Raw genomic sequence first — 51,216 nt, forward strand, 5'->3', positions numbered from 1 at the left:
TCGCTGACCGGCAACGCGGCAGCTGTCATAACGGGCATACTACAAACTACCGTATTAATTCACAGACGGACCACTAGCGAAGGATCAGCATGCGAGCAACCGTGATGTATGAGGCCGGCGACGTGCGTGTCGAGGACGTGCCCGACCCGACGTTGAAGGAACCCACCGACGCCGTCGTGCGTGTCACGCGTGCATGCATCTGTGGCAGCGATCTGTGGCCATATCAGTCCATGCCTCACACCGACCACGGGCGACGAATGGGTCATGAGTTCATCGGCATCGTCGAAGATGTCGGCGCGGACGTCTCGTCCCTCAACCGCGGCGATCTGGTGGTGGCGCCGTTCGTCTGGGCCGACAACACCTGCGACTTCTGCCAGGAGGGGTTGCAGACATCGTGCCGGCACGGCGGCGGATGGGGCGCCCCCGGCGTCGACGCCGGGCAGGGGGAGGCCGTGCGTGTCCCGCAGGCTCAGGGCACTTTGGTGAAGCTGCCCGTGGCAGCGGATTCGGCGCTCATGCCGTCACTGCTGACCTTGTCCGACGTGTTTTGCACCGGCCACCACGGCGTGGTGACCGCTCATGTCGGGCCCGGATCAGCGGTCACCGTGATCGGTGACGGCGCGGTGGGATTGTGTGCGGTGCTGGCCGCCAAGCGGTTGGGCGCCGAGCAGATCATCCTGAACGGCCGTCACACCGACCGCACCGATCTCGGGCGGGAGTTCGGTGCCACCGACGTCGTGGCCGAGCGCGGGGACGAGGCCGTCGCGAAGATCCGCGAACTGACCGGCGGCGACGGCACACCGGCGGTGATCGAATGCGTCGGCACCGAATCGTCGCTCGCCACCGCGCTGGACGTGGTCCGGGACGGCGGACGGGTCAGCCGGTTGGGAGTGTCCCAATACACCCAGGTGCCAATGGGTTTCGGCACCTTCTTCCGCAACGTCACCCTCACCGGCGGTGTCGCGCCCGCTCGCGCCTATATCGAGGAACTCATGCCCGACGTCCTCGACGGCACCATCGAGCCGGGGCGCGTCTTCGATCGCACGATCGGACTCGAGGAGACCCCGGCCGGCTACCGCGCCATGGCCGACCGCGAGGCACTCAAGGTGCTGATCGAGCCGTGACGCCGGTATGCGACATCAGGCGGCGCGATGCTCGACGTCCTCCGCGCGTCCACCCGGAACCACGGTGATCTGTCGAACCGCGGGCGCCGTCTCGGTAGCGGCATCGCGGTAGCTCTGCAGATACCTGTCCACCTCATCGCGGCGCAACGGGGTGGAAAAGATGCTGACGTTGTGGGCCGAGGCGCCAGGCTCGCGGCCGTCAGCCAGGCGGCGGGCGCCGGCCCGGAAACCGGCCACAGCACCGGTGACACTCACGATCAACGCGGCGGCGGCGACGGTCGCCAGGCTGCTGCCGAGGGACAGGGCCGCCACGAAGGTCCCGAGTGACACAAACGCGAACAGCAGTAGGACGTACGCGACGGATGTGGCCGGAATGCGGCGGAAAACCTGAAACATGACATCACCTCGTGAAAAAAGCGGTCTTTATTTAGAAACGATACGCGTAGCGTAGCGATACTACGTATAGCGTAGCGCACGGCGCGGCTGGGATATTCCCTGAAGGTGGTCGAGGTCAGGCAGGAGAAGGGGAGCAATGGCACAAGGGCGGGTGGAGGCCGGCATCGCTGAGTCCACATTGCACTTACTGCGGGCCGCGGGCCCCCGTGCGGTGACAGTCGAGGCGGTCGCCGCCCACTCGGGGATCGCCAAGACAACGATCTACCGCCGGCATCCCAACCGGCGCGACATGTTGGCCGGGGCGCTGTCGCGACTGGCCGCACCAAGCCCGCTGGACGCCGACGCGGCAGCGCCCGACCGGCTCCGGTGGCTCATCGCACAGGCCGTCGGGACCATCGAAAACGGGATCGGTCTCGGCGGCCTGGCGGCCCTGCTCACCGCCGACGACCCCGAATTCACCACGTTGTTTCGCCGCATCCTCGTCGAACAACGGGCGGCGCTGGCCGGCGTGATCGACGCCGCGAAGGCCGACGGTTCGATGCGCGACGACATCGACGCCGCAACGCTGATCGACGCCGTGGTTGGCGCCTATATCGCCGAATACGCCCGCACCGGGGCCGTCGAAGCGGGGTGGGAAGAGCGGTTGTTCGATCTGTTCTGGCCTACCGTGCGTGCGGATCACCGGCCAGCATCACCTCGACATCCGCCAACCGGTCCGGATCGCCGATGATGTCGATGACCTGTATCCGGCCGTCGGTAATGCCAAGGCGCAGTAGAGTTTTCAGCGCGCCCGCCGGAGCGATCACGATGCCGGCGGCCCCGTCGAGCACGGCGACCTCGCCGCCACGGGCGACCGCGGCGAACATCTTGGACTCGTCGACGAACGCGCGCGCGCCGCGCAGTTCGGTGGGAATGTGCTCGCCGACCAGAATGCGGTCGACGCGACGCACCACGTCGGGGTCGAGGATTCTCAGCAGCGTGTCCAAGTCACCGTGTTGTGACGCGGCCAAGAATGCCCGCGCCATCTCGAGATGCTGCGCCGTCGGACGCGCGGACGACGGCGCACCGTGAACGCGCTCCCGGGCCCGGCTCGCCAGCTTCTTGGCGGCGGCCGGAGTGCGGTCCAGTAGTACGGCGATGTCGTCGAAAGGCACGGCGAAGGCATCGTGCAAGACGAATGCCACGCGCTGGGCGGGGGAGAGCCGGTCGAGCACCACGAGCATGGCCCGACCCACCGACTCGGCCATCGCCACCTGATCGTCGGCCGCCGGCACGGTGTCCTCCGCAAGCAGGGCATCGCCGCCGAGCACCTCGGCACGCCGCTTGCCCTCGCGGAGCCGGTCGAGGCACTCACGCGCGGTCACCGTGGTGAACCATGCGGTCGGATTGTCGACCCCGTCGATGCCGCGCCGGCTCACCTTCAGCCAGGCAGCCTGCACCGCGTCGTCAGCGTCGTGCACCGAACCGAGCAGGCGGAAGGCGACCGCGCGCAGATGCATGCGGTCTGCTTGGAATCGGTCGGCCAAGACTTCCAGGGCCTGTCCCTCATTCATCGCGTCACCTTTCGGGCTTGGCAAGCGTCATCAAGGTGAACCACCACCGCGCAACTACCGAACACAGGAGACGACAATGACCCTACAACTCGGCCCGATCGCCACCGTGATCGTTGCGATCACCATCGCGGCCAATGCGGCAATGACGCTCGCCGACCTTGCCGGGGCCCGTTTCGTGCTGGCCAACTCGGCGGAGGTCGGCGTGCCGCGGACCTGGGTGTCGCCACTGGGCCTGCTCAAAGGCGCGGGCGCGGCCGGATTGCTCCTCGGCGTGGTGGCGTTCCCACCGATCGGTCTCGCCGCGGCCGTCGGGCTGACCGCGTTCTTCATCGGCGCCGTCGTCACGCACTTTCGCGCCCGGGTGTTCTACAACATCGCGTTTCCGGCGGCGTTCCTGCTGCTTGCGGTGCTGTCGCTGGCGGCCTTCGCCACGGTGTGACCCAGCCGCGGGGCGGACCCGCCCGAAGGCCCCATCCCGCAACGCGGAATGGGGCCCCGGAAACGTTTGCTGGAACAGTCAGGCGCTACGGCGGATGCCGCGTTTGAGCAAGAGCTCACGTTCGGACTCGCTCAGCCCGCCCCAGATGCCATACGGCTCACCGACGGCCAGGGCATGAGTACGGCATTGAGTGATCACCGGGCAGCTGCGGCACATCTCCTTGGCCCGCATCTCCCGCTGCGCGCGAGCGCGTCCGCGCTCACCGTCGGGGTGGAAAAATACCGACGAATCGACACCACGGCAAAGTCCCTGCATTTGCCAATCCCAGATATCCGCGTTCGGACCGGGAAGCTGCTGCGGTTGCGGCATATGGAAAACCCCTCTCTGCTCGCCCATTTCATCGATATGGGCGGGTGTGAGTCGGTGGAATCGATCTGAGCTCGGGTCGCCGATGACCGCTCGTGCACACAAACTAGGGGGGCTCAATAAAGCGCGTCAATAGCCGTCGACTGTGCGAAACCACATAACCGCAGGTCCAGAATTTACATCACGTTCATCGTGTTGATGCTTCGGCTGAGGTGCCGGTGACGACGATTGAGCCGCGTCGCTCACGTTTGTGCTGTTCGTGCTGGCAGGCGCAACAATTTCGACGTGGACCGCGCTTCGGAAAGTTGACGCGCCATTAACATGTCGGCCATCAATTGTTAACTAATGGCGTTCGTAAAAATTAAATTACGCGGCGGCGGGTGTCGGGTTGCCCGCGAGTATGCAATACCCGCGGTATTGATAGCGTCGCCATCCGATGACCGCAATCGCCGACCCCGCCACAGTGCTGGCCGAGACCGCCTTTGGCTCCGACCCGGGCCGATGGCCGCTGCCCCACGCGACCACGGCCCACGAGCGCTGGCTGCGCGCCGTCGCCGCCGGCGGTCAGGGACGGTACGGCTGCGCCCTCACCGAACTCGCGGTGATCGTCCGAAGCCCGGAGGGCGGCCCGCTGGTATCGCTGGCGCACAGCACGCGGGCGTCGTTTCTGCGCCAACTCGGCGGGCACGCCCGCGCCCGCGGTGCCGACGGTCTGGCCTGGGCGCACCGCGGTGACGATGCCGAGGCCGCTGCCGACGCGCTCGTCGGTCTTGCCGCCGACGCGCTGGGGGTCGGCCGGTTCGGCGTCTCGGCCCGGCTGCTCGAGCGGGCCCGGGCCATCGACACCACCCAACCCCGCCAGCGGATCCGGCTGTCGTGGGTGAGCGCCGAGTTGGCGATGGCCCGCGGTCACGGCGCCGAGGCCGTCGAACATGCTCGCCGCGGTGTCGCGGTCGCCGCCGAGTACTGCTCGACGCGCCACGCGGTGAAGTCCGATGTGGTGCTCGCCGCGGCGCTGTGCAGTGCCGGTGAACTCGACGCCGCGCGGCAGGTGGCCGATGCAGCGCTGTCGGCCACCGAGGCGTCCGGGCTGGTCCCGTTGCGCTGGGCGTTGGCCTGTCTGTTGGCCGACATCGGCAGCACTGCGCACGACGCTGCCCAAATCAGCCGGATTCGCGACCTCAGCGCCGATACAGTGCGTCGCAGAGGTGGAGTATGGTCCGGCGCCTGATCTGGCACTGGCCGGATCCCACCTCATCGATCGTTATTGTTTAGCTCGACCATGCCGCCGAGAGTTCGGTGCAACGTAACGCTGGAGAGATCGCCCACGATGACAAGTTCGGGAGACCGTCTCGACATTGTCGTTGCTGAGGCAGTGGCTGGTGATCGGAACGCGCTCCAGGAAGTGCTGGAGATCATTCGGCCGATCGTCGTCCGTTACGTGCGGGCGAGGATCGGAGCAACCGAGCGCAGTGGTCTCTCAGCTGATGACGTTGCGCAGGAGGTGTGCTTGGCCGCCATTACGGCGCTGCCGCGCTACAAAGATCAGGGACGCCCGTTCCTGGCCTTTGTCTATGGCATCGCTGCGCACAAGGTTGCTGACGCGCATCGCGCGGCGGCCCGCAACCGTGCCGAGCCCACGGACGTGGTGCCCGAGCGGTTCTCTCTCGACGCCGGGCCCGAGCAGTCCGCTCTGGACGCCGAGTCCTCGCAACGAATGGCGCGGCTGCTGTCGGTACTGCCCGAGAAGCAGCGCGAGATCCTGATCCTTCGCGTCGTGGTCGGCATGAGCGCCGAGGAGACCGCAGAAGCCGTCGGCAGTACCGCGGGTGCGGTGCGTGTCGCCCAGCATCGCGCACTCGCGCGGCTGAAGACCGAGATCATGGCGACGGGACGTGACCATGCCTGACTTCGGCCGCTGGACGTCAAACGGTGGTGATCCGTCACTCAATGAGATCAACCGGTCCGAACGTTTCATCGAGGCGCTCTCACTTGAGCGTCAGGTCTATGCCACCGACCGTGAGGAAGCCGAACTGGCCGTCCTGCTGGCCGGTTGGCGAGACGAGGCGCGGCGCGCGCCGATGTCGGGCATCGCGACACCACGTGAGGCGGTGGCCGCCCTCAACAAGGCCACCGCGCACGGTCGGGTGCGGTTCCCCATGGCATTGGTCGGCTCGATGGCGGCCGCGGTGTTGTGCCTCGGCGGGTTCGGTGCCGCGGTGTACGGCTCCGGCCCGGGCGACGCGCTCTACGGGGTGCGCGGCATGTTCTTCGGCTCCGAGCCGGTGAAGCGCGATGTCGGCATCGACCTGGCCTCCAGTGAGCTCAAGCAGGTGCAGCAACTGATCGATGAAGGTCAGTGGGAACAGGCCCAGCAGAAGCTGCAGACCATCACCACCACCGTGGCCACCGTCGACGACGAGCAGCGCAAGCAAGAACTGGTCGACCAGTGGCAGCAGCTGTCGGTCAAGGTGGAAAACCGCGACCCCAACGCGACCGTGCCACCCGATGCGCCGCCGGTGGTGCTGCCAGAGGTGACGGTGACGACGACGCCGTCGTCCCCGGCCGAGAGCACGTCAGGGGAGTCCCCGACGTCCGGCACCGAGTCGACGTCTGAGCCCACGACGCCGGCGACGACGTCGAGTTCGCCGAGTGCCGGTCCGTCGGAATCCGCCACGTCTTCTCCGGCACCGTCGGAGACTGCGACGTCGCAATCCGCCACCGCGCCGCCATCCTCGACCGCGGTCCCGTCGCCGTCGAGTTCGATCCCGAGCAGCGCTGCGCCGACGACGAGTGCCCCGTCCTCGCAAACCTCAGCGCCCCCGGCGACGACACGCACGTCGTCTGCGCCCACGTCCTCGCCGGCACCGGCGGCCCAGCTGCCGCCGGCGACCACGTCGACGGTCACGCTTGAGGTGGCGCCGACGTCCGTGCCATCGGCACCGCGCGCCGCGAATCCACCGGAGAACGGTGGTGGTGCGAATCACGAAAGCCCGGCGGGCGGGCATCAAGAAGAGGGTGCGGCGGCGCCGGGAGTCGAGGTGCCCCTGGTGCCGGGTCTAGGCGGTTCTCAGCGGTAGCCGTCGGTGCGGTAGCCGTCGGTGTCCGAGGTGGCCTCGTTGAGGGACGCGTCGGCGTAGCCGCGGCAGTAGTCCCATGTCACGTAGGCATCGGGTTCGGGATCGTAGGCCGGCTCGTGCGGGCGGACCGTGCCGTCGACGAGCAGCTGCAGCAGGTTGGCCCGCAGCATGTCCCAGTCGTGGTAGTGGTCCTGCTGGCATTCGTCGCAGCAGACTACGAGGCCGCGGATTCCCTTGTGCGCCAACAACGCTTCGTAGACCGCGAGATCGGCGAGATCTGCCTCGACAGCCGTTCGTTCCTGGGGGTCCAGGGGCTGGCCCGGCTCGATGGCGTCCAGCGCAGCCGAAGGATCGCAGGGATCATCGGCAAACGGATCGGGCGGCAAACCAGGGGGGAGGTGGTCACGCACGTGTCCCACACTACGCAGCCGTCCATGCATCGCGCCAGCCGTCCTGATCTGCGCCGCGATGTGTCCCTGAGGTGCGGGGAGCGGCAACATCACTGTCAATATCCGAGCCGATAGAATTGCTTCATACGCCCCACGCCTGCCACTGGAGGCCCCACCCATGTCGATCGCTGAAAGCAGCGTTCCCATCGCCGTACCGGTGCCGACCGGCGGCGACGATCCCACCAAGATCGCGATGCTCGGCCTCACCTTTGATGACGTTCTGCTGCTGCCTGCTGCTTCCGACGTGGTCCCGGCCACCGCCGATACCTCCAGCCAGCTGACCCGCAACATCCGGCTGCGGGTACCCCTGGTGAGTTCCGCGATGGACACCGTCACCGAATCGCGGATGGCCATCGCGATGGCGCGTGCCGGCGGCATGGGTGTGCTGCACCGCAACCTTCCGGCCGCCGAGCAGGCCGCCCAGGTGGAGACCGTGAAGCGCTCGGAGGCCGGCATGGTCACCGACCCGGTCACCTGCTCGCCGTCGGACACGCTGGGCGAGGTCGACGCGATGTGCGCCCGGTTCCGGATCTCGGGTCTCCCCGTGGTGGATGCCGACGGGCAACTTGTCGGGATCATCACCAACCGCGACATGCGCTTCGAGGTCGACGAGAACAAGCCTGTCGCCGAGGTGATGACCAAGGCGCCGCTGATCACCGCCCAGGAGGGCGTGTCCGCGGAAGCTGCGCTGGGCCTGCTGCGTCGCCACAAGATCGAGAAGCTGCCGATCGTGGACGGCCACGGCAAGCTCACCGGCCTGATCACGGTCAAGGACTTCGTCAAGACCGAGCAGTTCCCGCTGGCCACCAAGGACCGCGATGGCCGGCTGCTGGTCGGCGCCGCAGTCGGTGTCGGCGACGACGCCTGGGCGCGCGCCATGAACCTCGTCGACGCCGGTGTCGACGTGCTGATCGTCGACACCGCCCACGCCCACAACCGCGGGGTGCTCGACATGGTGGCCCGGTTGAAGAAGACCGTGGGTGACCGGGTCGAGGTGGTCGGCGGCAACGTCGCCACCCGCGCCGCGGCCGCCGCGCTGGTGGCCGCCGGTGCGGACGCGGTCAAGGTCGGTGTGGGTCCGGGCTCGATCTGCACCACTCGCGTGGTCGCCGGTGTCGGCGCCCCACAGATCACCGCGATCCTCGAAGCTGTTGCGGCGTGCAAGCCCTACGGTGTCCCGGTGATCGCCGACGGCGGCCTGCAGTACTCCGGTGACATCGCCAAGGCGCTGGCGGCAGGAGCCTCGACGGCCATGCTGGGATCGCTGTTGGCCGGCACCGCCGAATCACCGGGTGAGCTGATCTTCGTCAACGGCAAGCAGTTCAAGAGCTACCGCGGCATGGGCTCACTCGGCGCGATGCAGGGCCGTGGCGGCGGCAAGTCCTATTCCAAGGACCGCTACTTCCAGGACGACGTGCTGTCCGAGGACAAGCTCGTGCCCGAGGGCATCGAGGGCCGGGTGCCGTTCCGTGGCCCGCTGGGCACCGTGATCCATCAGCTCACCGGCGGTTTGCGCGCGGCCATGGGCTACACCGGCTCGGGCACCATCGAGCAGTTGCAGCAGGCGCAGTTCGTCCAGATCACGGCGGCGGGTTTGAAGGAGAGCCACCCGCACGACATCACCATGACTGTCGAGGCCCCCAACTACTACACCCGCTGAATCGGTGGGGCAGGAGAAAATAGTCAGTCATGCGCGACATGGTTGAAATCGGCATGGGCAGGACCGCCCGTCGCACCTACGAGCTCGACGACGTCACGATCGTGCCGTCGCGGCGCACCCGCTCGTCCAAGGACGTCTCGACGGCCTGGCAGCTCGATGCCTACCGCTTCGAAGTTCCTGTCGTCGCTCATCCCACCGATGCGCTGGTGTCGGTGGAGTTCGCGATCGAGATGGGTCGGCTCGGCGGGCTCGGGGTGCTCAACGGCGAGGGCCTGATCGGCCGGCACGCCGACGTCGAGGAGAAGATCGCTCAGGTACTCGAGGTCGCCGCGAAGGCCGACGACGATTCGGCCTCCATCCGGCTGTTGCAGGAATTGCATTCGGCGCCACTGGATCCCGAGCTGCTCGGGGCGGCGGTGGCCCGCATCCGCGAGGCCGGGGTGACCACCGCGGTGCGTGTCAGCCCGCAGAACGCCCAGGCGCTGACCCCGACGCTGGTGGCGGCCGGCATCGACCTGCTGGTCATCCAGGGCACGATCATCTCCGCCGAGCGGGTTGCATCCGACGGGGAGCCGCTGAATCTCAAGACCTTCATCTCCGAGCTCGACATCCCGGTCGTCGCCGGTGGCGTGCTCGACCATCGCACCGCGCTGCACCTGATGCGCACCGGGGCGGCCGGCGTGATCGTCGGCTACGGGTCGACCTCGGGGGTGACGACCAGCGACGAGGTGCTCGGCATCAGCGTGCCGATGGCCACCGCGATCGCCGACGCGGCCGCCGCGCGTCGCGAATACCTCGACGAGACCGGTGGCCGGTACGTGCACGTGCTGGCTGACGGCGATATCCACACCTCGGGCGAACTGGCCAAGGCGATCGCCTGTGGTGCCGACGCCGTGGTGCTGGGCACGCCCTTGGCGGTGGCCGCCGAAGCGCAGGGCGGTGGCTGGTTCTGGCCGGCGGCTGCCGCGCACCCGTCGTTGCCGCGCGGGGCGCTGCTACAGGTTGCCGTCGACGAGCGGCCCGGGCTGGAGCAGGTGCTCAACGGACCGTCAGACGATCCGTTCGGGTCGTTGAACCTCGTCGGCGGCCTGCGCCGGTCGATGGCCAAGGCCGGGTACTGCGATCTCAAGGAATTCCAGAAGGTCGGCCTGTCGGTCGGTTCTTGATCTTGCTGCCGGCCGGGCTCTCGTCGCCGTTTTCCACCGCAGGGCGGTGATCCGGCGCGGAGGGCAGCCCTCACGTCGAAAGCCAGGGCCAGGAAAACGGGCTTTCCTTTACAAGTTAGGCCCTCCTGTCTAGAAGTTACCTGCCGGTAGCGTCATACTGAGAGCATGCAGCCTGACTACGACGTCTTGGTGATCGGTTCGGGATTCGGCGGCAGCGTCAGCGCGCTGCGGCTCACCGAGAAGGGCTATCGGGTCGGTGTACTCGAAGCCGGCCGACGCTTCGCCGACGCCGACTTCGCCAAGACCTCCTGGGACCTGCGCAAGTTCCTGTGGGCGCCGAAACTCGGCATGTACGGCATCCAGCGCATCCATCTGCTGCGCAACTGCATGATCCTGGCCGGCGCCGGGGTGGGCGGCGGCTCCCTGAACTACGCCAACACCCTGTACGTGCCTCCTGCGCCGTTCTTCAACGACCCGCAGTGGAAGGGCATCACCGACTGGCGCGAAGAACTGATGCCGCACTACGACCAGGCCCAGCGGATGCTCGGCGTGGTCACCAACCCGACCTTCACCGACGCCGACCGGGTGATGAAAGAGGTCGCCGATGACATGGGCTGTGGCGACACGTTCGTACCCACCCCGGTCGGGGTGTTCTTCGGGCCGGACGGGCAGAAGACGCCCGGCAAAGTCGTGCCCGATCCGTTCTTCGGTGGTGCCGGGCCGTCTCGCACCGGTTGCCTGGAGTGCGGTGAGTGTATGACCGGTTGCCGCCACGGGGCCAAGAACACGCTCGTCAAGAACTACCTCGGACTCGCGGAATCGGCTGGGGCCCAAGTGCATCCGATGACCACGGTGACCAGCTTCGGGCAGCGCACCGACGGCCTGTGGGAAGTCACCACCGTCCGCACCGGCAGCAAGCTGCGCCGTAAGCGCAAGACGTTCACCGCGACGCATCTGATCCTGGCTGCGGGCACGTACAACACTCAGAAGCTGCTGTTCAAGATGCGTGACACCGGGAAGCTTCCGAAGTTGTCGGCTCGCCTCGGTGTGCTCACCCGGACCAACTCCGAGTCGATCGTCGGCGCGGGCAGGCTGACGGTGGCACCGGATCTGGACCTGACCCACGGTGTGGCGATCACGTCGTCGATCCACCCGACTGCCGATACCCACGTCGAGCCGGTGCGGTACGGCAAGGGGTCCAATGCCATGGGCCTGCTGCAGACCTTGATGACTGACGGCGCCGGGCCCAAAGGCACCGATGTACCGCGCTGGCGGCAGTTCTTCGAGCAGGCCGGCGAGAATCCCCGCGAACTCGTGCGTCTGCTCAACCCCAAGCAGTGGAGCGAGCGGACCGTGATCGCGCTGGTGATGCAGCACCTGGACAACTCGATCACCACGTTCACCAAGCGGGGCCCGTTGGGCGCCCGCATCATGTCGTCCAAACAGGGGCACGGTGAACCCAACCCGACCTGGATCCCGGTCGGCAACGAGGTGACCCGGCGGATCGCCAAGAAGATCGACGGCGTGGCCGGCGGCACCTGGGGCGAGCTGTTCAACATCCCGCTGACCGCCCACTTCCTGGGCGGCGCGGCCATCGGCGAGGACGCCGAGCACGGCGTCATCGACCCGTATCAGCGCGTGTACAACTACCCGACGCTCTACGTGATGGACGGTGCGGCGATCTCGGCGAACCTCGGCGTCAACCCGTCGCTGTCGATCACTGCCCAAGCCGAACGGGCGGCGTCATTGTGGCCGAACAAGGGGCACAAAGACGACCGACCGGGGCAGAATGAGCCGTACCGCAAACTGGCGCCGATCGCGCCCGAGCATCCCGTGGTGCCGGCCGAAGCGCCCGCCGGATTGCGGCGGCTGCCCATCGAGCCGGTCAACTCGGGCGGTTGACGTCCGGCCCGCGTCCCTGGGCAGCCCGGGACTGAAGGAGTGGGCGATGCGCGAGGCTTTCCGTGACGAGCTGGCGACACTGTGCAACCAGCTGGCCGAGATGTGTGGACTTGCCGTCGATGCGATGCAACGCGCGAACCAGGCCCTGCTCGAGGCCGACCTCACGCTGGCCGAGCAGGTGATCGCCGACCACGAACACATCGCCGACTACAACCGCCGCATCGAAGAGTCAGCGTTTCGGCTGCTGGTGCTGCAGCAGCCGGTGGCCAGTGAGCTGCGCACGGTCGTCGGCTCGATGCACATCGCCGCCGATCTCGACCGGATGGGCGCGCTCGCGGTCCATGTCGCGGACATCTCGCGGCTCCGTCATCCCGGTTGCGCGCTACCGAACGAGGTGCGCTCGAGCTTCGCCGACATGGGAGCCCAGGCCGTGCGGTTGGCGCGCACCGCCCAGGAGGTACTGATCTCACGCGATACCGACGCCGCCGCACGCCTGCGCGATGAGGACGACGCGGTGGACGCCGAGCACCGGCACCTGTTCACCCTGCTGTTGGACCGGCATTGGGACGACGGGGTGTGCTCGGCCGTCGATGTGGCGTTGCTGGGCCGCTACTACGAACGATTCGCCGACCATGCCGTCGAGATCGGCAAGCGGGTCATCTTCGAGGCCACGGGCGGGCGCCCGCTGCACAAGAAGCTGGCCTGATCACGTCACTGCCCGGTGGCGGGGCTGGAGTCCAGTAGCGCGCTGAACAGCCGGGTGAGGGTCTCGACGTCGATCGCTCCCGGTTGCAGCACTTCCTCGGTGGCGATGCCCGCGATGATGGTCACCACCAATTGCGCCAGAGCCGACAGCTGCTTGCCGGGCAATGCGGTGCCGGCCTGTTCGACGATGCCCAGCGCCTGATCGGCGGCGGTTCGACGGCGGGCCACCAGGCGCTCGCGCAGCTGGGGATCACGGATGGCGCGCAGCCAGTACTCCATGAGCACGATCTGGTACTCGGTCTGGTCGTGTATCGACTCCAGCGTGGAGCGGCTCAAGGCTGCCGCGATGGCGGCCGTGTCGCCGTGGCCGCTGTCGAGCGCGGTCGCGATCAACGCTCCGCGGCTCTCGAACTGCCGGTCCAGCAGCGCCAGGAACAGCTCATCCTTGGATTCGAAGTTCGAGTAGACCGCGCCCTTGGTGAAGCCCGCGGCGTGACCGATCGCGTCGATGGTGGCACCGGCGAACCCCTCGGCCGCGAACACCTTCAAGGCGGCATCCAGGATCCGATCACGGACCTCGTCGCGGGTGGGGCGGGTGCGTGCAGGTTTGACAGGCGGCATGAGTAACAGAATACTCGCTAGTATCGTATGGATACCAGTGAGTATCGAAAGGCTTTCCATGGACGACAAGGACGAGGAGCACGTCGCGCCGCAGATCACTGCGGCGGGGTTGGGCGTCGACGGTGAACACGGCCCGTTGTTCTCCGACGTCGACCTCGAGCTGACGCCGGGCTTCCACGCCATCCAGATGCCCGGCGGCTGGGGTCAGACCGCCCTGTTGCTCACCCTGGCCGGCCGGCTCAAGCCCACCCACGGCACCGTGACCGTGTGCGGTGAGACGCAACCCCGGGCGATCCGGCGGCATTGCGCCATCGCCGCCTTCGCTGACATCGACGACCTCGAAGACTCGGTCACCGTGCAGACGGTCCTCGCCGAGCAGCGCCGCTGGCTGGCGCCGTGGTACCGGCGCGTGCCGCGCGACGCCGGTGAAGCCGAACTGCGCGAGGTGTTCGGAGAACTTACGCCGCCGGCGGCCGACACCTACATCAGTGAACTGTCCGATCTCGACCTGTTTCTGGTGAAGGTCACCCTGGCACTGTTCTCGAACCGCCCGATCTTGGTGGTGGGTGATCTCGAACAGGTCCGGGACAACGTCCGACGGGCCCTTGCGGTCGAGCGACTGGGAGCCATCGCCACGCAACGCAGTGTCGTTGTGGGCGTGACGAATCCGCTCGGCAACGACGCCCCCGACCACGATCTGCACGATCACCGCATCCTGACCGGAAAGAACTGACATGCCGACTACACCCGCTGGTCTCGCCTTCGGCACCCCGGCTGCCGGTCTCGCCTTCGGCACCCCGGCCGCTGGTCTCGCCTTCGGCTCGGAGATCAAACGCTTCAAACGCAGCCGCATGACCCGCGCCGCGATCGTGGTGCTGATGCTGCTGCCGCTGGTATACGGCGCCTTGTACTTGTGGGCCTACTGGGATCCCTTCGGCCAGGTGGACAAGATGCCCGTGGCGTTGGTCAATTCCGATCGGGGCGCGGAGGTTTCGGGCCAGCACCTCAACGCCGGGGCCGAGATCGCCAAGAGCCTGACCGACGACGCGAGCTTGAACTGGCACGTCGTGGATGCGGATGAGGCACGCACCGGAGTCGAGCACGGCAAGTACTACTTCATGCTCGAACTGCCGCCGGACTTCAGCGAGGCGATCGCCTCGCCACTGACCGGAAAACCCAAACAGGCCAACCTGATTGCGGTCTACAACGACGCCAACAACTACATCTCGTCGAACATCGGCCGTACCGCTGTCGACCAGGTCCTCAACGCTGTATCCACCCGGATCTCCGGGCAGGCGGTCAACCAGGTGCTCTCCGTGGTGGTCAGTTCCGGGGCGGGGATCAAGCAGGCAGCCGACGGTGCGGCCCAATTGGCCGACGGGGCGGTGAAAGTCGACGACGGAGCAGGCCGGTTGGCATCCGGTCTGCACGACGCGCGCTCCGGTTCGGCCCAGTTGGCCACCGGTGCCAAGCAGCTCTCCGACGGAATCACCAAGGCCACCGACCCATTGGTCGCGGTGACCTCCGCCCTGTCGAAGATCGGCGGCGACACCCAACAGTTGCAAGACGGCACCGCGGCGCTCCGGCAGGCCAATGACCAGATCGGGGCCATCGCCGCGGCGCAGGACGGGGCCGCCACGGCACTGTCCTCGGTGATCGACCAGCTATCGGCGAGCCCAGACCCGATCGCCAACAACGCCGCCGGAACACTGCGTGGCGTGGCCGACGACCTTCGGGCCCATCAGTTCACGCCGCAGATTCGTCAACAGCTGACCGACGCCGAGAACGCCGCGATCTCGATGACGTCGTCGCTGCGCAGTCCGGGCAGCCCGTTGAACTCCGCGCTCGATCAGGTGGGCAGCAAGAATGCCGATCTCAGTGCGAAGCTGAATCAATTGCGCAGCGGAGCTCAGCAACTCGCCTCCGGTAACGCGGAATTGGCGACGGGCATCGCCAAGCTCGACACCGGCGCCACGCAGTTGAAGAGTGGCACCGGGCAACTGCGAACCGGTTCGGCGGAGTTGGCCACCAAGCTCGCCGACGGTGCCGGCCAGGTGCCGGACTGGACGCCCGAACAGAAGGCGGCGATCGCCGACACCATCGGCGGCCCGGTTCACCTGCAGAACTCAGACGAAAACGCCGCGCCCAACTTCGGCACCGGGATGGCGCCGTTCTTCATCACGCTCGCTCTGTTCTTCGGCGCCCTCGTGCTGTGGATGGTGTTGCGGCCGTTGCAGACCCGCCCGATCGCCGCGGAGGTCCTGGCGATCCGGGTAGTCCTGGCGAGCTATTTGCCCGCCGCCGTGATCGGGATCTTCCAGGCGATCATCCTGTACTGCGTGGTCCGGTTCGCGCTCGGCATGCAGGTGGCACATCCGGTCGCGATGCTAGGTTTCATGATCCTGGTGTCGTGCACGTTCGTCGCTGCCACACAGGCGATCAACGCCTTCGTCGGCCCCGCCGTGGGCCGGGTGCTGGTGATGGCGCTGCTCATGTTGCAGCTGGTGAGCGCCGGCGGCATGTACCCGGTGGAGACCACCTCACGCCCGTTCCAGATCTTCCACACCTACGACCCGATGACGTTCGGGGTCAACGGTTTACGCCAGCTCATCCTGGGCGGTATCGACCATCGGCTCTGGCAGGCGATCATCACGCTGGTGCTGATCTCGGTGGGAGCGTTGACCGTTTCGGCGCTCTCGGCCAGGCGCAACCGGCTGTGGAACATGACCAGGCTGATCCCGGCCATCAAGATGTGATCAGACTGCCTGCAGCAGCGCCGCATCCGCGAGCGGCCGGCTGCGGTTCCCGTGGATGTCGACCGGCACGTCACCGGCAAGCGTCACGCGGTGCATCACCCGGCGCTGGTTGTCGTAGTCGTCGACGGCGCGGTGCTGGGTGGCCCGGTTGTCCCAGATTGCCACGTCACCGGGCGCCCAGGTCCAGCGGACCGTGTTCTCCGGCATGGTGATTCGACGCTGCAAGAGCTCCAACAGGGTGGCCGATTCGTGGCTGTCCAGGCCGAGGAAGCCACGAGCGAAGTCCCCGGCCACCAGGGTGCGTTCACCGGTTTCCGGGTGCACCCGCACCACCGGGTGCTCGGTGCGGAAATCAGGCTTCTCGAAGGCGGCTCGCATCTGCTGCTGTTCGTCGGTCAGAGCGGCCACCGGCGCCGCCGCGTAATCGAACCGATTGCTGTGTACAGCCCACAGGTTCTCGGTGAGGTGTTTGAGTGGCTCGGGTAGCGCGTCGTAGGCCGCCGCGGTCGACGCCCACAGAGTGGACCCGCCGTAGCTGGGCAGGGTCACCGCGCGCAGGATCGAGATCGCCGGATAGTCGGGCACGAACGTGACGTCGGTGTGCCAGCGGGTGGCCTTGGCGTACTCGGAGTCGATCGGGGTGATCAACGGCGCATCGGCAGACCTCAGCGCATGGTGACCGATCGGCCGCCCGAGCAGGCGGGCGAACGCGTTGTGTTCCTCGTCGGTCAGGTGGTGTTGACCGCCGAAGAACACCACCTTGTGTTCGAGTAGCGCCTGTCGGATGGCGGCGATCGTGTCGGCGTCGAGATCTCCACCCAGTTGCACGCCGTCGATGCGAGCACCGATGCGGCTGCCAAGCTTCGTGATGGTGGGGGGAGTGGCCACAGAAGCAGTCATCGAACGTCCTTTCCACTGATGAGACTTCACTGATGAGACGAGATGTAGTCAGGTGACTACACCCGGATGTGGGCTAGTGTAGCCGGATGACTACACCGCCGCCACCGTCGAAGGGGCCGGTCGGTCGCGACGAGGTGGTGGCCGCGGCGCTATCCGCTGCGGCGGAACTTTTTGCCGAGCGTGGGCCGTCGGCCACATCGATCCGGGACATCGCCGCCAAGTCCAACGTCAACCACGGGCTGATCTACCGGCACTTCGGCACCAAGGATCAGTTGGTCGGCGCGGTGCTGGAGCATCTCGGGACAAAGCTCACCGAACTGCTCGACGGCGACGGCCCGGCCGAGGAGATCGACCGGAACATGGATCAGCACATGCGGGTGATGGCCCGGGCGCTGCTCGACGGGTACCCGGTGGGGCAGCTGCAGACCCGGTTTCCGGGCGTCACCCGCCTGCTCGGTCAGGTCCTGCCGAACTTCGACGATCCGCGCGGCGGTCGACTGGCGGTGGCGAATGCGGTTGCCCTGCAAATGGGTTGGCGGTTGTTCGAACCGTTCTTGCGGTCGGCGGCCGGTCTGGATGCCGACGAGGAGGTCCGTGAGGCCGTCGGCGCGGAGATCGCACGGATGCTCCGCCCGACAAACCCGCGAGCGGAATAGTCAGCAGCCGTGGCCGGCGCGACGGCGCAGCGGCTCGCGTCCGGGCGGCTGTGGCGGCGGTGGCAGCAGGGCATGGCGCGGCACCACCTTGACCGTGGTCGGCTTCTGCGTGTTGAGCACTACGTCTTTTCCGGAGTGGCGGATGGTCAGCGAACCGTCGGGCCCGTCGCGCAAGGTGTAGGTGACGTCGTGATGCTTCGCTTCGACCGTCACCCGGAAATCCCTCCACCGCAGTCGGAAACGCAGGCAGGAAATGCCGTCGGGCAGGTGCGGGTCTACCGACAGGATGCCCTCGTCGTCACGTACCCCGCCGAAACCGGCCACCAATGCAGTCCATGACCCGGCCAGTGAGGCCATGTGCAATCCGTCACGGGTATTGCGGTGCAGGTCCCGCAGGTCGATCAACGCGGCCTCGTAGGCATAGTCGTGGGCCAGCTCCAGATGGCCCACCTCGGCGCACATCACGGCCTGGGTGCAGGCCGACAGAGACGAGTCCCGCGTCGTGCGCCGCTCGTAGTAATCGACGTTGCGTGCCTTCTGTTCGGGGGTGAAGGCGTGGCTCTGCCACTGCATGGCCAGCACCAGATCGGCCTGTTTGAGCACCTGGGTGGGGTAGAGCCGCACATATGGTTCGTTGAGCAGAAGCGGATAGGTGGTATTGGCCGAGAAATCCCACTCGGCCAGTGTGGTGAACCCCTGGCACTGTGGGTGCACACCCAATTCCTCGTCATAGGGAATGTGCGCGGCGTCGGCGGCGTCGCGCCAGGCCGCGGTCTCCTCGGTGGTCACGCCCATCGCGTAGGAGGCGTCGGGATGGCGGGTGCAGGCGTCGGCGGCCACCCGAAGGTTGTGTGCCGCCATCAGATTCGTGAAGACGTTGTCACGCACCATGGCGGTGTACTCGTCGGGACCGGTCACCCCGTCCAGGTGCCAGATCCCGTAACGGTCATGGTGGCCGAGTGACATCCACAACCGCGCGGTGTCCACCAAGACCGCCAGTCCGCACTCCTTCTCCAACGAATCATCGCCGGTGACAATGCGATAGCGCTCGAAGGCGGCGGCGATGTCGGCGTTGATGTGCCAGGCGGCCGTGCCGGCCGGCCAGTACGCCGAACATTCCTCGCCCCGGATGGTGCGCCACGGGAAACTGGCTCCCTTCAGGTCGAGGAGGGCGGCGCGTTCGCGGGCCAAGTCCAGCGTGGAGGCGCGCCAGCGCAGTGCGTCGGCGGCGGCCTGGGGCTTGGTGTACGTCAGCACCGGGAGCACGAAACCTTCGGTGTCCCAGAACGCATGGCCGTCGTAGCCGGTGCCGGTCAAGCCCTTACCGGCGATGGCACGGCGCTCGGCCCGGGCGCTGGCCTGAAGCACGTGGAACAACCCGAACCGCACCGCCTGCTGGCAATCCGGGTCGCCCTCGACCTCCACGTCCGCACAGTCCCAGAACTCGTCGAGGTAGGCCCGTTGGGAGTCGAGCAGACCTTGCCAGCCGCTGTAGCGGGCGCCGGTGATGGCGGCTGCGACCTGATCCTGCAGTGCCGGGCGTGAGCGCAGGCTCGACCAGCCGTAGGCGAGATACTTGACGATGCGCAGTTTCTGGCCTGGACGCAGCCCGCAGATCACGGTTGTCCGGGCCAGGTCCTCGTAAGAGTCGGTGCTGACCTCGACGCGGCCGGGTACCTCGACGTCGTGATCCATCCCGGCAGCCATCGTCAAAGCGCTGCCGGTGGTGCGATGCACGAGAAGTGCGCGGTGGTCGGTGTTTTCGTGATGAACAGCCTGCAGTGGCTTCTTGAGCACCGCCGACACCCGAGGGTCGTCGGAGGTCTCTGGCTGGTCTTCGTTGGTGACAAGCTCGGATTGCACCGTGACGCGGACGAATTCGTCGACTGCCTCGACGATGTACTCGATGGCGGCGACGCCGCGGTGGGCGAACGACACCAGCCTGGTGGAGACCAGCTTGACCTGCTTTCCCGCCGGCGAGCGCCAGTGGGCATGGCGGGTCAGGGTTCCGGCGCGCAGGTCGAGTGTGCGCTCATGGTCGATGAGTTCGCCGTAGCGCACGTCGAACGGTTCGTCGTCGACGAGCAGGCGCAGCAGCTTGCCGTTGGTGACGTTGACGACGGTCTGGCCGGCTTCGGGATAACCGAATCCCGCTTCTGCGTAGGGGAGTGGGCGTACCTCGAAGTATCCGGCCAGATATGTCCCGGGTAGGCCGTACGGCTCGCCCTCGTCGAGATTGCCCCGCAGGCCGATATGACCGTTGGACAACGAGAACAGCGATTCCGACTGTGCCAGCAGGTTGAGGTCCAACTGGGTTTCGCGCACCTGCCACGGTTCCACCGGGTAGGCCTCGTGGGTGATCATCATCGCGGCTCCAGCAGGTCGCCGAGGTCCGTCACCACGATGTCGGCGCCGTCACGGCGCAGCTCGGCGGCCTGCCCGACCCGGTCCACGCCGACCACGAAACCGAACTGACCGGCCCGCCCGGCCGCGACGCCGGCCAACGCATCTTCGAACACTGCCGCCTGTGCCGGGGGCACACCGAGAAGTTCGGCGGCGCGCAGGAAGCTGTCCGGCGCCGGTTTCCCCGGCAGGTTCTCGTCGCGCATCGTCACCCCGTCCACCCGCTGTTCGATGAATGTGTCCAGTCCCGTGATGTTGAGCACCTCCTCGGTGTTGGCGCTGGAAGACACCACCGCTCGGTGTAGCCCCGCTCTTACCGCCGCTTCCAGGTAACGGCGCGAGCCCTCGAACACCTCGACGCCGTCGCGCTTGAGGGTCCGGTGGAACATCGCGTTCTTGCGGTTGCCCAGTCCTTCGACGGTGTCGACGGTGATGGCGTCGTCCGGCGTCCCTTCGGGAATGACGATTCCGCGGCTGGCCAGGAACGAGCGCACGCCGTCCTCGCGACGCTTGCCGTCGACGTAACGCAGGTAGTCGTCGTCGATGTCGAACTCGACGAACGGCTCACTGGTTTGTTCGGCCCTGGTGCGCAGAAACTCGTCGAACATGGCCTTCCAGGCCTTCTTGTGCACGCTGGCGGTGTCGGTGAGAACACCGTCGAGATCGAACAGGCACGCGGTGATCTGCTCGGGCAGGCCCAGCACAGGGTCCTCGCTTTCGCCGACGTCTTCTCCATCATGCGTAATCACCACACGAGGTGGGGGTTTAAACATGCCGGCAACCTCGCCGTCGTGGCCGGGCGGTGCTACCGCGTGCTCAGTCGCTGGAGAAGGCGAGAAAATAGGTCAAAGACGGTTCCACGTTTATTGATTCATCGCTGAACGAAAGAAGTTGGTTCAACGTCGCAGGGTCATTGGCCTCGAACAAGAACGGTTCGATCGGTTGATCGTCGTCGATGTGAAGAATTTGTCGAACGCCGGAGCTGTCGAGCTGCGGGAGCGGGATTTCGCATTCCAGGTCCTCGGTCTTCGCATTATAACCTTCAAGTTGCCACATAGGTCAGGGAGTCACTTTTCTTGTAGGGTCCGCAGGCTTGGTCTGAGCACCGGTGTTGGGATCAAATTCACCCTTGTGTGTACCCCTCTTGTCATAAACCTCGACTTTTCCGTGCTGACTATCCCACTCATAAATATTGTCTTTATCGTCCTTCCAGCGTGCTCGCATCCGACCGCCACTCATCCGTGTCTTGGGCGGTACGCGTTTAGCCTTCGGGAAAGCGTTGAGGTTGTTCGGTTTTGGGTAGAAGTTACCCGCTGGACCGCTCACCATGCCGGATCCGTCGGAATTGTAGACCGAAGCATTCGCCTGAAGTAGAGGCTGCAGATCTTGAGAGATTTCGGCCGCTGCGACCCCGACGGCAACAGTTCCTCCGACGACTGCACCTGTTGCGATGCCGGCGGCGACGTCGAGGCTGACGAGAATTGGAAGTATCGAGGACGCTGCCCCCGACGCTGCTGACCCAGCTGCTAGTCCCGCTCCGCCGACGGTGCCTTCCGGCCCAACGAGACTTCCGACGATTCCACCGACGATCCCTGCAGCGATCGCCCAGCCGAGGCTGTCGGAAATGATCTCACGGATCTTCCGATGCGCCTCGTCAATCTGGTGCGCCCAGTTATCGCATGAGTGGCCAAGGCTTTCGAAGTGACTGGCGAGTGCCTCGACGTTGTTGGCCACCAGGTCCATCTGTGCCAACGCCTTGTCAAACTCAGGAGAGGAAAGGTCTTCGATCGCTGACCACGCAGGCCCCGCCTGGGTGCTGGCTGCGCGAAGCCCCTTTGCGGCTTCGGCCCATGCGCTGCCGAGCTTGCGAAGTTTGGATGGATCGCCGTTCGGCCAAAGGTGTCCTTGCAGCCAACGGCTGACTAAACCCCAACCGAGCGGTGCGTCGGTGTCGCCCCCGTAGGAACCTTTGAACGCTCCTGCGGAATATTGTGAGGCCAATGCGGGCGGGGCCATTTTTTCACCGGGTGGCGTCGATGCAGCACGCTCGGCGTTGGCGTGGTTCACGCCAGTGAATGCCAAAAGGTCCTGAAGTTTAGCGAAGGCGTTGACCGCGTCGAAGCCCGCCCTTACGGCGTCGAGGGCGGCTGGGTCATAGCCGTTCGCCCAAGTGTGACCAGAGTTGTCGGTGCCGGCACACCCCCAGTTTTCATCAAGCGTGGAGGTCAGTTTGTTCAGCACCATTGGAGCGCTTGTTCGCGCGTTATCGTAGAGTTTTGCCGCGTTTAGCAGAACTTCCGAATCTGCAATTATCGGTGCCATTTAGTCTAAATTCTCATAGTCGGCGAAAGTGATCTCCAGCAAGGGTGTTTGGTCTTGAGAGATCACGGCCACATTGCGACGTTATGGGCTACCGTGCCCGAATAATCACGGTGCGCCGAGGCGATCTTCGTCCGCAATGCATTCAACGCCTCGCGCATTTGACTTACGGCGTCCATCCATTCCGTGTGGTACCTGCGGTGAGCGTCGGCGGCGTCTCCTGTCCACGAACTGTGTAACACGGCGACTTGCTGTTCCGCCTCGCCTGCGACATGTTCGGCACTGGAATTGAACGCGGCCAACCGATCAGCGAATTCTTGAAGGCGATCCAAGTCTACGGAATACCTGCTCATAGCGCACCGCCACTATTAATGCTGCTGGCAATAGCCTGCGCGCCTTCATTATCTTGATCGACGTATGTGGTCGCCGCCTGTCTGAGCAGATCACACGATTCGTCCAATGCCCGGGCAACGCGTTGCGCCCCGTCGTGCCATTCTCGCCACACAGGCGCGAACGTCGAAGCAGCAGCTCCTGTCCACGTCGATGTCAGGTCATCCCGCTCTTTCTCAATACTGTCCAGTTCAGCAGCTAGCTGAGCAGCCTGCTCCGCCAAGAGTCGAGCCGACGAGACCATGGATTCCCAGTCGGTCGTCAATGACTTTGCCACTTCTCTCCCCCTCGGTCGTTCCCCTGAAAGTCTATGGTCAGAGTGCAGCTGTCGATGCCATGAGTTTGTGCGCCTCAGCTGCGCGGATGGGCCACCACTAGACTGTGGCGGTGACGTCTGCATCTCCCCGTCCCGTCCTCGTCGTCGATTTCGGCGCCCAGTACGCACAGCTGATCGCGCGCCGGGTCCGTGAGGCGCGGGTGTTTTCCGAGGTCGTCCCGCACACCGCCAGTGTCGAGGAGATCAAGGCCAAGGATCCGCAGGCCATCGTGCTCTCGGGTGGCCCGGCCAGTGTGTACGCCGAAGGCGCGCCGCGGCTGGACCCCGCGCTGTTCGATCTCGACGTTCCGGTGTTCGGCATCTGCTACGGATTCCAGGCCATGGCCCAGGCGCTCGGCGGCACTGTCGAACACACCGGCACCAGCGAATACGGGCGCACCGATTTGACCGTTGCCGGCGGCGACCTGCACTCCGAGTTGCCTACCACGCAGCCGGTGTGGATGAGTCACGGAGACGCCGTCACCGCCGCGCCGGAGGGCTTCGACGTCGTCGCCTCCAGCGCCGGTGCCCCGGTCGCGGGCTTCGAGAACCGCGCCCGCCGCTTGGCCGGCGTCCAGTACCACCCCGAGGTGTTGCACTCTCCGCACGGCCAACAGGTGTTGAGCCGGTTCCTGCACGAGTTTGCAGGGATCGGCGCCGGCTGGACCCCGGCCAACATCGCCGAGCAGTTGATCGAGGCGGTCCGCGCCCAGATCGGGGACGGCCAGGCCATCTGCGGGCTGTCCGGCGGTGTCGACTCCGCGGTGGCCGCCGCGCTGGTGCAACGCGCCATCGGAGACCGGCTGACCTGTGTGTTCGTCGACCACGGTCTGCTGCGCGCGGGGGAGCGGGCCCAGGTGCAACGAGATTTCGTCGCCGCCACCGGAGCCAAACTGGTGACCGTCGACGTTGCCGATCGGTTCCTCGAAGCGCTCAGTGGGGTGACCAACCCCGAGGGCAAGCGCAAGATCATCGGCCGCGAGTTCATCCGCGCTTTCGAGGGTGCGGTCCGCGGCATCGTCGAGGAGGGTGGACCGGACGTCGAATTCCTGGTGCAGGGCACGCTGTACCCGGACGTCGTGGAGTCCGGCGGCGGCACCGGCACCGCCAACATCAAGAGCCACCACAACGTCGGGGGCCTGCCCGACGACCTGAAGTTCAAGCTCGTCGAGCCACTGCGGCTGCTGTTCAAGGACGAGGTGCGGGCGGTCGGCCGTGAGCTCGGCCTGCCGGAGGAAATCGTTGCCCGCCAACCCTTCCCGGGCCCCGGGCTGGGCATTCGCATCGTCGGAGAGGTGACCGCCGACCGGTTGGACACCCTGCGCCGCGCCGACGCCATCGCCCGCGAGGAACTCACCGCCGCTGGTTTGGACCAGCAGATCTGGCAGTGCCCGGTGGTCCTGCTTGCCGACGTGCGCTCGGTCGGGGTGCAGGGCGACGGACGCACCTACGGTCACCCGATCGTGCTGCGGCCGGTCTCCAGTGAAGACGCCATGACGGCGGACTGGACTCGGGTGCCTTACGAAGTGCTGGAACGGATTTCGACCCGGATCACCAACGAGGTGCCCGAGGTCAACCGGGTGGTGCTGGACGTCACCAGCAAGCCGCCGGGCACCATCGAGTGGGAATGATCAGCGCGGCGGATCCCCGCGCCAGCGAAAGCTGTTGACGTACTTGCCCATATCCTGAGCAAGGTCGAGGTTGGCGCCCGACGGCATTCCCGGCCCGAAATCGGGGCCGTACTCGTGGTACGGGCCGGCGGCCACGGCGATCAGCGCCAGGTCGTCCTTGACCGCGGCCAAAATGACCACCCGCAACCGCAGGTAGTCTCCGGTGGCGTTCTGCGGCCAGCTGTCGACGACCATGCCGTACCCAGGTTGGTATCCGACCATTGCATTCGGAATCTCGTAGTCGACCGCAGCATCCGGGTAGGTCTCCTCGACCAGGGCCTTCGCGATCTCCTTTGGTGTCCGCCCCGCGGCGGGCCGCCCGATGAGCTGCATGGTGCCGCCGTCGTCGATCAGATAATCCACGGTGACGCCGTCGTCGGCGGTGCTCGCCTGGTACACCGCGCTGGACGCGGGATACGAGACGGAGAACGCACCGTCAGGGGCGGTGAAACGGGGATTGGTCGCCACCGCCTCACTGGTCGGCGGGCGGCCGCAATCCGGTGGACAGACGTACCGCGCAGGGGGATCGCTGATTACCAGCGACACCGCCGCCAGGGCGACGGTGAGCAGCGTGACGCCGACGCCCCAGGTGACGATCGGCCGGACAGTACCGGGTAATCGCACCGGGTCGAGGCCCGCGCCGGCGTGCGAGGTCGTCCGCAGGCCGGCCCGTGCCGCCAGTACCGCCAAGGCCATCACGATCAGATGCACGGCCAACACCACCAGCTGCGGTGCCGGCGCGACGTCGATCAGGCCGAGGACGGCGTACAGGCCGACCACGGTGACAGTCGTCAGGCCGATGGCCCGCACCCGCCGATGCCGAGTGTCGGATGGCGGGGAGAACCACAGCATCACGCCGACGAGACCACCGGTGGCCGCGGCAGTCACCGGCACGGCCACCGCCTGGATACCGGCTTGCACCAACAACCCGGTCAACGGCCGGTCGTTGTCCACGATCCCGTCGTCGAGCTGCGTTCCCAGCCGGCAGAGCGTAGCGGCCGCGGTGAAGGCCACTGCACCCAGAGCGCCGAATGCAAAGCCGTTCTGAGGCTTTGGCTGCCGCGTCACGAGCAGGCAGATCACCAGGGCCGGGGCGAGCATCAGGGTCATGGCGCCGAGCGGGACGGCCAACCCATCCCGGACGACTCGCAACGGCTCGGTGCCGACGCCGACGGGCACGTCGTATTCCCGGGCCACGACGGAACCGGTCATCAGGGTCCACCCGGCGCCCAACCCCATCCCGAGCGTGACGGTGAGCAGCACCGCGCGGACCGGAAGAGTTTGCCCCGCAGCGGTTTCCCGCAGGTACGTGCCGAACAGCAGCGGCAATCCGAAGGCGGCGAGACCGATCATGGCCGACGGCAGCCGCAGCACCGCGGACGCCGTCACCGCGGCCAGAAACAATCCGACGGCCAGCCAAAACGGTGCCGCGAAACGGGACTCGGTCCCGCTACTCATCGCCTGCCGGCCGAATCAAGAGACGGCGATATCGGGCACTTATTGCCGATGCGGGCTGCCGGCCCCGTGGCGCCCGGTGGGCGGCGCCGGTGGCCCGGCGTGGGTCGGGGTGAACTTGTTGGCGCCGCTGGGCACGACGTTCTTCTCGGTCGGTGCCACGGGCGCTGGGGACGTCGACATCGTGGTCGTTGTCGTCGTGGTCGGCGTCGTGGTCTCGGGTGCCTTCTCGCCGGTGCCGCAAGCACTGAGCGTGGTCATTCCGACAATGGCGGCAGCGGCCGCAGCGACTGCGAGGCGACGAGTAAATCGACGTGACCTCATGTTTTGTCCTAACTTCCCCCGGCGGGTGGTTCACATGCAGCCGTCGAAATCGACCGGCTGGCAAACTCTAACCCGGGGGGTCGCGCCGCGGACGTCAATTGGCGGTTTCGGTGGTCAGCGGTGAGGGTCGCCACGCCAACGGAAACTGTTGACGTACTTACCCATGTCGAGCGCGAGCTGGAGGTTGGCCCCGGACGGCTTGCCGGAGCCCGATTGCGGCCCGAATTCGTGATACGGACCAACGGCGGAGGCGATCAGCGCAAGGTCGTCCTTGACCGCGACCATCACGATGACGCGCATGCGGGCGTAGCTGCTGGTGGCGCTCTGCGGCCAGCAGTCCGCGACGACGCCGTAACCTGGCCGGTAGCCCACCATCGCGTTGGGAATCTCGTAGGCGGTGGTGGTGTCCGGGAACGTCGTGCCGATAAGGGAATTGGCGATGTCCTTCGGTGTCCGGCCGTCGGCGGGCCGGCTCATCAACTGCATCATCCCGCCGTCACCGGCGGTGAATTCGGCGGTGACGCCGGTACGGGCGGTGGTGACCTTGTAGGCCGTCCCCGCCGCGGGGTACGAGACCGAGAAGCTCCCGTCGGGCGCGGTGAACACCGGGTTGATCGCGACGGCTTGTCCCATCGGTGGATGTCCGCAATCGGGCGGACACATATACCGCGCAGGCGGCGCACTGGTGGTTTTCGAGATCCAGGCCAGCACACCGGCCACCAGGGCGATGGCGGTGCCGAGGACGGCCAGCAGTTTCAGCACCGAGGTGCCGCGAATGGCGCGGATTCTGCCGGTCGAGACGGGTACCGCGTAGCCGGGAAAAAACGTGCTCACCTGTCGTCGGACCCCGGATCGCGTACCGGACGGTGTCTACGGCGTTCGGCGCGAGACGTGCGTGACGACGCATGGGTGGCCGCACCACAGTGCGGACAGAACGCCATGTCGGGCACGATGTGACCGCAGCGCGGACAGAAAATTGGTCGGTCCGAGGCGATCTCGTCGTGTGCTTCGTGCAACAGGGCCAAGTGCAGACCGACACGTAGCGCCAATATCGCCGTCAATGCGACCACGATGTGCACGGTCAATTGAATCCACTGGGGGATGCGTGCCACGTCGACGAGGCCCAGTGCGGCGTAGATCGCCAGCACCGCAAGCGCGCAGGTGAACATCACCAGGCGCACGTATCCGACGTGTTTGTCGGCCTTGGTGGCAGGTCGGGTGAACCACAGCGCCGCGCCGATCAGCCCGCCGATGGCCGCCGCGGTCAATGGCACTGCGATACCACGGATTCCGGCCTCGACGAGCAGACCGGACATCGGCCGGTTGCGCGCCACCATACCGGTGCTGAGCTGGGGGGCCAGCCGGGTCAGGGTGGCTGCCGCGGTGAAAGTCGTCGCACCGAGAGCGCCGATCATGAACCCGTCCAATGATTCCCGGCTCGCCGGGCGCAACAGGCGGACCACCACCGCCGGCGCCAGCATCAAAACCGCACCGCCCAAGGGAATCCCCAAGCCGTTGCGCATGATCCGGAATCCGCTCACGCCGGCGCCGAGCGGTACACCGTAGGACTTGGCCATTATCTGGCCGGTGAACAACACCCACCCGATGCCCAGGGCAATGCCCAGCACGATGGTGAGCACCAGGTTGGTGCGGTGCAGGTCGCGGAAGGCGTCGGACTCGTAGAGGTAGATCAAGAACAGCAACGGGACCCCGAGCGCGGCGACGGCGATCAGGGCGGCGGGCAGCTTCAGCAGCGCACAACCGACCAGGGCTACCACCAGGACCAGCATCGCCACGCGAAACGGGGTGCGCGACTGCTGCGGCAGGTGGGGGAACAGTGAGCTGGCGATGGACGGCCGTAGCAGGTGCTCGTCGGGAGCTACACAGGATGCATTGAGCCGCAACCACTCCGGCCCTTCCGACGCCTCCTGGTCAAGTGGTACACCGCACAATCCGCAGTACGTGCCGTCGGGGACATCGACCTTGCACACGCGGCATTCGGTGGTGGGCACGTCGATGTCGTTGCCTGGTTCGGTCATCGGTTCGCCTTTTGCAGGATGAGCAGGTTCTTGGCGAGATTCTCGACGTCGGGCGTGCCCAACCCGGTCACCAGGTCGTACCCGGGCCCGGCGGTGGCCACGGCGTTGCCGCCGAGGGTGACGTCGCGGAACGCCGGCAGGGGCGCTCCTCTGGCGATCCGGTACAGCATCGGATTGAGGTCGCCCATCGCCCGGCCGCCGTTGGCGGTCAGGTACTGGTTGATCACCGCGGCGATACCGGCCCACAGCGGTGCGGCTTGTGATGTGCCACCACCGACCAGGACTTGGCCGTTGAGAACGATTTTCACGCCGGTGAACGGATCGGCGACGGCGGCGATGTCGGGGGTGAGTCGTTTCTGGCTGCCGGCCTCAGGACTTCCCGGAGCAGACACGCCGCGTTGCCATTCGGGTCGGTCGAAGAGCGCCGACACCCCGCCGCCGGTGCCCTGCGAGAGCGGGACGTCGAACCAGGCCTGCTCGGCCAGCCAGCGGCCCTCGGCATCGGTGGACAGGGTGGTTCCGCCGACGTCGGTGATCTCGGGTAGGGAGGCAACCGAATCCAGGCCGATGTCGCCCTCGCTGGGAGCAGATGACCAGTCTTGTCCACCTCTGCATTCCAAACCGGCCAGATCGCCGCTGGCGTTGAAGGCCGTGGTGCCGTGGGTGTGCGCGGTGCGCAGGGCGGAGCGAACCGGGGCGAGATCGGCTGCGGTGATCAGCTTGTCGCAGCCCCAACCGATCGAGAAGCTCCACACCGCACCGGGAAACTGTTGGTCGGCGGCCTCCAACATCTTGCCGATCTTCTCGTAGGCGCCGTCGCCCTGTACCGTCGGCCGGGCGTTGATCACGACTTTCCGTGCGTCCGGGGCGATGGCGTGGGCAACCTGCAGATCCATCGTGGTCTCACCGTGCGGTGTGCTCGGTTGTCCGCCGATCAGGACGGGCGTGAACGTGGGCAGCCCGAAGGTAGTGGCGAAGGTGTCGAGATCAGCCTGGTCGAATCCGTCGAATGCGAAGATCACGATGGTGGTGTTCTTGCCGGTGTAGCCCTGTGCCGCCAATCCGTCGAGGTTGTAGGTGTTGAGTAGCGCCTTCGGCACCAACCCCTGATCGGGGACGTCGGTCGGCAGATTCCGTAGGTCCGGTAGGGACATCCGGTAGGGCGTGTAGCCGAGGATGCGGCCGATGCCGGCTATTTCTGCGCGCAGGGGCGCTGGCACCGACGGCTGTTGCGGTGAGGCATAGAACTCCTGTCCGCGCCGACCCCGGTAGTCGTGCACATCGACGTCGAAAGCGGTTGCCAGGTCAGAGGATCGGCCTTCGGCTATCGCCCACCCGGCGCCCGGCTGCCACCGGACCGACAACGCATGCTCGCCGGCCCACCGGTATAGCGCCGCTGGTCGTGACGTGCGGTGCAGCGTCACGGTCACCTGTGCTGAGCGGTCACTTGAGGGGCCGAGATCTGTTGAGGCAGCTAGTAATTGGGCATACGGGCCGGTGATGTGTCCGCGCGCCTCATCGTTCAGGGCAGGGGTGGCCCGCAGGTCTGAGACCAGCAGGACGCTGAGCATGATGAGTGCCAGTAGCGCGCGCCCGGGCGCGATGTGTATCCCGGCCATGGGCGAATGACCGATTCCTCTAGTTCGAGGCCTAGTTGTCGCCGGGCAGGGCGGTCGGCGCCGGCGGTGCCTTGACGCCGGGGGTGAACAGGTTGCCGCCGGTGGGGTTGATCGACTTCTCGGTCGGCTCGACCGGTGGCGGCGGGGCCGGGGTGGCCGGCGGCGTCGTTGTCGTTGTCGTTGTCGTCGTGGTGGTGGGCGTGGTGGTTTCGGGACCTTTTTCTTCCTCGGTACCGCATGCGGCGGTGAACGAAATCATCCCGATGACTGCTGCACCGCCTGCGATGACGGTGAGCCGACGAGTCAACTGCCCTGATTTCATGTGCGTTTCCTCACTGTCCCGCAGGTGTTGCAGAGTTGGCCTTGGTGAATCACGGTGGATTCCCACTCCTTGCAACGCAGATCGTGGTTCAGCCCATCCACATCATCCGTGGCGGATCTGGTGCACGCACTTTAGCTCAGTGGTGAGACACCTGCAGGAGCATTCCTGCAGGTGTCACACCACTGTGGCGGGAAGCGTCGGCGCTATCCGAGGTTCTCCCTGTTGCCGGGAATGGCGGTGGGTGCGCCCGGTGCCTTGACGCCGGGGGTGAACAGGTTGCCGCCGGTGGGGCTGATCGACTTCTCGGTCGGCTCGACCGGTGGCGGCGGGGCTGGGGTGGCCGGCGGCGTCGTGGTCGTTGTCGTCTCGGTTGTCGTCGTGGTGGTGGGCGTGGTGGTTTCGGGACCTTTTTCTTCCTCGGTACCGCATGCCGCGGTGAACGAAATCATCCCGATGACTGCCGCACCGCCTGCGATGACGGTGAGCCGACGAGTCAACTGCCCAGATTTCATGTTGCGTTTCCTCACTGTCCCCCGTGTTCCTACAGAGCTGGCCTTCGGTGAATCGCGACGGATTCCCACTCCCTGCAACGCAAATCGTGGCCCAGCCCATCCCGAAGCGGGTTCTGGTGACCGAACTCTAACTCAAGGTTCTCGCGGCCGCAGATCTGTTCCTGCGTGGTCCGTCCGCGCGCATCGGCGACCCCCGGCCGCAGCTTGACGCTGTCGGTGGGTGGGTGTTTACTCGAGACGTCGAACATACATTCGAAGATGTTCCTGGATAGTTGGTGCTGGAGGTGTTGTTGTGACTGTTGCGACGGAGCGTGATTTACGTCTATTGACCCGCTCTGAACAGGTGGAACACCTCAGGCGCAAGATCGCCTCGGTATCAGGCAAGGTGGGCTCGGCGCATCGGAGCGTGCCGCGGGCCGATGCGGCCATCCCGGCTCCAGAATCTTTGCTGAAGCCGGTCGGATCGCTGGTTGAGACGTTGCCCGAGGGTCTGCCGACCATGCTGCCGCGGGGGTCTGTTGCAGTGGCCGCCGGTGCCCGCTCGCTGACGCTGGGCATCGTGGCGGCGGTGACGGCGGCGGGCGGGCATGCGGTCATCATCGGCCAGCCCGATGTCGGCCTGCTGGCCGCGGTGGAGATGGGCGCCGATCTGACCCGGCTCGCGGTGGTGCCCGATCCGGGGGCCGATCCTGTCGAGGTGGCCGCTGTGCTGATGGACGGGATGGATCTGGTGGTGCTCGGGCTGGGCGGCCGTTCGGTGCCGCCGAGTCGGGCCCGGGTGATGGTGGCACGGGCCCGGCAGAAGGGCTGCACCCTGTTGGTCACCGACGGGAACTGGCAGGGGGCATCGGCCCGGTTGGAGGCCCGGGTGTCCGGTTATGACGTGACCGGCGCCGGCGGGGGCGCCCCGGTGCCCGGACGCGGCCGGATCAGTCGGGTCCGGCTGGCCATGCGTACGCGTGGGCGGTCCCTCGGAACAGCTTGTGCAGCAGGCGGGTAGCCCATGCCCGCAGATTCCAGGGTATTGGCTCTGTGGTGTATGGACTGGCCTGCGGTGGCGGCGGCGACGGCAGCGGGTCTGCCCTCGACGGTGCCGGTCGCCGTCACGCTGGCCAACCGGGTGATCGCCTGCTCGGCATCGGCCCGGGCGGCCGGGGTGCGGCGTGGGTTGCGTCGTCGTGAGGCGCAGGCGCGGTGCCCACAACTGCATGTCGTCACTGCCGATTCTGCCAGGGATGCCCGCTATTTCGAGAACGTGACACTGGCCGTCGATGATCTGGTCCCGCGCGCCGAAGTGTTGCGGCCGGGGCTGCTGGTGCTTTCGGTGCGTGGGGCGGCACGGTATTTCGGGTCCGAACCGGTTGCCGCCGAACGATTGATCGATGCCGTCGCCGCAGCAGGGGTCGAATGCCAGGTCGGCATCGCCGATCAGCTCTCCACAGCGGTCTTCGCCGCCCGGGCGGGCCGCATCGTCGACCCCGGAAATGACGCGACGTTCCTGTCGGGGCTGTCGATCCGTCAGTTGGCCACCGAACCGGCCCTGGCCGGTTCCGGTCGGGAGGACCTGGCGGATCTGTTGTGGCGGATGGGTATCCGGACCTTGGGGCAATTCGCCGAGTTGTCCCGCACCGATGTCGCTTCCCGGTTCGGGGCCGACGCGGTGACGGCGCACCGGTTCGCCTGTGGAGAGCCGGACCGGGGCCCCTCCGGGCGGGATCCGGCAGCTGAACTCGATGCGGTGATGAACTGCGATCCGCCGATCGAACGGGTGGATGCCGCAGCTTTTGCGGGGCGGTCCCTGGCCAGTGATCTGCATCGTCATCTGGAAGGCGCCGGGGTGGGCTGCACCCGGTTGGCCATCCACGCCGTCACCGCCAACGGTGAAGAGCTGGAACGGGTTTGGCGGTGTGCTGAACCGTTGACCGAGGATGCCACCGCCGACCGGGTGCGGTGGCAGTTGGACGGCTGGCTGAACCGGCGCACCTCTGAACGGCCCACCGCCCCGGTGACGGTGCTACGCCTACGGCCGGTGGAGGTGGTGTCGGCAGCTGCGCTGCAATTGCCGTTGTGGGGCGGTGTGGGCGAGGAGGACCGGCTGCGGGCCCGGCGTGCACTGCTACGGGTTCAGGGGCTGCTCGGTCCGGAGGCGGTGCAGGTGCCGGTACTCAGCGGGGGCCGAGGGCCTGCCGAGCGCATCACGTTCACGCCACTGGGGGATGAGCCGGTGGCGCGGGCGGATCCGCGGCAGCCCTGGCCCGGTCAACTGCCCGAGCCCTCACCGACCGTCCTGCTCGATGACCCGGTGGAACTGCTTGATGCACAGGGAAATCCGGTCCGGGTCACCAGTCGTGGGTTGTTCTCGGCCGATCCCACACGGTTGGCCGGCGCCGGTAGGCGTGACGGCAGGTTGCGCTGGTGGGCCGGGCCGTGGCCGGTCGACGAGCGGTGGTGGGATCCGGAGAACCGCGGGGCCGGACGTACCGCCCGGGTCCAGGTGCTGTTGCGGCCCGGCGACGCCGACGAAGACCACCTTGCCCTGCTGTTGTGTTACCGGCAACGCCGGTGGTATCTGGAGGGCGCCTATGAATGAGGCTGAATGAAGCCGCCGAATGTGAGCAAGATTGCGAAATTTCGCAGAAACTTGGCCAACAGGTTCACGTTCGGCCGGGCAACTCCGGCCCGGGGGCGGATCAACCCAGATGCTGAGCGAAGGCGCCGACCCGGTCGATGAACCGGTCGAAGAACACCACCGGGTCGACCTCCATGCCGATGAGGGCGTTGGGTTGACGGCCCCAGTGTCCGCGCCAGTCGGCGACTGTCATGCCACGGGTCAAGGTGCCGCTCAACTCGACGTCGACCGTGGTTTCCCGGTAGCGCACCAAGTCCGGGTCCAATGCAACCGCGGCGGCCAGGGGGTCGTGCAAGTGCGCCAGGTACCCGTCGTCGGTGTCGAAGTGGAATTCGAAATAGAACCGCAGGGCGTCCTCGATGACGCGGATCAACGGGTTGGCAGCCGTTGACCGGGTGCCCCGCTCATCGAGCACACTCATCGGTGTAGACGGAGACCCGGCCGCGACGGCGAGCCGGTTCAACAGCGCCGGAGTCATGGCAATGTTCTCGGTGAGGTTGAGTCCCAACACGATTGGCACATGGGTTGCGGTGTCGCGGCCCCAGGCCGCGGTCCAGCCGCCGAACACCTCGGCGGCGGACTCGGGGTCCACGCTGATGTTCCACTCCGACACCGGGGTGGTGTTGCCCCGGTAGTCGAACGCCCCACCCATGATGACAAGCCGGCGCAACAGCTTGGGCAGGGTGGGTTCGGCGCGCATGGCCAACGCCAGATTGGTCAGCGGGCCGGTGACCAGTCCGATCAACTCACCCGGATGGGCACGGGCGGCACGCACCCACGCCTCGGCGGCGTCGTGCGCGGTGAGCAGCCGGTCGCCGGACGGAAGCTGCGCGTATCCCAGGCCCTGCGGTCCGTGGGTGTCCTCGGCGGTGCGCAGCGGCGCGCTCAACGGCTGCTCGGCCCCTTTGGAGACCGGAACCCCGGTGACCCGACACAGTTCCAGCAGTCCCAGGTTGTTGTCGCAGACCTGTTGCACCGGAACGTTTCCCGCTGTCGAGGCGATACCGACCAACTCGGCTTCGGAGCTGGCCAGCAGGTACACCAGGGCCATCGCATCGTCGACACCGGTATCGACGTCGGCGAACACGGGCAACATCGATTCGCCGCTCCGCGGCGGTGGCGTCATCTCGCCACGATAGAACCGGCCCGGCTACCAGTGCACCCCGGGCACCAACCGCACCGCCCGTTTGACCGGGCGGGTCACCCCACGCGGAACCCGCAAGGTGCGAGGGCTACGGACCGGTCGCTTCGGCCGACGTGGTGTGCTGTCGGATACTTGGCTGCTCACTCCACGTGCCGCCGCCGAGTCCGGATACCCCAGATACAGCTGGTGCAGAACGCGACGGGACAGCTTCGGCGTCAGATAGTTGCCGAAGTCGGCGACCGTGCCCAGCGGGGTATCGATGCGGACCGGCTTCTCCACGAGCCCGCGCACCACCATGGCCGCCGCGTGCTCGGCGGAGATCGGCGGCACCGGGTTGAGCCGGCGCGACGGTGCGATCATCGGCGTCTTCACCAACGGCATGTGGATGTTGGTGAATGTGATGTGATCGGAAAGGGTTTCGGTGGACACCACATCGGAGAACGCGTCCAGCGCCGCCTTGGAGGGCAGATAGGAGCTGTACTTCGGGGTGTTGGCCTGCACACCGGCGCTGGACACGTTGACCACATGGCCGAACCTGCGTTCCCGCCAGTGCGGTAGCAGCGCCAACACCATGCGCACCGAGCCGAAGTAGTTGACCGCCATCACCCGCTCGTAGTCGTGCAGTCGATCCGTCGAGTTCATCACCGATCGGCGGATGGACCGCCCGGCGTTGTTCACCAGATAATCGACGTGGTCGAACCGGCCCAGGATGTCCTTGACGGTGTGCTCCACCGACGCCGAATCAGTGACATCACACGTGAAGGCGTACGCCTGACCGCCGGCCGAGCGGATCTCGGTGACCAGATCGTCGAGAGCCTCACCGTTGCGGGCCAGGGCGAAGACACACGCTCCCCGCTCGGCCACCGCCAGGGCCGACGCGCGGCCGATGCCGCTGGAGGCACCGGTGATGACGACGTGCTTGCCCACCAGGGGGCCGGCCGGGTCGTCGCGTCGGGCCCGGTCGGGATCGAGATGCTGAGCCCAGTAGCGCCACAGTTTTGGTGCGTACGAGGAGAATTCGGGGACCGTGATCCCGGTATCGCGCAGCGCGGCGGTGGCATTGTCGGCGGTGAAGGTGGGACGCAGTTCGGACACGTCGAGCACCTCACCCGGGATGCCCAACTGGGCGGCCACGATGTTGCGCACAGCTTTGGCCCGTCCGCGCGCCCGCAATACCGGCGCCGCAGTGACTCGGGGGAGTGTCCCGCGCAGCGGTGGCAGCCCGGCTTCGGCTGCCACCCCGCGGTAGATGTCGCGCAACCCGATGGTGCTCGGCGCGGTCAGATGGAACGTCTCGCCGTCTGCGCCCTCGACATGCATCAGATGGATGAGGGCGTCGACCACATAGTCCACTGGGACGACGTTGGTGCGGCCGGTGTCGGGCAGCATCATCGGGGTGAACCGGGGCAGCGCGGCCAGCCGTGCCAGCACGCCGAAGAAGTAGTAGGGGCCGTCGATCTTGTCCATCTCGCCGGTCGCCGAATCGCCGACCACGACGGCCGGCCGGTACACCCGGTAGCGCAGTCCCGGTGTCGAGCGCACGAGCTGTTCGGCTTCGAACTTGGTTTGGTGATACGGCGTGGGCAGGTCTTGGGCGACGTCGAAATCATCTTCGGTGAACACGCCGCGGTGGTTCCCGGCGACCGCGATCGAGGACACGTGGTGCAACGTGGCGTCCAGCCGGCGGGCCAGCTCGGTCACCGCGCGGGTGCCTTCCACGTTGGCGGCCCGCTGCTCTGCCTCACCGGCCGTCATGTCGTAGATCGCCGCGCAGTGCACCACGTGCGCGACGTCGACGAGTTCGGCGACGTCGGCCGCCGACAAGCCGAGATCTGCTGCAGTCAGGTCGCCGACCAGCGGTTTCACCCGTTCGCCCCAGGTCTGGGCCAGACGTTCGAACCTTGTCAGCGACTCCCGGCGCACCAGTACCCACACCTGGGCGTCGGGTTCGACCGCCAGAATCCGGGAGATCACTCGGCGGCCGATAAACCCGGTACCGCCGGTAACGACATAGCGCATGCGAGTCATCGTGGACCTAGATCGAGCAAACGTCAACAGGGGCGGTCTTCTCAACTATCGTCGGCACGCATGCCCCTCAACCCGGATGCCATCGGCGCCAAGACCGATCCGATCCAGTTCGACTGGACCGACCGCGACACCCTGCTGTACGCCATCGGCGTCGGCGCGGGAACCGCTGACCTGGCCTTCACCACGGAGAACAGCCACGAGATCGAGCAACAGGTGCTGCCGACCTATGCGGTGATCGCATGTTCGGCCTTTCCCGCCGCCCTGAAGATCGGCACGTTCAACTTCAGCATGCTGCTGCACGGCTCCCAGGAGATCCGGCTGCATCGGCCGCTGCCGCCGGCCGGAAAGTTGACCGTCGTCTCCGAGGTCGCCGACATCCAGGACAAGGGCGAAGGCAAGAACGCGGTGGTCATGCTCAAGGGCGTCGGGACTGACCCGGCCAGCGGCGAGGTGGTCGCCGAAACCCTTACCACCGTGGTGATTCGGGGCGAAGGCGGATTCGGCGGTCAACCGGGGCAACGCCCGACGGCACCGCAGATTCCCGACCGCGAGCCCGACGCTCAAGTGAAGCTGCCCACGCGCGAGGACCAGGCCCTGATCTACCGGCTCTCCGGCGATCGCAATCCGCTGCACAGTGATCCGTGGTTCGCCCGGAATCTCGCCGGTTTCCCGAAGCCGATCCTGCACGGCCTGTGCACCTACGGCGTTGCCGGGCGCGCCCTGGTCGCCGAACTCGGCGGCGGCGACGCCACCAAGGTCCATGCGGTGGCGGCCCGCTTCAGTTCACCGGTGTTCCCGGGAGAGACGCTGACGACGTCGATCTGGCGGACCGAGCCGGGGCGGGCGGTGTTCCGCACCGAGGCCTCCGGGCCCGACGGCGCCGATGTTCGGCTGGTGTTGGAGGACGGCGCCGCCGAGTATTCCGACTGATCGGCCGGGGCCGGCAATTTTGTAGAAGCGCTGCACGCCGAGTGGGGGATTGACAGGATCGAACCACTACGGTCGCACGGCACGGTGCGGGATGGGCGGTGGCAGATGGCGCAGGTGAATCTGGTCGTTGGGTACCTGGCCACGCCCGGTGGTGCCGATGCGCTGGCACTGGCGGTCCGGTTCGCCCGGGCCTTGGCGGCGCAGCTGCACATCTGCCTCGTCATCCCGCCGGACACCGCACCGGCGGGCATCGGCCCCAAGGGCGGTTACGAGGACATGGTCGCCGAACAGGCCCAGGGCTGGTTGGACGACGCGATGACCTCGGTGCCCGACGACGTTGTGGCGCACACTCATCTGAGCTTCGACGAGTCGTTCACCGACGGCCTGATCCACGAGGCACTGCGGTTGCAGGCGGTGGCCATCGTGGTCGGTGGTTCCGGTGGCGGGCTCGTCGGCAGCTTCTCGCTGGGCTCGGTGGTCAACGAGCTGTTGCACTCCTCGCCGGTGCCGGTTGCGGTGGCGCCGCGCGGAACTCGGGACTCGACGGTCGAACGGATCCACGAGATCACGTGCGCCATCGGGCAACGGCAAGGCTCAGATCTGTTGCTCGACACCGCGGTACGGGCCAGCCGAGCAGCCGGCGTCCCGTTGCGGCTGGTGTCGTTGGTGGCGCTCGATCCGGCCTTCGGATCGCTGCGCGGCGATGACGACGCGGTTCGTGAACACGCGCTCGCGCATGCCCAGAGCACCTTGGAGACCGCCAGAAGTGAGCTGCCCGAGGACTTTCCGGTGACCTCCACGATCGTGAACGGCCCCACCGTCGAGTCCGCGGTGGAGCAGTTGAGTTGGCAGGACGGCGACATCATCATGGTCGGCTCCAGCCGGCTCAGCGCGCCGCGGCGGATCTTTCTCGGTTCGACCGCGGCCAAGATGTTGCGGGTGTTGGACGTCCCGATGGTGGTGGTACCTCGGGACGAACTGAAAGACGGCGAGGGCCACGCATGACCGATTCTGCCGCGGAATCCGCGCCCCAGGACAAGCTCGTGGCCGCCGAGCAGTCCAGCGGCTTGATCTCCAAGGGATTGGCTGCCGGCAAGGTGGGCACATTCTCCGGTGCGGTGCTCGGGATCTCGTGCGTGGCGCCGGGATACACGCTGACCGCGAGTATCGGTCTGATCGTCGCGGCGGTCGGGTTGAAGATGCCCGCCATCTTCATCGCCGGTTTCATCCCGATGTTTCTGACCGCCTACGCCTACCGCGAACTGAACTCGCGGGCACCCGACTGCGGCGCGTCGTTCACCTGGTCCACCAAGGCGTTCGGGCCGTATGTGGGCTGGATGTGCGGCTGGGGCATGGTGATGGCGTCGATCATCGTGCTGTCCAACCTCGCCGCCATCGCCGTGGAGTTCTTCTACCTGTTCATCGCTCGCGTCAGCAACCATCCCTCGATCGCTGACCTGGCCGACAACAAGGCCATCAACATCCTCACCACTTTGGTATTTCTGGCCCTTGCCACCGCGATCGCCAGCCGCGGCATCACCACCAGCGAACGGGTGCAGTACGTTCTGGTGGGATTCCAGATGGTGGTACTGCTGGCGTTCGCCGTGATGGCATTCGTGCACGTGGGCCGCGGCGATGCCCCGGTCGGGCTGTCGTTCGATCTGGACTGGTTCAACCCGTTCAGCGGACTTGCGTTGAGCGCCTTCGTGGTTGGCGTGACGGGGTCGATCTTCGCGTTCTGGGGCTGGGACACCTGTTTGACCCTGGGGGAGGAATCCAAGGATCCGACAAAGGTGCCGGGCCGGGCGGGTCTGCTGTGCGTGCTGTCGATCCTGGGCACATATCTGCTCATCGCCGTCGCGGTGATGATGTATGCCGGGGTGGGCGAAACCGATCTGGGCCTGGGCAATCCGGACAATGCCGAGAACGTGTTCGCGGCACTGGCCGACCCGATCATGGGCCATTGGGCCGGGCCGTTCCTGTTCCTGGCGATCCTGGCCTCGTCGGTGGCCAGCCTGCAGACCACCTTCCTGCCCGCGGCCAGGGCCATGCTGGCCATGGGCGCCTACAAGGCCTTTCCGGCACGGTTCGCCGAGGTCAGTCCCCGCTATCTGGTGCCCAGCTTCGCGACCATCACCGCCGGCGTGGTCACCGGCGTGTTCTATACCGTGGTGAGCCTGCTGTCCGAAAGTGCCCTGCTGGATACCATTGCCGCCCTTGGCATCATGATCTGCTGGTACTACGGCATCACCGCATTCGCCTGCGTCTGGTACTTCCGGCGGGAGTTGTTCACCAACGCGCGCAATGTGGTGTTCAAGTTCCTGTTCCCGTTGCTCGGGGGAATCGTGCTGGCCGCGGTGTTCGTGATCGCCATCGGGGAGAGCATGAACCCGGAGAACGGCAGCGGCGCCGAGATCGGCGGCATCGGACTGGTGTTCTTCATGGGCTTCGGCATCCTGTTGCTCGGCGCCGTGCTCATGCTCGTGTGGCGATCGGTCAACCCGGCGTTCTTCCGCGGTGAGACCCTGCGGCACGACACCCCGTCGCTCGTGGAGTAGCGCGCAGACTATCCGGCCGCGTCGCCGATCCCGGATTCGTCAGGCAGGTTGTGTGCCAACTCGAACGGATCGAGTAGGTCCCACACCCCTCCGATGAATTGCTGCTTGATGCGGGCGGCCGGCTCTTCCAGGTTGATCAGGTCGGCGATGATGTCATACCCGTAGTACACCGCCGAGCCGGGCGGAGTGGTCTTGATCAGCTCCATGATGATGGTCTGACGGGCATCTCGGGCCGCGTCGTCGTCCCCCAGCGCCGGCGCCAGGTCGGGCAGGATCCGGCTGATCGGGATCACCGCGTTGACCCACGGCACGATCTGGCTGGCCCGGTAGATCTGTTCGGTGGCTTCCCGGACAAACGGGTCGAGCTCATCCGGTGACGCGGTGAGCAGTGCTTCTCGCAGGCTCATGATCGCGTCGGGGAAGTCGGTCGGGTCCGGGTCGTTGTCTCGGAAGGGGTTGGGGCTCCAGGGCGTATCTGCCTGGGTGTCGACAGTGTCCGACTGCGTCTGCACCGCACTGAGTTTCGGCGCAAGCTTGGTGACGGGCTCCGGTGCGGTGGTGGATTCCGGCTCGACGGCCGCTTGCTTCGGCGTGAACAGGCTCTTGAGCTTGGTGACCTGCTCGACCTCGAACTCTTCGGCGCTCGGCTTGGCCTTGGGCGTCACGGACACCGACCTGGCGGGCGTGACGGCCTTGGTCAACGAGTCGGTGATGGTCTTGGAGACGACGTTCGCGGACTTGCCGGCCTGCGTCGCGGCCTTCTCGAGCTTGTCGGTCTGCTTGTCGACGGCGTCTTTGAACTTGGCCACGGGCTTGGTCCGTTTGGCGGCGTCGGCCTTGGAATTCGCCGAATCCGCGCGCTTGGGTCCCGCCTTGACGTGCTGCGATGTGCTGTTGGTCGACTTCTTGGCCGCCCCGTCACCCGAATCGGCATGGGCGGTGCCCTGTCCGGCCACGGCGATCGCCGCACCCACTCCCGCCGCTACCGCGACACCACCGACATAGCCGATGTATTTGGTTGACGCCATTGCCGTCCTCTCACAGCCGATCCCCAGCCCAGAGGGATCGTAGGGTGTCGTGCCGTGATCGGCATCTCAAGGTGACCCCCGGCCAGTATATCGAACAATTGTTCGATATACTGGCGCGGTGGGCTGGCACAACGGGCCGCCGAGCTGGTCGGAGATGGAGCGGGTGCTCTCTGGCAAGTTGCCGCGGCCCGCCGCGGAAGGCAAGCCGCGTCGCTCCGGCCTGCCGTTGGAGCCCGAGGGCGACGGTGGGGACAGTCCGGCCTGGTCCCGTAAGCGTGGGGCGTATCAACTGCCCGATATTGCCCGCATCGCTGGCTCGGTGCGGTATGCCGAACTGCACGCGCACAGTGCCTACAGCTTTCTCGACGGCGCGAGCACGCCGGAGGAGTTGGTGGAGGAGGCGGCCCGGCTGAATCTGCGGGCAATCGCGTTGACCGATCACGACGGGCTCTACGGGGTGGTCCGGTTCGCCGAGGCGGCCAGGGAGTTGGACGTGTCCACGGTGTTCGGTGCCGAGTTGTCGCTCGGGAACGTTCCCCGTACCGAGGATCCCGACCCGCCCGGCCCGCACCTGCTGGTGTTGGCCCGCGGGCCGGAGGGGTACCGACGGTTGTCCCGCGAGATCGCCGGCGCGCATCTGGCCGGAGGGGAGAAGGGCAAGCCGCGCTACGATTTCGACGCGCTGACCGAGGCGGCCGGTGGGCACTGGCAGATCCTCACCGGGTGTCGCAAAGGCCATGTCCGTCAGGCGCTTTCCGTGGGCGGCCCAGATGCTGCCGCCGCCGCGCTGGCCGATCTGGTGGACCGGTTCGGGGCCGACCGGGTCAGTGTCGAGCTCTCCCATCACGGTCATCCGGACGACGATGAGCGCAACGCGGTCCTGGCCGGGTTGGCCCCGCGATTCGGAGTCGGTGTGGTGGCCACCACCGGCGCGCACTTCGCCGTTCCCGATCGGGGTCGGCTGGCCATGGCGATGGCTGCGATCCGGGCTCGCAACTCGATGGACACCGCGGCGGGCTGGTTGGCCCCGCTCGGTGGGGCCCACCTGCGCTCGGGGGAGGAGATGGCCCGGCTCTTCGGCGCCGAGATCGTCGAGGCAGCAGCGGATCTCGGTGAGCAGTGCGCCTTCGGTCTGGCGCTGATCGCCCCGCAACTTCCGCCGTTCGACGTCCCTGCCGGGCATACCGAGGACAGCTGGCTGCGGCATCTGGTCATGGCCGGAGCGGCCGAGCGGTACGGGCCACCGGGCACCGCGGGTAAGGCCTACGCACAGATCGAACACGAACTGAAGATCATCGAGCAGTTGAAGTTCCCCGGCTACTTCCTGGTGGTACACGACATCGTCCGGTTCTGCCGGGACAACGACATCCTGTGCCAGGGCAGGGGCTCGGCGGCCAACTCGGCGGTCTGCTACGCGCTCAAGGTCACGAATGTCGATCCGATTGCCAACGACTTGTTGTTCGAACGGTTCCTGTCCCCGGCCCGCGACGGCCCACCCGACATCGACATCGACATCGAATCGGACTTGCGCGAGAAGGCCATCCAGTACGTCTACGAGCGCTACGGCCGCGACTATGCCGCCCAGGTGGCCAACGTCATCACCTACCGCGGCCGCAGCGCCGTGCGGGACATGGCCCGGGCACTGGGGTTCTCGCAGGGGCAGCAGGATGCCTGGAGCAAGCACCTCAGCCGATGGGACGGGCGCCCCGACTCGCCGGAGGCCGCAGAGATCCCGCAGCCGGTGATCGAGTTGGCCACCCAGATCGCCAACTTGCCGCGCCACCTCGGCATCCACTCGGGCGGCATGGTGATCTGTGACCGCCCGATCGCCGACGTGTGTCCGGTGGAGTGGGCCCGCATGGCTGACCGCAGCGTGCTGCAGTGGGATAAAGATGACTGTGCGGCAATCGGTTTGGTGAAGTTCGACCTGCTCGGCCTCGGCATGCTCTCGGCGCTGCACTACGCGATCGATCTGCTGGCCGAACACAAGGGCATCACCGTCGACCTGGCCAAGCTGGACCTGTCCGAGCCGGCGGTCTACGAGATGCTGCAGAGAGCCGATTCGGTCGGGGTGTTCCAGGTGGAGTCCCGCGCGCAGATGGCCACCTTGCCCCGGCTCAAACCGCGGGAGTTCTACGACCTGGTGGTCGAGGTGGCGTTGATCCGGCCGGGCCCGATCCAGGGTGGCTCGGTGCACCCCTACATCAAGCGCCGCAACGGGATAGAGGCCGTCACCTACGACCATCCGTCGATGGAGCCGGCACTTCGAAAGACGCTGGGGGTGCCGCTGTTCCAGGAACAGCTCATGCAATTGGCGGTCGACTGTGCGGGTTTCACCCCGGCCGAGGCCGACCAGTTGCGCCGGGCGATGGGCTCCAAACGTTCCACCGAGAAGATGCGACGGCTGCGCAGCCGGTTCTACGACGGGATGAGAGAGCTTCACGGCATCACCGGCGAGGTGGCCGAGCGGATCTACGAGAAGCTGGAGGCGTTCGCCAATTTCGGTTTCCCGGAAAGCCATTCGCTGAGCTTCGCGTCGCTGGTGTTCTACTCGTCGTGGTTCAAACTGCATCATCCGGCGGTGTTCTGCGCGGCACTGTTGCGGGCCCAGCCGATGGGGTTTTACTCGCCGCAGTCACTGGTCGCCGACGCGCGCCGACACGGCGTGACGGTGCACGGCCCCGACGTCAACGCGAGCCTGGCCTACGCCACGTGCGAGAACCGCGGCCTTGACGTGCGACTGGGCCTGGGCAGCGTCCGCCATATCGGTGACGAGTTGGCCCAGCACCTGGTCGACGAGCGAGAAGCCAACGGGCCGTTCACAACCCTGATCGACCTGACCAACCGGGTGCAGCTGTCGGTACCTCAGACCGAGGCGCTGGCCACCGCCGGTGCGCTGGGTTGTTTCGGGGCCAGCCGGCGCGAGGCGCTGTGGGCGGCGGGTGCGGCGGCCACCCAGCGGCCGGACCGGCTGCCGGGAGTGGGCTCTTCCTCCCACGTGCCGCCGTTACCGGGAATGAGTGCGTTGGAACTGGCCGCCGCCGACGTGTGGGCCACCGGTGTCTCGCCGGACAGCTATCCCACCCAGTACCTGCGCGCCGACCTCGACGCGCTGGGGGTGATCCCCAACGACAAGTTGCTGGGTGTCGTCGACGGAACCCGAATCCTGGTTGCCGGGGCCGTCACTCACCGGCAGCGCCCGGCTACCGCACAGGGGGTGACGTTTTTGAACCTGGAAGACGAAACCGGGATGGTCAACGTGCTGTGCGCACCCGGGGTGTGGGCGCGTTACCGCAAGCTGGCGCAGACCGCGCCGGCTCTGGTCGTCCGTGGCATCGTGCAGAACGCCACCGGCGCGGTCACCGTGATCGCCGACCGGATGGGGCCGGTCAAGCTCCGGGTCGGGTCCCGGTCCCGAGATTTCCGCTGAGCGCGCCCGTGCTGTCCTCAAGGCTGTCCTCCAACCCGGTCCGCAACAGCGACCATGCCAACCGACGTGCGGCGGTGGCGCGCTCGTGCAGCAGGTGTTGGACGGCCGGGATCGGGTTGGTGTCCGGGGTGCGCCCCTCGACCACATCGGCATGTAGTTCCTCGGCCACCTGAATCGCCATCAGCACCGCATCGTTGACCCGGTTGAGCGCATCCTGCAGGCGGTCGTCCTGACTGAGCAGATGGGCGTTGTCGAGCTCGACCGAAACGTCGTTCACCACCTGGCTGATCTGTCCGAAGATCGCGTTCATGGCCGCTTCCCGCTCGGCCCGATCCGGGTTGCGCAGTTGCGTCGCCGCCTCACTCCACAGCGTCGCCAGCATCCGGGTGTGCGCCCCCACCGCCCGGGACACCTCGATCATGGCCTGCTTCTGCAGCTGCTCGAGCAGGTTGTTGCGTTCGATGCGGGCCAGCTCCCGTTGGGCCACCAACTCCGCGCGGTGCAGCTTCTGCTGGGCCTGGATCTCGGCGCGGTGCCACTTCTGGGTCAGGGCGAGTTCGGCCGCCGAGCGCTCATCGGCCGCCGCCAGTTCCCGGCGCAGCCGCTCGTCGGCCTGGGCGATGTCGTGGCGCGCCTGGCGTTGAACGGTGAGCGTCAACCACATCGTCACCACCACGACGACGAAGATGACGGCACCGAAGAACCACTCGGCCTTGCTGCCGCGCTCGCCCGGGCTGAACACCAGAAACCAGACGATGGCCAGGCTGCCGAGACCGCCGCCGACCAGCCAGCCGATACCGATCCTGCGCTCGGCCGGGGGTGGCTCGGGTGACCGCTCCTGATCCGCGACGGGCACCCGGATCGGCTGGGTGGTATCGCTGACGTCGCCGTCCTCTGACGGGGACCCCTCTGAAAACTCAGCGGCCCTTGTCGATTCAGTTAGTCCGGCCATGTCGACCTCCCGTCGGCCAAGCCTGCCAGCGTGCCGGCGTTCAGAGTAGGGCTACCCGTGGTGGGATGTGCCACCGGCCAGTCCCACCGGCATCCGCATACCTGGTTTTTCGTCATTCTTCAAGTGCCCCTAGCGATGACGGGCCGCACACCAACCGCTAGGGTCATCGGCGTCTACCGATCCGCTCGCTGCAGAATTGAGGGCCCCATGGGACAAAACGCGACACTGGAAGGTGATTCGGCGGTCATCGTCAGTCTGTCGGAAGCGGCGATGCACATGTATTCGGCCGCCATCGACGCACTGCCGTTCCCCGAGGACAAGAAGTTCCACAAGCGTGCCGACGTCGTCCTGTCCGGCCTGCGCAAGCTGCGCGCCTCCCTGACCGAGGCGGCCAGCAGCAACCGGCCTTCCCCCGCAGTCATCGTGGCGCTCAGTGGCGTTCGCCAGCGGTACGACTCGCTGATGGCACATGCCGCCGCGGCGCCGGGTTCCTCTCTGGGACAGCAGATCTACGTCACGCGCATCCACGCCAAGTTGTCGGCCCAGGAGGTGGCCAACGGTGCCGGCCTGCGTGACGGCCTGCTCGACGAACTCGAGGCCGGCGCAACGCCCACCGACGACGAAGCGGCCAAGATCCGCGAAACCATCGCCGCGCTGGGCGGGTTGCCCGGCGACGATCACGGCATCCACGCCGTGCCCACCCCGGCCGACTTCGACGCGCCGGAAGAATCCGACGTCAACGGCTGGGACCCCGTGCTGGTCTCCGAGAACGCCGGCTGATCGTCCCGCGCGCCGTCGTCTCCTCGACGACGGCGCGCAACCTTCAGCGGTTAGCTGAGTTGTGCTGCGGCACATGACGTTCGGACAGTTCTCAGCAAACTGCTCTGCGAGTCGACCCGATGGCCCGCGTGCGTCTGTAGTCTCGCGGCATGACAGCCGAACCGACTCTGAACTTGACCGTCGACGAACTCCTCACCACCACCCGCTCGGTGCGCAAACGCCTCGACTTCGAAAAGCCGGTCTCGCGTGAGGTGATCATGGAATGCCTCGACCTGGCGCTTCAGGCCCCGACCGGCTCGAATGCGCAAGGCTGGCAATGGGTTTTCGTGGAAGACCCGGCAAAGAAAAAGGCGCTGGCCGACATCTACCGGTCCAATGCCAACCCGTACCTGGACCTGCCCAATCAGGAGCGCGGTGACATCCGCGATCAGCAGCAGGACGCGGTGAAGAGCTCCGCGCGGTATCTCACCGACAACTTCGAGAAGGCGCCGGTGCTGTTGATCCCGTGCCTGGAGGGCCGCCCGGACGGCGCGCCCGCGGGAATGTCCGCCTCGTTCTGGGGATCACTGCTGCCCGCCGTGTGGAGTTTCATGCTGGCACTGCGGTCTCGCGGTCTCGGCTCGGCCTGGACCACGCTGCACCTGCTCGGAGAGGGCGAGAAGCAGGCCGCCGAACTGCTCGGGATTCCGTTCGACCGGTATTCGCAGGCCGGTCTGTTCCCGATCGCCTACACCGTGGGCACCGACTTCAAGAAGGCCAAGCGACTTCCGGCCGAGCAGTTCTCGCACTGGGACGGTTGGTGAGCCCAGGGGCACCTGTTGCCCCCGGTGCAATTGTGAAGCCGGGGTATGAACACTCTGTGAGATTTGGGCGTGGACCGCTTGCCGGTCCACGCCCGCGGCGTAACTAGACGCCTCCGGCGAACCCGTTCTGACGCCACGCCTCATACGCGGCGACGGCGGCCGCGTTGGACAAATTGAGTGACCTTCTGCCCTCGATCATCGGAATACGAACCTGTGCGGTGATATTCGGATCGGCCAGTGTCTGTGCATCAAGTCCGGTGGGTTCGGGGCCGAACATCAGCACGTCGCCCGGCCGGTAGGTGATGTCGGCGAACGACGTCGACGCGTGCGCGGTGAACGCGTAGACCCGAGCCGGCAACAGGGCGCGCCACGCCGCGGCCAGATCGTCGTGCACGGTCACCGATGCCAGGTCGTGGTAGTCCAGGCCGGCCCGGCGCAGCTTGGGTTCGGACAGGTCGAAGCCCAGCGGTTCGACAAGGTGCAGCTCGCACCCCGTACCCGCCACCATCCTGATCGCATTGCCGGTGTTGGGTGCGATACGGGGACTGAAGAACAACACCCGGAACATTCGACGATCCTCGTACGAACAGGCATGCCAAGACGAATCGGCAGCCGAATACGGTGACGAATCGGGCGCCGAAATTGAAGGCGGCAAATCCCGGCGCGCACCGGCAAGCGCGCTACTGTTTGCTCGATTACCACACAACTGCGCTACGGCTCGGTCACGAACTCTGTCTGTTCAGTAAGAATTGTGGAAACGCTCGCGCGCGGCTGTCATACTCGTGCAATTGCCAAGGCGTTTGACGCCCGCCCCAGCGTGGGCGGAAACAGCAGGAAGTTCTGATGAATCACGCCCCACGAGTGAAATGCGGCCACGCAGCCGGTAGTGCGGTTGGGCGCCGATGACTGCCTTTACGCAGCTGAAACAGGCTGACGGCACCCTTGTCGATTTTTCCCCGAACGCAACCCCAACCGCTGTGGCCAAGCGTCCTTCGCGATGGTCTCCGGCCAACTGGCCGGTCAGCCGGAAAGTCCTCGCGATCGTCGTCGTGCCGTTGATCCTGGCCGCGACGTTCGGTGGTTTGCGTATCTATGCCAGTGCCACCGCCGCGGGTGATCTGCGTCTGGCCGCCGACCGCGCCGAACTGATCCCCGACATCAATGCCTACATGGCCGCCATGGAGGGCGTGCTCATCACAGCTACCGAAGGTGGCGACGGGCAGGCCGCGATGTCCACTTTCAGTGACAGAAAATCCGATCTACAGCAACGGCTCGACGCCACCGACGTGCTGGAGGACGTCGGTCAGGCGGTGGGCAGTCTGCTCAGCAAGGGTCAAGAAATCGTCGACGCGGTGATGTCGAATTCGATCGACCTGCGTCAGCGCATCATCGATTACGGCCCGCTGCTGCTCACCGGCGAAGCCGCGATCACCGGTTCGGTGCACAGCAACCAGCAGGCGGTCCAGGCCCAGGTCGAGGCCTTGGCCCGGGCGATCGGCGCCCGTGGGCAGATGGCCATCCAGCAGATGATGGTCAACGCCGGGGGAGCCGAGCCCGAACCGTTGCTGCGGACCTCGATGATCACGATGGCCGGCACCGAACCGTCGACCGTCGCGGCTTTGACGAAGGTGCTCGGCGGTGCCTCCGAGGGGGCGGCGACCCTGCGCGCCGAGATGGTCAAGCGGATGGCGATGATGTCCAACCCGGGCGTTCCGCTGGTCGGAAATCCGGATCTGCTGGCGTCGTTGCAGACCACCAATGAGATCGCCGGGCAGATCATCTCCGACACCACGGCGGCCATCCCCGCGGCGGTGGAGGCGCAGGCCGACGACGCCCGCAATGATGCGATCCGCGACGCCATCCTCGTGGCCACCGCGATCGTCAGCGCGCTCGTCATCGTGTTGTTGGTGGCCCGCTCGCTGGTGCGCCCGCTGCGTACGCTGCGCGACAGTGCACTCAAGGTGGCGCACGAAGATTTGGCCAGGGAGATCGAACGGGTCCGAGCCGGCGGTGAGTTGGTCCCGGTCACCCCGCTTCCGGTGCAGACCACCGAGGAGATCGGCCAGGTTGCGCATGCCGTCGACGAGTTGCACGAGCAGGCGGTGTTCCTCGCCGGGGAACAGGCGCAGTTGCAGTTGCAGGTGTCCGACATGTTCGAGACCTTGTCGCGGCGCAGCCGCTCACTGGTCGATCAGCAGTTGTCGCTGATCGATCAGTTGGAGCGCAACGAGGACGACCCCGAGCGCCTGGAGAGCCTGTTCCGGCTCGATCACCTGGCCGCGCGCATGCGCCGCAACGGCGCCAACCTGTTGGTGCTGTCCGGGTCGAAGCTCGCGCGCGAGCACAGCCGTCCGGTGCCGCTGGCGACGGTGATCAACGCCGCGGCCTCGGAGGTGGAGGACTACACCCGTGTGGTCACCGCCTCGGTGGCCGATGTCGAGGTCACCGGCGCGGTGGCCGGTGACTTGATCCACCTGCTGGCCGAACTGCTCGACAACGCCCTGCGGTACTCGCCCCCGATTTCGCAGGTGCGGGTGTCGGCCGTGATCGCGGCCAAGGGCGCGTTGGTGATCGAGGTGAGTGACGTCGGCCTCGGCATGACCGAAGCCGATCTTCGGGTCGCCAACACCCGTCTGCAGTCCGGCGGCGAGGTCAACCCCTACACCGCACGGCACATGGGTCTGTTCGTGGTCGGGCGGCTGGCCACCCAGCACGGTCTGGTGGTGCGGTTGCGCAGCACCGTCGCCGAGGAACCGAGCTCGGGCACGACGGCCGGGGTGTACGTCCCGGCCGCGTTGCTGGCCCGCGACGGCTCGACGCAAGCCGAGCCCGGGGACGACCTCGCCTACGGCATGCCCGTGGACGCCCAGGCCGGGATTGCCACGGCATTGTCGTTGGATGTCGATCCCGCCGACACGTCGGTCTTCGGATCCAGCTCGGCCGAACCCCACGTCAATGGTGCCGACGTGTCGTTCGACCTGTTGCCGCAACGCAATCCGGGAGCCAGCGGTATCTCGGAGCTGCCCGGCACGCTTGCCCCGCAACCCGAACCGGCGGCCGAGGAACCGGTGGCGGAGCCGCCAGTGCCCGAGGAGCCGGTCGCGGAGTGGCCGCAGCAATGGCCGGTGCACACCGAGGAGAGCGCCGCCGCCGCGAAGGGGCAAACGAGGGCAGACGTCGGCGACGAGTCCGAGTCCGGACGCACGACGCCGACGAACACGTCGTCGTTCTTCGCCTCGCGTGGGCAGGTGGCCGGCGCCGGCGTCCCGGACGGTCTCGGTGGTTACACCGGCCTGAACGGCCACAGCGGTCTCAATGGTCACAGTGGGCTGAACGGTGTCAACGGCCACGCCCTCAACGGTGCGGCTGACGCCGGCGAGGCCATCGAGGAACCCGTCGAATCCGCAGCTGCCGAGGCGTCCGAAAGCCCCGAGGCCGAAGGGGATTCGATCTATCAGTCGATGGTCTCGGAATTCGAGATCGATCCGACCACCCACGTCCGCAGTGCCGACCTGGACTGGAAGACAGTGTGGGAGAAGGGCTGGTCGGTGGCGGCCGCGGCGCAGGATGCGCCCGTCGAGCAACACACCGAGGAAGGCCTGCCGATGCGTACGCCGGGTGCCCGCCTGGTGCCCGGTGGCGTCGCCGAAGCCGTCGGAGCTCCCGCCGGCGAGGTCAACGGTCGTCACCGCAACGGTGGCGCGCACCGTAACGACGACGGCTTCGAGGCGGTAGCATCGGCAAGCGAACCTGACAGCAGCATGTTCGGGGCGTTCAAACCGCGTGATCCCG

47 protein-coding genes are annotated in these 51,216 nt (G+C 66.7%); 23 read left to right on the forward strand and 24 right to left on the reverse strand.

Going from position 1 to position 51,216, the window contains the following annotated elements; all coding sequences use genetic code 11:
- Nucleotides 1–89: 89 nt before the first annotated feature.
- Nucleotides 90–1,124 (forward strand): zinc-dependent alcohol dehydrogenase family protein, encoded by a 1,035-nt coding sequence (locus A5699_RS26325; protein ID WP_067776227.1) that lies wholly within the window; start codon nucleotides 90–92, stop codon nucleotides 1,122–1,124.
- A gap of 15 nt (nucleotides 1,125–1,139) precedes the next feature.
- On the opposite strand, the gene A5699_RS26330 is transcribed toward A5699_RS26325, so the two are convergent.
- A complete protein-coding gene (locus tag A5699_RS26330; RefSeq protein ID WP_067776229.1) occupies nucleotides 1,140–1,520 on the reverse strand; it encodes a hypothetical protein in 381 nt (126 codons plus the stop codon).
- A 136-nt stretch (nucleotides 1,521–1,656) separates the two neighbouring features.
- Between A5699_RS26330 and A5699_RS26335 the strand changes: the two genes are divergently transcribed.
- Entirely contained in the window at nucleotides 1,657–2,250 is a 594-nt protein-coding gene (locus A5699_RS26335; RefSeq protein ID WP_067776231.1) for a TetR/AcrR family transcriptional regulator, read from the forward strand.
- Here A5699_RS26335 and A5699_RS26340 read toward each other — a convergent pair.
- The gene (locus A5699_RS26340; protein ID WP_067776233.1) at nucleotides 2,183–3,073 is read right to left on the reverse strand and encodes a sigma-70 family RNA polymerase sigma factor; all 891 of its coding nucleotides are present in this window, start codon (nucleotides 3,071–3,073) and stop codon (nucleotides 2,183–2,185) included. The two genes, A5699_RS26335 and A5699_RS26340, sit on opposite strands and share 68 nt — an antisense overlap.
- A 76-nt stretch (nucleotides 3,074–3,149) precedes the next feature.
- Between A5699_RS26340 and A5699_RS26345 the strand changes: the two genes are divergently transcribed.
- Nucleotides 3,150–3,512, forward strand: a complete 363-nt coding sequence (locus tag A5699_RS26345; protein ID WP_067776235.1) for a DoxX family protein — start codon at nucleotides 3,150–3,152, stop codon at nucleotides 3,510–3,512.
- Between the two features lie 78 nt (nucleotides 3,513–3,590).
- Here A5699_RS26345 and A5699_RS28820 read toward each other — a convergent pair whose 3' ends face one another.
- A complete protein-coding gene (locus A5699_RS28820; protein ID WP_076192854.1) occupies nucleotides 3,591–3,881 on the reverse strand; it encodes a WhiB family transcriptional regulator in 291 nt (96 codons plus the stop codon).
- Nucleotides 3,882–4,314: 433 nt separating this feature from the next.
- Between A5699_RS28820 and A5699_RS26355 the strand changes: the two genes are divergently transcribed.
- The 3 genes from A5699_RS26355 to A5699_RS26365 all read left to right on the forward strand — a co-directional run bounded on the left by A5699_RS26355 (nucleotide 4,315) and on the right by A5699_RS26365 (nucleotide 6,958).
- Nucleotides 4,315–5,109 (forward strand): hypothetical protein, encoded by a 795-nt coding sequence (locus A5699_RS26355; RefSeq protein WP_067776244.1) that lies wholly within the window; start codon nucleotides 4,315–4,317, stop codon nucleotides 5,107–5,109.
- 99 nt (nucleotides 5,110–5,208) lie between these two features.
- Complete coding sequence (locus A5699_RS26360) at nucleotides 5,209–5,787, forward strand: sigma-70 family RNA polymerase sigma factor (protein WP_067776246.1); 579 nt, start codon at nucleotides 5,209–5,211, stop codon at nucleotides 5,785–5,787.
- A complete protein-coding gene (locus A5699_RS26365; RefSeq protein ID WP_067776249.1) occupies nucleotides 5,780–6,958 on the forward strand; it encodes an anti-sigma-D factor RsdA in 1,179 nt (392 codons plus the stop codon). The genes A5699_RS26360 and A5699_RS26365 overlap by 8 nt, the downstream gene beginning before the upstream one ends.
- On the opposite strand, the gene A5699_RS26370 is transcribed toward A5699_RS26365, so the two are convergent.
- On the reverse strand, nucleotides 6,949–7,368 hold the full coding sequence (locus tag A5699_RS26370; RefSeq protein WP_067776330.1) for a DUF5319 domain-containing protein: 420 nt from the start codon (nucleotides 7,366–7,368) through the stop codon (nucleotides 6,949–6,951). The genes A5699_RS26365 and A5699_RS26370 overlap by 10 nt on opposite strands.
- 157 nt (nucleotides 7,369–7,525) lie before the next feature.
- On the opposite strand from A5699_RS26370, the gene guaB reads away from it, so the two are divergent.
- From guaB to phoU, 4 genes are all read left to right on the forward strand, one after another.
- Nucleotides 7,526–9,067: an IMP dehydrogenase gene (gene guaB / locus A5699_RS26375; protein ID WP_067776251.1), complete on the forward strand. Its 1,542-nt coding sequence runs from the start codon at nucleotides 7,526–7,528 to the stop codon at nucleotides 9,065–9,067.
- Nucleotides 9,068–9,105: 38 nt separating this feature from the next.
- Entirely contained in the window at nucleotides 9,106–10,233 is a 1,128-nt protein-coding gene (locus tag A5699_RS26380) for a GuaB3 family IMP dehydrogenase-related protein (RefSeq protein ID WP_197508405.1), read from the forward strand.
- Nucleotides 10,234–10,398: 165 nt separating this feature from the next.
- On the forward strand, nucleotides 10,399–12,135 hold the full coding sequence (locus A5699_RS26385; protein WP_067776255.1) for a GMC family oxidoreductase: 1,737 nt from the start codon (nucleotides 10,399–10,401) through the stop codon (nucleotides 12,133–12,135).
- A gap of 46 nt (nucleotides 12,136–12,181) precedes the next feature.
- Complete coding sequence (gene phoU / locus A5699_RS26390) at nucleotides 12,182–12,841, forward strand: phosphate signaling complex protein PhoU (RefSeq protein WP_067776257.1); 660 nt, start codon at nucleotides 12,182–12,184, stop codon at nucleotides 12,839–12,841.
- Nucleotides 12,842–12,846: 5 nt separating this feature from the next.
- Here the strand turns inward: phoU and A5699_RS26395 are convergent, their stop codons facing one another.
- Nucleotides 12,847–13,473 carry a TetR/AcrR family transcriptional regulator gene (locus A5699_RS26395; RefSeq protein ID WP_067776332.1) on the reverse strand — a complete coding sequence of 209 codons (627 nt, stop codon included), beginning with the start codon at nucleotides 13,471–13,473 and terminating at the stop codon, nucleotides 12,847–12,849.
- Between the two features lie 46 nt (nucleotides 13,474–13,519).
- Here A5699_RS26395 and A5699_RS26400 point away from each other — a divergent pair, with 46 nt between their 5' ends.
- A complete protein-coding gene (locus tag A5699_RS26400) occupies nucleotides 13,520–14,194 on the forward strand; it encodes a hypothetical protein (protein WP_067776260.1) in 675 nt (224 codons plus the stop codon).
- A 1-nt stretch (nucleotide 14,195) separates the two neighbouring features.
- Nucleotides 14,196–16,217 (forward strand): YhgE/Pip domain-containing protein, encoded by a 2,022-nt coding sequence (locus A5699_RS26405; RefSeq protein ID WP_255376484.1) that lies wholly within the window; start codon nucleotides 14,196–14,198, stop codon nucleotides 16,215–16,217.
- Here the strand turns inward: A5699_RS26405 and A5699_RS26410 are convergent, their stop codons facing one another.
- Nucleotides 16,218–17,117, reverse strand: coding sequence for a TauD/TfdA family dioxygenase (locus A5699_RS26410; RefSeq protein WP_067776262.1), 900 nt, complete (start codon nucleotides 17,115–17,117; stop codon nucleotides 16,218–16,220).
- Nucleotides 17,118–17,203: 86 nt separating this feature from the next.
- Here A5699_RS26410 and A5699_RS26415 point away from each other — a divergent pair, with 86 nt between their 5' ends.
- Nucleotides 17,204–17,773 (forward strand): TetR/AcrR family transcriptional regulator, encoded by a 570-nt coding sequence (locus A5699_RS26415; RefSeq protein WP_067776268.1) that lies wholly within the window; start codon nucleotides 17,204–17,206, stop codon nucleotides 17,771–17,773.
- Here the strand turns inward: A5699_RS26415 and A5699_RS26420 are convergent, their stop codons facing one another.
- The 6 genes from A5699_RS26420 to A5699_RS28830 form a co-directional block, all read right to left on the reverse strand.
- Nucleotides 17,774–20,137 (reverse strand): glycoside hydrolase family 65 protein, encoded by a 2,364-nt coding sequence (locus A5699_RS26420; RefSeq protein WP_067776337.1) that lies wholly within the window; start codon nucleotides 20,135–20,137, stop codon nucleotides 17,774–17,776.
- Entirely contained in the window at nucleotides 20,137–20,880 is a 744-nt protein-coding gene (locus A5699_RS26425) for a beta-phosphoglucomutase family hydrolase (RefSeq protein ID WP_231965845.1), read from the reverse strand. Before A5699_RS26425 ends, A5699_RS26420 begins: the two co-directional genes overlap by 1 nt.
- A gap of 112 nt (nucleotides 20,881–20,992) precedes the next feature.
- Entirely contained in the window at nucleotides 20,993–21,232 is a 240-nt protein-coding gene (locus tag A5699_RS26430; protein WP_067776274.1) for a hypothetical protein, read from the reverse strand.
- Between the two features lie 3 nt (nucleotides 21,233–21,235).
- A complete protein-coding gene (locus A5699_RS29710; RefSeq protein ID WP_197508403.1) occupies nucleotides 21,236–22,498 on the reverse strand; it encodes a colicin E3/pyocin S6 family cytotoxin in 1,263 nt (420 codons plus the stop codon).
- 62 nt (nucleotides 22,499–22,560) lie between these two features.
- Nucleotides 22,561–22,848 carry a WXG100 family type VII secretion target gene (locus A5699_RS26435; protein ID WP_067776277.1) on the reverse strand — a complete coding sequence of 96 codons (288 nt, stop codon included), beginning with the start codon at nucleotides 22,846–22,848 and terminating at the stop codon, nucleotides 22,561–22,563.
- Nucleotides 22,845–23,162, reverse strand: a complete 318-nt coding sequence (locus A5699_RS28830) for a WXG100 family type VII secretion target (protein ID WP_197508404.1) — start codon at nucleotides 23,160–23,162, stop codon at nucleotides 22,845–22,847. Before A5699_RS28830 ends, A5699_RS26435 begins: the two co-directional genes overlap by 4 nt.
- 110 nt (nucleotides 23,163–23,272) lie before the next feature.
- On the opposite strand from A5699_RS28830, the gene guaA reads away from it, so the two are divergent.
- On the forward strand, nucleotides 23,273–24,832 hold the full coding sequence (guaA, locus tag A5699_RS26440) for a glutamine-hydrolyzing GMP synthase (RefSeq protein ID WP_067776345.1): 1,560 nt from the start codon (nucleotides 23,273–23,275) through the stop codon (nucleotides 24,830–24,832).
- Here the strand turns inward: guaA and A5699_RS26445 are convergent, their stop codons facing one another.
- The 7 genes from A5699_RS26445 to A5699_RS26475 form a co-directional block, all read right to left on the reverse strand.
- On the reverse strand, nucleotides 24,833–26,329 hold the full coding sequence (locus A5699_RS26445) for a hypothetical protein (RefSeq protein WP_067776280.1): 1,497 nt from the start codon (nucleotides 26,327–26,329) through the stop codon (nucleotides 24,833–24,835). It abuts the gene before it with no gap.
- A 39-nt stretch (nucleotides 26,330–26,368) separates the two neighbouring features.
- Entirely contained in the window at nucleotides 26,369–26,587 is a 219-nt protein-coding gene (locus A5699_RS26450; RefSeq protein ID WP_369806778.1) for a hypothetical protein, read from the reverse strand.
- A gap of 177 nt (nucleotides 26,588–26,764) precedes the next feature.
- Nucleotides 26,765–27,484 carry a hypothetical protein gene (locus A5699_RS26455; protein WP_067776283.1) on the reverse strand — a complete coding sequence of 240 codons (720 nt, stop codon included), beginning with the start codon at nucleotides 27,482–27,484 and terminating at the stop codon, nucleotides 26,765–26,767.
- Nucleotides 27,481–28,689 (reverse strand): zinc ribbon domain-containing protein, encoded by a 1,209-nt coding sequence (locus A5699_RS26460; RefSeq protein ID WP_067776285.1) that lies wholly within the window; start codon nucleotides 28,687–28,689, stop codon nucleotides 27,481–27,483. Before A5699_RS26460 ends, A5699_RS26455 begins: the two co-directional genes overlap by 4 nt.
- Nucleotides 28,686–30,308 (reverse strand): S53 family peptidase, encoded by a 1,623-nt coding sequence (locus A5699_RS26465; RefSeq protein ID WP_067776288.1) that lies wholly within the window; start codon nucleotides 30,306–30,308, stop codon nucleotides 28,686–28,688. The genes A5699_RS26460 and A5699_RS26465 overlap by 4 nt, the downstream gene beginning before the upstream one ends.
- Nucleotides 30,309–30,339: 31 nt before the next feature.
- Nucleotides 30,340–30,630, reverse strand: a complete 291-nt coding sequence (locus A5699_RS26470; RefSeq protein WP_067776291.1) for a hypothetical protein — start codon at nucleotides 30,628–30,630, stop codon at nucleotides 30,340–30,342.
- Nucleotides 30,631–30,833: 203 nt separating this feature from the next.
- The gene (locus tag A5699_RS26475) at nucleotides 30,834–31,142 is read right to left on the reverse strand and encodes a hypothetical protein (protein ID WP_067776294.1); all 309 of its coding nucleotides are present in this window, start codon (nucleotides 31,140–31,142) and stop codon (nucleotides 30,834–30,836) included.
- A gap of 292 nt (nucleotides 31,143–31,434) precedes the next feature.
- On the opposite strand from A5699_RS26475, the gene A5699_RS26485 reads away from it, so the two are divergent.
- Both A5699_RS26485 and A5699_RS26490 read left to right on the forward strand, forming a co-directional pair.
- Complete coding sequence (locus A5699_RS26485) at nucleotides 31,435–32,142, forward strand: hypothetical protein (protein WP_067776300.1); 708 nt, start codon at nucleotides 31,435–31,437, stop codon at nucleotides 32,140–32,142.
- Between the two features lie 3 nt (nucleotides 32,143–32,145).
- Nucleotides 32,146–33,732: a DNA polymerase Y family protein gene (locus A5699_RS26490; protein ID WP_067776303.1), complete on the forward strand. Its 1,587-nt coding sequence runs from the start codon at nucleotides 32,146–32,148 to the stop codon at nucleotides 33,730–33,732.
- A gap of 100 nt (nucleotides 33,733–33,832) precedes the next feature.
- Here A5699_RS26490 and A5699_RS26495 read toward each other — a convergent pair whose 3' ends face one another.
- Both A5699_RS26495 and A5699_RS26500 read right to left on the reverse strand, forming a co-directional pair.
- Entirely contained in the window at nucleotides 33,833–34,897 is a 1,065-nt protein-coding gene (locus A5699_RS26495) for a nucleoside hydrolase (protein WP_304528346.1), read from the reverse strand.
- A 24-nt stretch (nucleotides 34,898–34,921) separates the two neighbouring features.
- The gene (locus tag A5699_RS26500; protein WP_157561461.1) at nucleotides 34,922–36,934 is read right to left on the reverse strand and encodes an SDR family oxidoreductase; all 2,013 of its coding nucleotides are present in this window, start codon (nucleotides 36,932–36,934) and stop codon (nucleotides 34,922–34,924) included.
- 69 nt (nucleotides 36,935–37,003) lie between these two features.
- Here A5699_RS26500 and A5699_RS26505 point away from each other — a divergent pair, with 69 nt between their 5' ends.
- From A5699_RS26505 to A5699_RS26515, 3 genes are all read left to right on the forward strand, one after another.
- The gene (locus tag A5699_RS26505; protein WP_067776308.1) at nucleotides 37,004–37,873 is read left to right on the forward strand and encodes a MaoC/PaaZ C-terminal domain-containing protein; all 870 of its coding nucleotides are present in this window, start codon (nucleotides 37,004–37,006) and stop codon (nucleotides 37,871–37,873) included.
- Between the two features lie 114 nt (nucleotides 37,874–37,987).
- Entirely contained in the window at nucleotides 37,988–38,878 is an 891-nt protein-coding gene (locus A5699_RS26510) for a universal stress protein (protein WP_067776351.1), read from the forward strand.
- Nucleotides 38,875–40,431, forward strand: coding sequence for an APC family permease (locus tag A5699_RS26515; protein WP_067776310.1), 1,557 nt, complete (start codon nucleotides 38,875–38,877; stop codon nucleotides 40,429–40,431). The genes A5699_RS26510 and A5699_RS26515 overlap by 4 nt, the downstream gene beginning before the upstream one ends.
- A gap of 8 nt (nucleotides 40,432–40,439) precedes the next feature.
- Here the strand turns inward: A5699_RS26515 and A5699_RS26520 are convergent, their stop codons facing one another.
- A complete protein-coding gene (locus A5699_RS26520; protein WP_067776316.1) occupies nucleotides 40,440–41,459 on the reverse strand; it encodes a hypothetical protein in 1,020 nt (339 codons plus the stop codon).
- 118 nt (nucleotides 41,460–41,577) lie between these two features.
- On the opposite strand from A5699_RS26520, the gene A5699_RS26525 reads away from it, so the two are divergent.
- The gene (locus A5699_RS26525) at nucleotides 41,578–44,889 is read left to right on the forward strand and encodes an error-prone DNA polymerase (RefSeq protein ID WP_067776317.1); all 3,312 of its coding nucleotides are present in this window, start codon (nucleotides 41,578–41,580) and stop codon (nucleotides 44,887–44,889) included.
- Here the strand turns inward: A5699_RS26525 and A5699_RS26530 are convergent.
- The gene (locus A5699_RS26530; protein ID WP_067776318.1) at nucleotides 44,849–45,841 is read right to left on the reverse strand and encodes a hypothetical protein; all 993 of its coding nucleotides are present in this window, start codon (nucleotides 45,839–45,841) and stop codon (nucleotides 44,849–44,851) included. The genes A5699_RS26525 and A5699_RS26530 overlap by 41 nt on opposite strands.
- Nucleotides 45,842–46,048: 207 nt before the next feature.
- Here A5699_RS26530 and A5699_RS26535 point away from each other — a divergent pair, with 207 nt between their 5' ends.
- Nucleotides 46,049–46,621 carry a forkhead-associated protein gene (locus A5699_RS26535; RefSeq protein ID WP_067776321.1) on the forward strand — a complete coding sequence of 191 codons (573 nt, stop codon included), beginning with the start codon at nucleotides 46,049–46,051 and terminating at the stop codon, nucleotides 46,619–46,621.
- Between the two features lie 149 nt (nucleotides 46,622–46,770).
- On the forward strand, nucleotides 46,771–47,424 hold the full coding sequence (locus A5699_RS26540) for a nitroreductase family protein (RefSeq protein WP_067776323.1): 654 nt from the start codon (nucleotides 46,771–46,773) through the stop codon (nucleotides 47,422–47,424).
- A 103-nt stretch (nucleotides 47,425–47,527) separates the two neighbouring features.
- On the opposite strand, the gene A5699_RS26545 is transcribed toward A5699_RS26540, so the two are convergent.
- On the reverse strand, nucleotides 47,528–47,992 hold the full coding sequence (locus tag A5699_RS26545) for a tRNA (cytidine(34)-2'-O)-methyltransferase (protein WP_067776325.1): 465 nt from the start codon (nucleotides 47,990–47,992) through the stop codon (nucleotides 47,528–47,530).
- Nucleotides 47,993–48,326: 334 nt separating this feature from the next.
- Between A5699_RS26545 and A5699_RS26550 the strand changes: the two genes are divergently transcribed.
- Nucleotides 48,327–51,216: sensor histidine kinase (locus tag A5699_RS26550; protein ID WP_067776354.1), on the forward strand; the 2,890-nt coding region annotated here is incomplete at its 3' end.

The organism is Mycobacterium sp. E802 (assembly GCF_001666875.1).
GTDB lineage: Bacteria > Actinomycetota > Actinomycetes > Mycobacteriales > Mycobacteriaceae > Mycobacterium.

Excerpts from the sequence above, each read along its gene's own strand:
- A5699_RS26325 (WP_067776227.1), top strand. The coding sequence starts at position 90 with ATGCGAGCAACCGTGATGTATGAGGCCGGCGACGTGCGTGTCGAGGAC.
- A5699_RS26330 (WP_067776229.1), bottom strand. The coding sequence starts at position 1,520 with ATGTTTCAGGTTTTCCGCCGCATTCCGGCCACATCCGTCGCGTACGTC.
- A5699_RS26335 (WP_067776231.1), top strand. The coding sequence starts at position 1,657 with ATGGCACAAGGGCGGGTGGAGGCCGGCATCGCTGAGTCCACATTGCAC.
- A5699_RS26340 (WP_067776233.1), bottom strand. The coding sequence starts at position 3,073 with ATGAATGAGGGACAGGCCCTGGAAGTCTTGGCCGACCGATTCCAAGCA.
- A5699_RS26345 (WP_067776235.1), top strand. The coding sequence starts at position 3,150 with ATGACCCTACAACTCGGCCCGATCGCCACCGTGATCGTTGCGATCACC.
- A5699_RS28820 (WP_076192854.1), bottom strand. The coding sequence starts at position 3,881 with ATGCCGCAACCGCAGCAGCTTCCCGGTCCGAACGCGGATATCTGGGAT.
- A5699_RS26355 (WP_067776244.1), top strand. The coding sequence starts at position 4,315 with ATGACCGCAATCGCCGACCCCGCCACAGTGCTGGCCGAGACCGCCTTT.
- A5699_RS26360 (WP_067776246.1), top strand. The coding sequence starts at position 5,209 with ATGACAAGTTCGGGAGACCGTCTCGACATTGTCGTTGCTGAGGCAGTG.
- A5699_RS26365 (WP_067776249.1), top strand. The coding sequence starts at position 5,780 with ATGCCTGACTTCGGCCGCTGGACGTCAAACGGTGGTGATCCGTCACTC.
- guaB (WP_067776251.1), top strand. The coding sequence starts at position 7,526 with ATGTCGATCGCTGAAAGCAGCGTTCCCATCGCCGTACCGGTGCCGACC.
- A5699_RS26380 (WP_197508405.1), top strand. The coding sequence starts at position 9,106 with ATGGTTGAAATCGGCATGGGCAGGACCGCCCGTCGCACCTACGAGCTC.
- A5699_RS26385 (WP_067776255.1), top strand. The coding sequence starts at position 10,399 with ATGCAGCCTGACTACGACGTCTTGGTGATCGGTTCGGGATTCGGCGGC.
- phoU (WP_067776257.1), top strand. The coding sequence starts at position 12,182 with ATGCGCGAGGCTTTCCGTGACGAGCTGGCGACACTGTGCAACCAGCTG.
- A5699_RS26400 (WP_067776260.1), top strand. The coding sequence starts at position 13,520 with ATGGACGACAAGGACGAGGAGCACGTCGCGCCGCAGATCACTGCGGCG.
- A5699_RS26405 (WP_255376484.1), top strand. The coding sequence starts at position 14,196 with ATGCCGACTACACCCGCTGGTCTCGCCTTCGGCACCCCGGCTGCCGGT.
- A5699_RS26410 (WP_067776262.1), bottom strand. The coding sequence starts at position 17,117 with ATGACTGCTTCTGTGGCCACTCCCCCCACCATCACGAAGCTTGGCAGC.
- A5699_RS26415 (WP_067776268.1), top strand. The coding sequence starts at position 17,204 with ATGACTACACCGCCGCCACCGTCGAAGGGGCCGGTCGGTCGCGACGAG.
- A5699_RS26420 (WP_067776337.1), bottom strand. The coding sequence starts at position 20,137 with ATGATCACCCACGAGGCCTACCCGGTGGAACCGTGGCAGGTGCGCGAA.
- A5699_RS26430 (WP_067776274.1), bottom strand. The coding sequence starts at position 21,232 with ATGTGGCAACTTGAAGGTTATAATGCGAAGACCGAGGACCTGGAATGC.
- A5699_RS29710 (WP_197508403.1), bottom strand. The coding sequence starts at position 22,498 with ATGGCACCGATAATTGCAGATTCGGAAGTTCTGCTAAACGCGGCAAAA.
- A5699_RS26435 (WP_067776277.1), bottom strand. The coding sequence starts at position 22,848 with ATGAGCAGGTATTCCGTAGACTTGGATCGCCTTCAAGAATTCGCTGAT.
- A5699_RS26445 (WP_067776280.1), bottom strand. The coding sequence starts at position 26,329 with ATGAGTAGCGGGACCGAGTCCCGTTTCGCGGCACCGTTTTGGCTGGCC.
- A5699_RS26450 (WP_369806778.1), bottom strand. The coding sequence starts at position 26,587 with ATGACCACGCTCAGTGCTTGCGGCACCGGCGAGAAGGCACCCGAGACC.
- A5699_RS26460 (WP_067776285.1), bottom strand. The coding sequence starts at position 28,689 with ATGACCGAACCAGGCAACGACATCGACGTGCCCACCACCGAATGCCGC.
- A5699_RS26465 (WP_067776288.1), bottom strand. The coding sequence starts at position 30,308 with ATGGCCGGGATACACATCGCGCCCGGGCGCGCGCTACTGGCACTCATC.
- A5699_RS26470 (WP_067776291.1), bottom strand. The coding sequence starts at position 30,630 with ATGAAATCAGGGCAGTTGACTCGTCGGCTCACCGTCATCGCAGGCGGT.
- A5699_RS26475 (WP_067776294.1), bottom strand. The coding sequence starts at position 31,142 with ATGAAATCTGGGCAGTTGACTCGTCGGCTCACCGTCATCGCAGGCGGT.
- A5699_RS26490 (WP_067776303.1), top strand. The coding sequence starts at position 32,146 with ATGCCCGCAGATTCCAGGGTATTGGCTCTGTGGTGTATGGACTGGCCT.
- A5699_RS26495 (WP_304528346.1), bottom strand. The coding sequence starts at position 34,897 with ATGACGCCACCGCCGCGGAGCGGCGAATCGATGTTGCCCGTGTTCGCC.
- A5699_RS26500 (WP_157561461.1), bottom strand. The coding sequence starts at position 36,934 with ATGCGCTATGTCGTTACCGGCGGTACCGGGTTTATCGGCCGCCGAGTG.
- A5699_RS26505 (WP_067776308.1), top strand. The coding sequence starts at position 37,004 with ATGCCCCTCAACCCGGATGCCATCGGCGCCAAGACCGATCCGATCCAG.
- A5699_RS26515 (WP_067776310.1), top strand. The coding sequence starts at position 38,875 with ATGACCGATTCTGCCGCGGAATCCGCGCCCCAGGACAAGCTCGTGGCC.
- A5699_RS26520 (WP_067776316.1), bottom strand. The coding sequence starts at position 41,459 with ATGGCGTCAACCAAATACATCGGCTATGTCGGTGGTGTCGCGGTAGCG.
- A5699_RS26530 (WP_067776318.1), bottom strand. The coding sequence starts at position 45,841 with ATGGCCGGACTAACTGAATCGACAAGGGCCGCTGAGTTTTCAGAGGGG.
- A5699_RS26535 (WP_067776321.1), top strand. The coding sequence starts at position 46,049 with ATGGGACAAAACGCGACACTGGAAGGTGATTCGGCGGTCATCGTCAGT.
- A5699_RS26540 (WP_067776323.1), top strand. The coding sequence starts at position 46,771 with ATGACAGCCGAACCGACTCTGAACTTGACCGTCGACGAACTCCTCACC.
- A5699_RS26545 (WP_067776325.1), bottom strand. The coding sequence starts at position 47,992 with ATGTTCCGGGTGTTGTTCTTCAGTCCCCGTATCGCACCCAACACCGGC.